At 70.7% G+C, this 54,822-nt stretch carries 55 protein-coding genes and 4 tRNA genes (2 of these 59 running past the window's edge); 30 read left to right on the forward strand and 29 right to left on the reverse strand.

Translation table 11 applies throughout. The annotated features are described in order from the left end of the window. On the forward strand, positions 1–508 hold the 3' portion of the coding sequence (locus GNT64_RS07590) for a hypothetical protein (protein WP_231639361.1). The gene continues 155 nt to the left of window position 1, outside the view; only the last 508 of its 663 coding nucleotides appear in the window; the start codon falls outside the window, past its left edge; it ends in the stop codon at positions 506–508. Between the two features lie 38 nt (positions 509–546). Here GNT64_RS07590 and GNT64_RS07595 read toward each other — a convergent pair. After that, a tRNA-Gln gene (locus GNT64_RS07595) sits at positions 547–621 on the reverse strand. Between the two features lie 112 nt (positions 622–733). Between GNT64_RS07595 and GNT64_RS07600 the strand changes: the two genes are divergently transcribed. The 6 genes from GNT64_RS07600 (at position 734) to GNT64_RS07625 (ending at position 4,758) form a co-directional block, all read left to right on the forward strand. Then, on the forward strand, positions 734–1,732 hold the full coding sequence (locus GNT64_RS07600; RefSeq protein WP_156678984.1) for an NAD-dependent epimerase/dehydratase family protein: 999 nt from the start codon (positions 734–736) through the stop codon (positions 1,730–1,732). Positions 1,733–1,808: 76 nt separating this feature from the next. Next, positions 1,809–2,294 carry a MarR family winged helix-turn-helix transcriptional regulator gene (locus GNT64_RS07605; RefSeq protein ID WP_156678985.1) on the forward strand — a complete coding sequence of 162 codons (486 nt, stop codon included), beginning with the start codon at positions 1,809–1,811 and terminating at the stop codon, positions 2,292–2,294. Between the two features lie 37 nt (positions 2,295–2,331). Further along, on the forward strand, positions 2,332–2,811 hold the full coding sequence (locus tag GNT64_RS07610) for a glutathione peroxidase (protein WP_156678986.1): 480 nt from the start codon (positions 2,332–2,334) through the stop codon (positions 2,809–2,811). Positions 2,812–2,893: 82 nt separating this feature from the next. After that, a complete protein-coding gene (gene dapB, locus GNT64_RS07615) occupies positions 2,894–3,661 on the forward strand; it encodes a 4-hydroxy-tetrahydrodipicolinate reductase (RefSeq protein WP_156678987.1) in 768 nt (255 codons plus the stop codon). Next, positions 3,658–4,329: an endonuclease III gene (nth, locus tag GNT64_RS07620; protein ID WP_156678988.1), complete on the forward strand. Its 672-nt coding sequence runs from the start codon at positions 3,658–3,660 to the stop codon at positions 4,327–4,329. Before dapB ends, nth begins: the two co-directional genes overlap by 4 nt. A gap of 33 nt (positions 4,330–4,362) precedes the next feature. Beyond that, the gene (locus GNT64_RS07625; RefSeq protein WP_231639363.1) at positions 4,363–4,758 is read left to right on the forward strand and encodes a hypothetical protein; all 396 of its coding nucleotides are present in this window, start codon (positions 4,363–4,365) and stop codon (positions 4,756–4,758) included. Between the two features lie 47 nt (positions 4,759–4,805). Here GNT64_RS07625 and GNT64_RS07630 read toward each other — a convergent pair. The 4 genes from GNT64_RS07630 to clpX form a co-directional block, all read right to left on the reverse strand. Next, positions 4,806–4,880: transfer RNA gene (locus tag GNT64_RS07630), tRNA-Val, on the reverse strand. A gap of 141 nt (positions 4,881–5,021) precedes the next feature. Beyond that, positions 5,022–5,294: an HU family DNA-binding protein gene (locus tag GNT64_RS07635; RefSeq protein WP_156678989.1), complete on the reverse strand. Its 273-nt coding sequence runs from the start codon at positions 5,292–5,294 to the stop codon at positions 5,022–5,024. Between the two features lie 123 nt (positions 5,295–5,417). Further along, entirely contained in the window at positions 5,418–7,775 is a 2,358-nt protein-coding gene (gene lon, locus GNT64_RS07640) for an endopeptidase La (RefSeq protein ID WP_422396634.1), read from the reverse strand. Positions 7,776–8,019: 244 nt separating this feature from the next. After that, a complete protein-coding gene (gene clpX / locus GNT64_RS07645; protein WP_156678991.1) occupies positions 8,020–9,285 on the reverse strand; it encodes an ATP-dependent Clp protease ATP-binding subunit ClpX in 1,266 nt (421 codons plus the stop codon). A gap of 244 nt (positions 9,286–9,529) precedes the next feature. On the opposite strand from clpX, the gene GNT64_RS07650 reads away from it, so the two are divergent. Further along, positions 9,530–10,195 (forward strand): hypothetical protein, encoded by a 666-nt coding sequence (locus tag GNT64_RS07650; RefSeq protein WP_156678992.1) that lies wholly within the window; start codon positions 9,530–9,532, stop codon positions 10,193–10,195. 39 nt (positions 10,196–10,234) lie between these two features. Here the strand turns inward: GNT64_RS07650 and clpP are convergent, their stop codons facing one another. The 4 genes from clpP to GNT64_RS07670 all read right to left on the reverse strand — a co-directional run bounded on the left by clpP (position 10,235) and on the right by GNT64_RS07670 (position 14,199). Further along, positions 10,235–10,909, reverse strand: coding sequence for an ATP-dependent Clp endopeptidase proteolytic subunit ClpP (gene clpP / locus GNT64_RS07655; protein WP_156678993.1), 675 nt, complete (start codon positions 10,907–10,909; stop codon positions 10,235–10,237). 216 nt (positions 10,910–11,125) lie between these two features. Continuing rightward, positions 11,126–12,751, reverse strand: coding sequence for a trigger factor (tig, locus tag GNT64_RS07660; protein WP_156678994.1), 1,626 nt, complete (start codon positions 12,749–12,751; stop codon positions 11,126–11,128). 57 nt (positions 12,752–12,808) lie between these two features. Beyond that, positions 12,809–12,893: transfer RNA gene (locus tag GNT64_RS07665), tRNA-Leu, on the reverse strand. Between the two features lie 85 nt (positions 12,894–12,978). Then, a complete protein-coding gene (locus tag GNT64_RS07670) occupies positions 12,979–14,199 on the reverse strand; it encodes an FkbM family methyltransferase (protein WP_156678995.1) in 1,221 nt (406 codons plus the stop codon). 202 nt (positions 14,200–14,401) lie between these two features. Here GNT64_RS07670 and GNT64_RS07675 point away from each other — a divergent pair, with 202 nt between their 5' ends. Together GNT64_RS07675 and GNT64_RS07680 are read left to right on the forward strand one after the other, a co-directional pair. Beyond that, positions 14,402–15,652, forward strand: coding sequence for a hypothetical protein (locus GNT64_RS07675; RefSeq protein ID WP_156678996.1), 1,251 nt, complete (start codon positions 14,402–14,404; stop codon positions 15,650–15,652). Between the two features lie 59 nt (positions 15,653–15,711). Beyond that, entirely contained in the window at positions 15,712–15,900 is a 189-nt protein-coding gene (locus tag GNT64_RS07680; RefSeq protein ID WP_156678997.1) for a hypothetical protein, read from the forward strand. A gap of 7 nt (positions 15,901–15,907) precedes the next feature. On the opposite strand, the gene GNT64_RS07685 is transcribed toward GNT64_RS07680, so the two are convergent. From GNT64_RS07685 to gatC, 6 genes are all read right to left on the reverse strand, one after another. Continuing rightward, on the reverse strand, positions 15,908–16,657 hold the full coding sequence (locus GNT64_RS07685; RefSeq protein WP_231639364.1) for a hypothetical protein: 750 nt from the start codon (positions 16,655–16,657) through the stop codon (positions 15,908–15,910). After that, positions 16,654–17,205 carry a hypothetical protein gene (locus GNT64_RS07690; RefSeq protein ID WP_156678999.1) on the reverse strand — a complete coding sequence of 184 codons (552 nt, stop codon included), beginning with the start codon at positions 17,203–17,205 and terminating at the stop codon, positions 16,654–16,656. The genes GNT64_RS07685 and GNT64_RS07690 overlap by 4 nt, the downstream gene beginning before the upstream one ends. Positions 17,206–17,284: 79 nt before the next feature. Continuing rightward, positions 17,285–18,781, reverse strand: a complete 1,497-nt coding sequence (gatB, locus tag GNT64_RS07695; protein ID WP_156679000.1) for an Asp-tRNA(Asn)/Glu-tRNA(Gln) amidotransferase subunit GatB — start codon at positions 18,779–18,781, stop codon at positions 17,285–17,287. Continuing rightward, the gene (locus tag GNT64_RS07700; protein WP_231639366.1) at positions 18,778–19,191 is read right to left on the reverse strand and encodes a hypothetical protein; all 414 of its coding nucleotides are present in this window, start codon (positions 19,189–19,191) and stop codon (positions 18,778–18,780) included. The genes gatB and GNT64_RS07700 overlap by 4 nt, the downstream gene beginning before the upstream one ends. Further along, positions 19,188–20,669 carry an Asp-tRNA(Asn)/Glu-tRNA(Gln) amidotransferase subunit GatA gene (gene gatA, locus GNT64_RS07705; RefSeq protein ID WP_156679001.1) on the reverse strand — a complete coding sequence of 494 codons (1,482 nt, stop codon included), beginning with the start codon at positions 20,667–20,669 and terminating at the stop codon, positions 19,188–19,190. The genes GNT64_RS07700 and gatA overlap by 4 nt, the downstream gene beginning before the upstream one ends. Further along, positions 20,669–20,956: an Asp-tRNA(Asn)/Glu-tRNA(Gln) amidotransferase subunit GatC gene (gatC, locus tag GNT64_RS07710; RefSeq protein WP_156679002.1), complete on the reverse strand. Its 288-nt coding sequence runs from the start codon at positions 20,954–20,956 to the stop codon at positions 20,669–20,671. The genes gatA and gatC overlap by 1 nt, the downstream gene beginning before the upstream one ends. 149 nt (positions 20,957–21,105) lie before the next feature. Here gatC and GNT64_RS07715 point away from each other — a divergent pair, with 149 nt between their 5' ends. From GNT64_RS07715 to GNT64_RS07725, 3 genes are all read left to right on the forward strand, one after another. Beyond that, entirely contained in the window at positions 21,106–22,212 is a 1,107-nt protein-coding gene (locus GNT64_RS07715; RefSeq protein WP_156679003.1) for a DUF3089 domain-containing protein, read from the forward strand. A 5-nt stretch (positions 22,213–22,217) separates the two neighbouring features. Further along, positions 22,218–22,682: a Holliday junction resolvase RuvX gene (gene ruvX, locus GNT64_RS07720; protein WP_156681499.1), complete on the forward strand. Its 465-nt coding sequence runs from the start codon at positions 22,218–22,220 to the stop codon at positions 22,680–22,682. Positions 22,683–22,752: 70 nt separating this feature from the next. After that, on the forward strand, positions 22,753–23,136 hold the full coding sequence (locus GNT64_RS07725) for a VOC family protein (protein ID WP_156679004.1): 384 nt from the start codon (positions 22,753–22,755) through the stop codon (positions 23,134–23,136). A gap of 16 nt (positions 23,137–23,152) precedes the next feature. Here the strand turns inward: GNT64_RS07725 and GNT64_RS07730 are convergent, their stop codons facing one another. Then, positions 23,153–23,398: a hypothetical protein gene (locus tag GNT64_RS07730; protein WP_156679005.1), complete on the reverse strand. Its 246-nt coding sequence runs from the start codon at positions 23,396–23,398 to the stop codon at positions 23,153–23,155. A 177-nt stretch (positions 23,399–23,575) separates the two neighbouring features. On the opposite strand from GNT64_RS07730, the gene GNT64_RS07735 reads away from it, so the two are divergent. Beyond that, a complete protein-coding gene (locus tag GNT64_RS07735) occupies positions 23,576–24,526 on the forward strand; it encodes an aspartate carbamoyltransferase catalytic subunit (protein ID WP_156679006.1) in 951 nt (316 codons plus the stop codon). Then, on the forward strand, positions 24,523–25,749 hold the full coding sequence (locus tag GNT64_RS07740; RefSeq protein ID WP_156679007.1) for a dihydroorotase: 1,227 nt from the start codon (positions 24,523–24,525) through the stop codon (positions 25,747–25,749). Before GNT64_RS07735 ends, GNT64_RS07740 begins: the two co-directional genes overlap by 4 nt. Before the next feature lie 30 nt (positions 25,750–25,779). On the opposite strand, the gene GNT64_RS07745 is transcribed toward GNT64_RS07740, so the two are convergent. The 3 genes from GNT64_RS07745 to GNT64_RS07755 are packed head-to-tail and all read right to left on the reverse strand — an operon-like array spanning position 25,780 to position 28,159. Beyond that, positions 25,780–27,135 carry a tetratricopeptide repeat protein gene (locus GNT64_RS07745; protein WP_156679008.1) on the reverse strand — a complete coding sequence of 452 codons (1,356 nt, stop codon included), beginning with the start codon at positions 27,133–27,135 and terminating at the stop codon, positions 25,780–25,782. Then, positions 27,132–27,470 carry a hypothetical protein gene (locus tag GNT64_RS07750; protein WP_422396635.1) on the reverse strand — a complete coding sequence of 113 codons (339 nt, stop codon included), beginning with the start codon at positions 27,468–27,470 and terminating at the stop codon, positions 27,132–27,134. The genes GNT64_RS07745 and GNT64_RS07750 overlap by 4 nt, the downstream gene beginning before the upstream one ends. A gap of 2 nt (positions 27,471–27,472) precedes the next feature. Then, a complete protein-coding gene (locus GNT64_RS07755) occupies positions 27,473–28,159 on the reverse strand; it encodes a ParA family protein (RefSeq protein ID WP_156679010.1) in 687 nt (228 codons plus the stop codon). Between the two features lie 178 nt (positions 28,160–28,337). Between GNT64_RS07755 and GNT64_RS07760 the strand changes: the two genes are divergently transcribed. After that, the gene (locus GNT64_RS07760; protein WP_156679011.1) at positions 28,338–29,447 is read left to right on the forward strand and encodes an SPOR domain-containing protein; all 1,110 of its coding nucleotides are present in this window, start codon (positions 28,338–28,340) and stop codon (positions 29,445–29,447) included. A 7-nt stretch (positions 29,448–29,454) separates the two neighbouring features. Here GNT64_RS07760 and serB read toward each other — a convergent pair whose 3' ends face one another. Next, complete coding sequence (gene serB, locus GNT64_RS07765; protein WP_156679012.1) at positions 29,455–30,348, reverse strand: phosphoserine phosphatase SerB; 894 nt, start codon at positions 30,346–30,348, stop codon at positions 29,455–29,457. Here serB and miaA point away from each other — a divergent pair. The 5 genes from miaA to GNT64_RS07790 all read left to right on the forward strand — a co-directional run bounded on the left by miaA (position 30,341) and on the right by GNT64_RS07790 (position 35,670). Further along, a complete protein-coding gene (gene miaA / locus GNT64_RS07770; RefSeq protein WP_156679013.1) occupies positions 30,341–31,291 on the forward strand; it encodes a tRNA (adenosine(37)-N6)-dimethylallyltransferase MiaA in 951 nt (316 codons plus the stop codon). The two genes, serB and miaA, sit on opposite strands and share 8 nt — an antisense overlap. Before the next feature lie 179 nt (positions 31,292–31,470). Continuing rightward, entirely contained in the window at positions 31,471–33,225 is a 1,755-nt protein-coding gene (locus GNT64_RS07775; protein WP_156679014.1) for an acetolactate synthase 3 large subunit, read from the forward strand. Continuing rightward, the gene (gene ilvN / locus GNT64_RS07780) at positions 33,225–33,740 is read left to right on the forward strand and encodes an acetolactate synthase small subunit (RefSeq protein WP_156679015.1); all 516 of its coding nucleotides are present in this window, start codon (positions 33,225–33,227) and stop codon (positions 33,738–33,740) included. The genes GNT64_RS07775 and ilvN overlap by 1 nt, the downstream gene beginning before the upstream one ends. 177 nt (positions 33,741–33,917) lie before the next feature. Continuing rightward, positions 33,918–34,937, forward strand: a complete 1,020-nt coding sequence (ilvC, locus tag GNT64_RS07785; RefSeq protein WP_156679016.1) for a ketol-acid reductoisomerase — start codon at positions 33,918–33,920, stop codon at positions 34,935–34,937. 118 nt (positions 34,938–35,055) lie between these two features. Then, entirely contained in the window at positions 35,056–35,670 is a 615-nt protein-coding gene (locus GNT64_RS07790) for a YceI family protein (RefSeq protein WP_156679017.1), read from the forward strand. Between the two features lie 101 nt (positions 35,671–35,771). Here the strand turns inward: GNT64_RS07790 and GNT64_RS07795 are convergent, their stop codons facing one another. Genes GNT64_RS07795 through GNT64_RS07805 form a run of 3 tightly spaced genes read right to left on the reverse strand, consistent with a single transcriptional unit; the run spans position 35,772 to position 38,274 of the window. Continuing rightward, positions 35,772–37,034 carry an MFS transporter gene (locus tag GNT64_RS07795; RefSeq protein ID WP_156679018.1) on the reverse strand — a complete coding sequence of 421 codons (1,263 nt, stop codon included), beginning with the start codon at positions 37,032–37,034 and terminating at the stop codon, positions 35,772–35,774. Then, on the reverse strand, positions 37,031–37,780 hold the full coding sequence (locus tag GNT64_RS07800; RefSeq protein WP_156679019.1) for an SDR family NAD(P)-dependent oxidoreductase: 750 nt from the start codon (positions 37,778–37,780) through the stop codon (positions 37,031–37,033). Before GNT64_RS07800 ends, GNT64_RS07795 begins: the two co-directional genes overlap by 4 nt. Positions 37,781–37,794: 14 nt before the next feature. After that, entirely contained in the window at positions 37,795–38,274 is a 480-nt protein-coding gene (locus tag GNT64_RS07805) for a peroxiredoxin (RefSeq protein WP_156681500.1), read from the reverse strand. A gap of 222 nt (positions 38,275–38,496) precedes the next feature. Here GNT64_RS07805 and GNT64_RS21515 point away from each other — a divergent pair, with 222 nt between their 5' ends. From GNT64_RS21515 to mdoH, 4 genes are all read left to right on the forward strand, one after another. Then, a complete protein-coding gene (locus tag GNT64_RS21515) occupies positions 38,497–41,205 on the forward strand; it encodes a patatin-like phospholipase domain-containing protein (RefSeq protein WP_197277315.1) in 2,709 nt (902 codons plus the stop codon). 46 nt (positions 41,206–41,251) lie between these two features. Further along, positions 41,252–41,326 (forward strand) — tRNA-Val (locus GNT64_RS07815). A gap of 263 nt (positions 41,327–41,589) precedes the next feature. Then, a complete protein-coding gene (locus tag GNT64_RS07820; RefSeq protein WP_156679020.1) occupies positions 41,590–43,068 on the forward strand; it encodes an OpgD/OpgG family glucan biosynthesis protein in 1,479 nt (492 codons plus the stop codon). Positions 43,069–43,072: 4 nt separating this feature from the next. Further along, a complete protein-coding gene (mdoH, locus tag GNT64_RS07825; protein WP_156679021.1) occupies positions 43,073–44,854 on the forward strand; it encodes a glucans biosynthesis glucosyltransferase MdoH in 1,782 nt (593 codons plus the stop codon). Between the two features lie 56 nt (positions 44,855–44,910). On the opposite strand, the gene thiD is transcribed toward mdoH, so the two are convergent. The 3 genes from thiD to GNT64_RS07840 all read right to left on the reverse strand — a co-directional run bounded on the left by thiD (position 44,911) and on the right by GNT64_RS07840 (position 49,020). Further along, positions 44,911–45,750, reverse strand: a complete 840-nt coding sequence (thiD, locus tag GNT64_RS07830) for a bifunctional hydroxymethylpyrimidine kinase/phosphomethylpyrimidine kinase (RefSeq protein WP_156679022.1) — start codon at positions 45,748–45,750, stop codon at positions 44,911–44,913. Then, positions 45,747–47,084, reverse strand: a complete 1,338-nt coding sequence (glmM, locus tag GNT64_RS07835; protein ID WP_156679023.1) for a phosphoglucosamine mutase — start codon at positions 47,082–47,084, stop codon at positions 45,747–45,749. The genes thiD and glmM overlap by 4 nt, the downstream gene beginning before the upstream one ends. A gap of 106 nt (positions 47,085–47,190) precedes the next feature. After that, the gene (locus GNT64_RS07840) at positions 47,191–49,020 is read right to left on the reverse strand and encodes a peptide MFS transporter (RefSeq protein ID WP_156679024.1); all 1,830 of its coding nucleotides are present in this window, start codon (positions 49,018–49,020) and stop codon (positions 47,191–47,193) included. 127 nt (positions 49,021–49,147) lie between these two features. Here GNT64_RS07840 and GNT64_RS07845 point away from each other — a divergent pair, with 127 nt between their 5' ends. The 3 genes from GNT64_RS07845 to GNT64_RS07855 are packed head-to-tail and all read left to right on the forward strand — an operon-like array spanning position 49,148 to position 51,083. Next, complete coding sequence (locus GNT64_RS07845; protein WP_156679025.1) at positions 49,148–49,720, forward strand: nitroreductase family protein; 573 nt, start codon at positions 49,148–49,150, stop codon at positions 49,718–49,720. Positions 49,721–49,749: 29 nt separating this feature from the next. Then, entirely contained in the window at positions 49,750–50,109 is a 360-nt protein-coding gene (locus GNT64_RS07850) for a GntR family transcriptional regulator (protein WP_156679026.1), read from the forward strand. Next, entirely contained in the window at positions 50,106–51,083 is a 978-nt protein-coding gene (locus GNT64_RS07855; protein ID WP_156679027.1) for an L-threonylcarbamoyladenylate synthase, read from the forward strand. Before GNT64_RS07850 ends, GNT64_RS07855 begins: the two co-directional genes overlap by 4 nt. Positions 51,084–51,113: 30 nt before the next feature. Here GNT64_RS07855 and msrA read toward each other — a convergent pair whose 3' ends face one another. Further along, a complete protein-coding gene (gene msrA, locus GNT64_RS07860; protein ID WP_156679028.1) occupies positions 51,114–51,659 on the reverse strand; it encodes a peptide-methionine (S)-S-oxide reductase MsrA in 546 nt (181 codons plus the stop codon). 81 nt (positions 51,660–51,740) lie between these two features. Between msrA and GNT64_RS07865 the strand changes: the two genes are divergently transcribed. Then, on the forward strand, positions 51,741–52,496 hold the full coding sequence (locus GNT64_RS07865) for a 3'-5' exonuclease (RefSeq protein WP_156679029.1): 756 nt from the start codon (positions 51,741–51,743) through the stop codon (positions 52,494–52,496). A 21-nt stretch (positions 52,497–52,517) separates the two neighbouring features. Here GNT64_RS07865 and GNT64_RS07870 read toward each other — a convergent pair whose 3' ends face one another. Further along, a complete protein-coding gene (locus GNT64_RS07870) occupies positions 52,518–53,513 on the reverse strand; it encodes an adenosine kinase (protein WP_156679030.1) in 996 nt (331 codons plus the stop codon). A 139-nt stretch (positions 53,514–53,652) separates the two neighbouring features. Between GNT64_RS07870 and GNT64_RS07875 the strand changes: the two genes are divergently transcribed. Further along, the gene (locus tag GNT64_RS07875) at positions 53,653–54,036 is read left to right on the forward strand and encodes a hypothetical protein (RefSeq protein ID WP_156679031.1); all 384 of its coding nucleotides are present in this window, start codon (positions 53,653–53,655) and stop codon (positions 54,034–54,036) included. 42 nt (positions 54,037–54,078) lie between these two features. Here the strand turns inward: GNT64_RS07875 and queG are convergent, their stop codons facing one another. Then, positions 54,079–54,822 carry the 3' portion of a tRNA epoxyqueuosine(34) reductase QueG gene (gene queG, locus GNT64_RS07880; protein ID WP_156679032.1) on the reverse strand. It continues 405 nt past the right edge of the window, so 744 of the gene's 1,149 nt are visible here — the last part of the coding sequence; its start codon lies beyond the right edge, outside the window; it ends in the stop codon at positions 54,079–54,081.

Consider the following 54,822-nt stretch of genomic DNA (forward strand, 5'->3'; position numbering starts at 1 on the left):
GCCGCCGGCGGAGATCGCCAAGCCGCTGCCGCTGCCCGCGCAGGGCCACATCCTGCACTATGCCCTGCTCGCCGGCACCGCCGCCGAACCCTTCTCGCGCGATCGCGTCGCCGCCGTCGTCGCGCGGATGCCGCAGATCGGCGATCAGGTGACGAAGGGCAAGTGGCAGACGCTGGTGCCGGCCTGCGCCGCGGCCTATCCGCAGGCGGTGCAGACGGCGCCCGTTACGCTGCCCGCCAATCCGCTGGATGCACAGCTCAGCTGCTACACGCTGGCCGCGTTCCTTGACAAGGCGCTGAGCGCGCAGGGGAACAGCTACGTCGCCGAGTTCGCCAGATACGATGCGATGCGCCGCAATCTCGATCAGCGCATCGGCGCCAAGCTGGCCGCCAAGGGCAAGAGCTCTGCCGAGAGCCAGGCCGACGAGCGATCCGAACGGCTGGGCGCGGCGGCCAAGCTGGGGCCGCCGGCGAAGGTGATGGACGCCTGCCTGGCGCAATATGGCTGATCGGCAGCGAACAAACGCCGCAGGCCGCTGAGCGGCGCTGGCTGGGGCGGCAGGATTCGAACCTGCGGATGGCGGCACCAAAAGCCGCTGCCTTACCACTTGGCGACGCCCCAGCATCCGTCCCGTCGGGGAAGGCGCCCCCTTATCGCCAAGGATCGCGCGTGGGAAGCCTCGACGACGCGGGGGCGAGCGGCTAGGCGGGTGCCTCCACGCCACGGAGGTGACATGACGATCCTGGTTACGGGCGCTGCGGGCTTCATCGGCTATCATGTGTCGCGCGCGCTGCTCGCCCGCGGCGATCGCGTGCTCGGCATCGACAATCTCAACGATTACTATCCCGTCTCGCTGAAGCGCGATCGCGTGGCGGAGATCGAGCGCAACCACGCCGATGGCTTCCGCTTCCAGGCGGTCGACTTCGCCGATCACGTCGCGCTGGAGGCGGCGCTGGCCGGTACGGAGATAGAGAGCATCGTCCACCTCGGCGCGCAGGCCGGCGTGCGCTACTCGATCGACAATCCGCGCGCCTACGCCCAGGCCAATCTCGTCGGCCACCTCAACATGCTGGAGGTGGGGCGCCAGCGGCAGGTGCGCCACCTCGTCTACGCCTCCTCCTCCTCCGTCTACGGCGGCAACGACACGATGCCGTTCCGCGTCGAGGACCGGGTCGATCATCCGCTGTCGCTCTACGCCGCCACCAAGAAAGCGGACGAGCTGATGAGCGAGACCTATGCGCACCTCTACCGCCTGCCGCTGACCGGGCTGCGCTTCTTCACCGTCTACGGCCCGTGGGGCCGGCCGGACATGGCGATGTGGCTGTTCACCGACGCGATCCTGCACGATCGCCCGATCAAGGTGTTCAACAACGGCGACATGCGCCGCGACTTCACCTATATCGACGACATCGTCGCCGGCATCGTCGCCGCGCTGGACAATGCTCCGCCGGACGACAATGCGGAGAAGGCGGGCGGCAGCAGATCGCCGCACCGCGTGTACAATATCGGCAATCATCGCTCGGAGGAGCTCGGCCGGCTGATCGACCTGATCGAGGGGGCCTGCGGCAAGCCGGCGATCCGCGATCTCCAGCCGATGCAGGCGGGCGACGTGAAGGAGACCTATGCCGATATCAGCGCCATCCAGCGCGATCTCGGCTTCGCGCCGGCCACCACCATCGACACCGGCGTGCCGCGCTTCGTCGAGTGGTTCCGCGGCTATCACGGCATCTGACACCCGCTGCCGCTTCGCCGGCCGCCGCCGCTTCGCCATTTGCGCGCGCGCGGCGGCGGTGGCAGGGTGATCGGCGATGGCCGTTCAATCCGCATCGCCGCTGTTCCTGCGCGAGGAGGAGATCCGGCGCGGGGTGGAGCTGCTGTGGTTCGGCTACGGCCACCTCACCCGCTCGATCGACGAGGGGCTGGCGGCGAACGGCCTGGGCCGGGCGCATCACCGCGCACTCTACTTCATCGCGCGCCAGCCCGACCTCACCGTCAGCGATCTGCTGAAGCTGCTGGGCATCACCAAGCAGTCGCTGGGCCGGGTGCTGGGCGAGCTCACCGATCGCGAGCTGGTAGAGATGAAGCCCGGCACGGTCGATCGCCGCCAGCGCCTGCTGCGCCTCTCCGCCGCCGGCACCGCGCTGGAACATGCGCTGTTCGAGACGTTGCGCGCCCGCATGGCGCAAGCCTATGTCGAGGCGGGCCAGGGATCGATCGCCGGCTTCTGGACGGTGCTGGAGGGCCTGATCCCGGCCGAGGAGCGCGCACGCGCCGCTGCCCTGCGCGACGACTGAGGGACCGGGCGGCCAGTATCGAGACGAGGATCGAGACATGGCAAGGATCGACGATTTCACCGCCACCACGATCAACGAGCGCGACATTTCGCTGGGCGACTATGCCGGCCAGGTCCGGCTGATCGTCAACACCGCCAGCAAGTGCGGCTTCACCCCGCAATATCAGGGGCTGGAGGCGCTGCACGAGCAGCTCGGCCCGCGCGGGCTGGCCGTGCTCGGCTTCCCGTGCAACCAGTTCGGCGCGCAGGAGCCGGGCGACGCGGCGGAGATCGCGAACTTCTGCTCGCTGACCTACGACGTCGCCTTCCCGCTGTTCGCAAAGGTGGAGGTGAACGGCCCCGGCACCCACCCGCTGTTCGCCTATCTGAAGCATGAGGCGAAGGGCCTGCTGGGCAGCGAGCGGATCAAGTGGAACTTCACCAAGTTCCTCGTCGATCGCGCCGGCCGCGTGGTCGATCGCTTCGCCCCGACGACCAAGCCGGAGGCGCTGCGCGGCCGGATCGAGGCGCTGCTGTAGCACCCTGCAACGCCGCGGCGGCCCCGCGGCTTGCCTCGCCCGCCCCGCTCGGTCATGAAGCCGCCGGCACGGGGAGGCGGCGATGGCACGGATCGGGATCCTGGGCGCGGGCGGACGCATGGGTCGGGCGATCGCGGCCGTGGCGGCCGAAGCCGGCGTCGCGATCGCTGGTGGCGCCGATCGGCCGGAGAGCGCCGGGGAGGTCGCGCCCGGCCTGCCCTTCGTCACGGCCGAGGCGCTCGCCGTCGCCAGCGACGTGCTGATCGACTTCTCGGTGCCGGCCGCCCTGCCCGCCGGCCTGGCCGCCGCCCGCGCCGCCGGGGTGCCGCTGGTGATCGGCACCACCGGCCTCTCCGCCGGGGACCATGCCGCGATCGACGCGGCCGCCGCCGACATCGCCGTGCTACAGGCGGCGAACATGTCGCTCGGCGTCAACCTGCTGGCGCATCTGGTGCGCGAGGCGGCCGGCCGGCTGGGGCCGGACTGGGATATCGAGATCGTCGAGATGCACCACCGCCACAAGGTCGACGCCCCGTCCGGCACGGCGCTGCTGCTGGGCGAGGCGGCGGCTGGGGGGCGCGGCGTGCTGCTGGCGGACGCAGCCGTGCGCAGCCGCGACGGCATCACCGGCGCGCGGGCCGAGGGGACGATCGGCTTCGCCACCCTGCGCGGCGGATCGGTCGCCGGCGATCATCAGGTCATCCTCGCCGCCGAGGGCGAGCGGCTGGAGCTGGGCCATCGCGCGGAGGGCCGCGCCATCTTCGCGCGCGGGGCGGTGAAGGCCGCACTGTGGCTCGCCGGCCGGCCGGCCGGCCGCTACGCGATGACCGACGTTCTCGGGCTCGCATGAAGAAGGCCGAGGCGTTCGAATTCTACCGCCGGCTGGCCGAGGCCAATCCGGCGCCGGAGACGGAACTCGCTTATGTGAACCCCTATACGCTGCTCGTCGCCGTCGCCCTCTCCGCGCAGGCGACCGATGTCGGCGTCAACAAGGCCACACGCGCGCTGTTCGCCGAGGTCGATACGCCGGAGCAGATGGTCGCGCTCGGCGAGGAGGGCTTGAAGCGGTACATCCGCACGATCGGCCTGTTCAACACCAAGGCCAAGAACGTCATCGCCCTCTCCGAACGGCTGATCGCCGAACATGGCGGCACCGTGCCGGCGAGCCGCGACGCGCTGGAGCGGCTGCCTGGCGTCGGCCGCAAGACCGCCAACGTGGTGATGAACGTGGCGTTCGGGGCGGAGACGATCGCGGTGGACACGCACATCTTCCGCGTCGGCAACCGCACCGGCCTGGCCCGCGGCAAGACGCCGCTGGCCGTGGAGCTGAGGCTGGAGAAGGTGACGCCCGCGCCCTTCCGCCGCCACGCCCACCACTGGCTGATCCTGCACGGCCGCTACATCTGCAAGGCTCGCCGCCCGGAATGCTGGCGCTGCCCGGTGGCGGACCTGTGCGCGTTCAAGCCGAAGACGCCGGCGCCAGAGGCAACGGCAGCGAAAGCCCCGATGCAGCGTTGACCGATCATGACATACGTTCGCCGGAGAAAGTCGATGCGCTGCCTTCCGCTGCTTGCCACCGCCTTCGTCGCCTCGCTTGCTGTCGCCCCGGGCGATGCCCGGCGGGATCGCAAGGCGGAGGCCGCGATGTTCACCCCGATCCCCGGCGCCAAGGCCGAGAATTGCGTACAGATCGTCCAGATCCGCGAAACCCGCGTGCGCGACGACAGCACGATCGATTTCTACATGCGCGACGGCAGGATCTATCGCAACACGCTGCCGAACAGTTGCCCGCAGCTCGGCTTCGAGGAGTCGTTCAGCTACGCCACCTCGCTGTCGCAGCTCTGCTCGGTCGATATCATCACCGTGCTGAACCGCACCGGCGGCGGGCTGATGCGTGGGGCCAGCTGCGGCCTGGGCAGCTTCGTACCCGTCGCCAAGGCGAAGTAGCGGCCGCTCTTAGCCGGCGGCGATCATGCGCCGCCAGGGCAACTGCGTGGTGGGCGCAGCAGGGATTGAACCTGCGACCCCACCCGTGTGAAGGGTGTGCTCTACCGCTGAGCTATGCGCCCACGCTGTGCCTGGCACTCTCGGCCGCGGCGCGGTGGAGAGGCTGACCGGGGCGCCTTGGCGACCCCGTGGATGGCGCGATTAGGCGGTCGCGCGCCGCTTGTCCAGCCCGAACCGATGCTTCGGCGGGCCGGCGCGGCGGATCAGTTCACCGAATCCTTCAGCCCCTTGCCCGCCTTGAACTTGGGCTGGCTGGATGCCTTGATCTTCATCGGCTCGCCGGTGCGAGGATTGCGCCCGGTCGACGCCTTGCGCTTGCTGACGGAAAACGTGCCGAAGCCCACCAGCCGCACCTCGTCGCCCGCCTTCAGCGCGCCGCTGATGGTGTCGAACACGGCCTCCACGGCCTTTACCGCATCGGCACGGCTCAGGCCGGTCACTTCCGTGACCTGCCCGATGAGTTCCTGTTTGTTCATGCTCGAGGATCCCCCTGTGCTGCCTCTTCGCGCCTGACTCGCGACGCATGCGAACCCGCATCTAAGAACAGGGGTGCCGCCGCTGTCAAAAGGAAAGCGGCGGCACGATCGGCTCTGCGACGATCAGTGATGGATCGGTACGCCCGGCGCCGCGGCACCCTCGCCGGTGCCCAGATGCGGCGGCTGGGTGGCCAGTTCGTCCGCCTCCGTCCAGTCGATCGGCACGATCGGCCCGGCCAGCGCCAGTGCCAGCACCTCGTCGACGTGCGACACCGGCACGATCGTCAGCCCCTCGCGGATGTTCGCCGGAATCTCGGCGAGATCCTTCTCATTCTCCTTGGGGATGATCACGCTGGTGATGCCGCCGCGCAGCGCCGCCAGCAATTTCTCCTTCAGGCCGCCGATCGGCAGCACCCGCCCGCGCAACGTCACCTCGCCCGTCATCGCGAACTCGCGCCGCACCGGGATGCCGGTGAGGGTGGAGATGATCGCGGTGACGATGCCTATGCCGGCGGAGGGGCCGTCCTTCGGCACGGCGCCCTCGGGAAGGTGGATGTGGATGTCCTTGCGCTGGAACAGGCTCGGCTTGATGCCGTAGCCGGGGCTGCGCGCCTTGACGAAGGAGAAGCCGGCCTCGACCGATTCCTTCATCACGTCGCCCAGCTTGCCGGTGGTGCGGATCGCGCCCTTGCCGGGCACCGTCACCGCCTCGATCGTCAGCAGCTCGCCGCCAACCTCGGTCCAGGCGAGGCCGGTCACGGCGCCGATCTGGTCCTCCTCCTCGCCGATGCCGAAGCGGAACTTCCGCACGCCGGCATAGTCGGCCAGATTGTCCGGCGCGATCTCCACCCGCTCTGTCTTGCCCTCCAGTATCCGCCGCAGCGCCTTGCGCGCCAGCTTGGCGATCTCCCGCTCCAGGGTCCGCACGCCGGCCTCGCGCGTGTAGTAGCGGATCAGGTCGCGCAGCCCGGCGTCGGTCAGCACGAACTCGCTGTTCTTCAGGCCGTGCGCGTCGATCTGCTTCTGCAGCAGGTGCGATTTCGCGATCTCGACCTTCTCGTCCTCGGTGTAGCCCTCCAGCCGGATGATCTCCATCCGGTCCAGCAGCGGCTGCGGCAGGTTCAGCGAGTTCGCCGTCGTCACGAACATGATGTCGGAGAGGTCGACGTCGATCTCCAGATAATGGTCCTGGAACTTGGCGTTCTGCTCCGGATCCAGCACCTCCAGCAGCGCGGAGGCCGGGTCGCCGCGGAAATCCTGGCCCAGCTTGTCAATCTCGTCGAGCAGGAACAGCGGGTTGGACGTGCCCGCCTTCTTCAGGTTCGTCACGATCTTGCCCGGCAGCGATCCGATATAGGTCCGCCGGTGGCCGCGTATCTCCGCCTCGTCGCGCACGCCGCCGAGCGACTGGCGGACGAACTCGCGCCCCGTCGCCTTGGCGATCGATCGGCCGAGCGAGGTCTTGCCCACGCCGGGCGGGCCGACCAGGCACAGGATCGGCCCCTTCAGCTTGTTCGTCCGCGCCTGCACCGCCAGATATTCGACGATCCGGTCCTTCACCTTCTCCAGGCCGTAATGGTCCTCGTCCAGCACCGCCTGCGCCGCCGGGATATCCCGCTTCAGCTTCGATTTCTTGCCCCAGGGCAGGCCCAGCAGCACGTCGAGATAGTTGCGCACCACCGTCGCCTCGGCGGACATCGGCGCCATCGTGCGCAGCTTCTTCAGCTCCGCGCTCGCCTTGGTGCGCGCTTCCTTGGAAAGCTTCAGCTTGGCGATCTTGGCGGCCAGTTCCGCCACCTCGTCGCCGGCCTCGCCCTCCTCGGCATTGCCCAGCTCGCGCTGGATCGCCTTCAGCTGCTCGTTCAGATAATATTCGCGCTGGGTCTTCTCCATCTGCCGCTTCACGCGGCTGCGGATCTTCTTCTCGACCTGCAGGACGCCCAGCTCGCCCTCCATGAAGGCGTAGGCCATCTCCAGCCGCTTGGCCGGATCGGCCTCCACCAGCAGCGCCTGCTTGTCGGCCACCTTGATGTTGATATTGGCCGCCACCGAGTCCGCCAGCCGCGAGGCATCCTCGATCTGGCCGAGCTGCACGGCCGTCTCGGCCGGCATCTTCTTGTTGAGGCGGGCGTAATTCTCGAACTGCTCCACCACCGAACGCATCAGCGCCGCCGTCTCGTCCCCCTCGACGATCACGTCCTCGACCAGAGCGACGCTGGCGGAGAGGTGGGCGCCGCGATTGTCCAGCTGGTCCAGCAGGGCGCGCTGGCGGCCCTCCACCAGCACCCGCACGGTGCCGTCCGGCAGCTTGAGCAATTGCAGCACGGTGGCGACGACGCCGAGATCGTAGAGCGCGTCGCGATCGGGATCGTCCTCGGCCGGATCGAGCTGCGCGACGAGGAAGATGGACTTGTCCGCCGCCATCGCCGTTTCCAGCGCCGCCACCGATTTATCGCGGCCGACGAACAGGGGCACGATCATCTGGGGGAACACGACGATATCGCGCAGCGGCAGTACGGGCAGGGTCTCGGTCACACAATCACTCCACTCGCGCGCGTTTTCGCGCGTCTCGAAAAGGGAATATGGGCGCGATGCTGCGCGGCATCAATGGTACAAGGAAGAGGCACATAGGCTGCCGCTCAGTGCGATGCCGCCAACGCGAGCGGGCGCGGACATGACCACCGTCACGCCCGCGCCCGCACCAAGTCCGCCGATGTCGGCGGCGTCAGGCGGCGTCGCCGGTCTTTTCCTTCTTGGCGAACACGCGCACAGGCTCCTTGCGGCCCTCGACCACGTCCTTGTCGACGACGATCTCGTTCACCCCGTCCAGGCTCGGCAGATCGAACATCGTATCGAGCAGGATCGCCTCCAGGATCGATCGCAGGCCGCGCGCGCCGGTCTTCCGCTCGATCGCGCGCTTGGCCACGGCCACCAGCGCCTCGTCGGTGAAGCCCAGCTTCACGCCCTCCATCTCGAACAGCTTCTGATACTGCTTCACCAGCGCGTTCTTGGGCTGCGACAGGATCTTCACCAGCGCGACCTCGTCCAGGTCCTCCAAGGTGGCGATCACCGGCAGGCGGCCGACGAACTCGGGGATCAGGCCGAACTTCAGCAGATCCTCCGGCTCGCACTGGCGCAGCACCTCGCCGGTGCGGCGCTCGTCCGGCCCCGCCACGAACGCGCCGAAGCCGATCGACTTGCCCTGCAGCCGGTCCGCGATGATCTTCTCCAGCCCGGAGAAGGCGCCGCCGCAGATGAACAGGATGTTCGTCGTGTCGACCTGCAGGAACTCCTGCTGCGGATGCTTGCGCCCGCCCTGCGGCGGCACGCTGGCGGTGGTGCCCTCCATCAGCTTCAGCAGCGCCTGCTGCACGCCCTCCCCGCTCACGTCGCGGGTGATGGAGGGGTTGTCCGCCTTGCGGCTGATCTTGTCGATCTCGTCGATATACACGATGCCGCGCTGCGCCCGCTCGACATTATAGTCGGATGCCTGGAGCAGCTTGAGGATGATGTTCTCCACATCCTCGCCGACATAGCCGGCCTCGGTCAGCGTCGTCGCGTCGGCCATGGTGAACGGCACGTCCAGGATGCGGGCCAGCGTCTGCGCCAGCAGCGTCTTGCCGCAGCCGGTCGGCCCGACGAGCAGGATGTTCGATTTCGCCAGCTCCACGTCGGCGCCCTTGGCGCCGTGGTTCAGCCGCTTATAATGGTTGTGCACCGCCACGGAGAGCACGCGCTTGGCCTTGAACTGGCCGATCACGTAATCGTCCAGCACGTTGCAGATTTCCTGCGGGCTCGGAACGCCGCCATCCTTCTTGCTGACGAGCGCCGACTTCGTCTCCTCGCGGATGATGTCGTTGCAGAGTTCCACGCACTCGTCGCAGATGAACACGGTCGGGCCGGCGATGAGCTTGCGCACCTCATGCTGCGATTTCCCGCAGAACGAGCAGTACAGGGTGCTCTTCGAATCGCCGCCGCTCAGTTTCGTCATTCGCTCACTCCAGGGCCGCACTAAGGCCATCATACGCTTACCGGCATCGGCCGTAGCGGGCAATCGACCGGACGCCCAAAATCGGCCGATCGGTCCGGCATGACGGCAATATGACTATCCCGGCGGGCCTAAACAAGTCGTTGCGCCAAGCGGCGAAGCGGCCCGCCGGTAACCATGTTTTCATTCGTTTCGGACAATGCGCTTAACGGACCTTCCCGCCAACCGGCAGAGAATAGGGGCTTATATGCATCCGTTTCGCACCTTCATCCGTACCACCGCGCTGATCGCGGGGCTGGCCGCCGCCGCGCCGAGCCTCGCGCAGACCGCATCGGGGCACCTCTACGGCGGCGTCACCGGCGGCACGCTGGGCGTCGGGCCGGAGATCGGCTACCGCGTCAGCGATCATTTCGGCGCGCGCGCGAACGCCACCTTCCTCAAAGTGTCGCACGGGTTCGACTCGAACGATCTCGATTATCGCGGCAAGGTGAAGCTGAAGTCGGGCGGCATCATGCTCGATGCATTTCCGTTCGGCGGCGGCTTCCGCATCTCGGCGGGCGCGCGGCTGAACGGCAATGACGGGCGGGTGCGGGCGATGGCGCAGAACGCGGTCACGGTCGGCAGAACCACCTACACGCCCGCGCAGATCGGCACGATCACCGGCACCGCCGAGACCAAGAATTTCGCGCCCGCGCTCACGCTCGGCTGGGCCGGCCACAATGCCCAGGGCTTCATCTTCGGGGTGGAGGCCGGCGCGCTGTTCCAGGGCAAGGTGCGGCTGAACCGCTTCACCAACAGCACCGGCCTGATCAGCGCCGCCGATCTGGAGCGCGAGCGGCAAGATCTGCAGGACGATATCGACGACTACAAGGTCTATCCGATCCTGCAGCTGACGATCGGCTACCGCTTCTGAACCGTTAGGCCCCCTCCCTCGGGAGGGGGCCTATGGGCCTTACGCCGCCTTGGCTTCCTCCGACGGCGCCGGGCGCTTGTCGAACACCTCGTCGATCAGGCCGAACTCCTTGGCCTCGTCGGCCTCGAGGAACTTGTCGCGGTCCATCGCCCGCTCGATCTCCTCGATCGATTTGCCGGTATATTTCGCATAAAGCGAGTTCAGCCGGTGGCGCATGCGAAGGATCTCCTTCGCCTGAATCTCGATGTCCGCCGCCATGCCCTGCGCGCCGCCCGAGGGCTGGTGGATCATGATCCGGCTGTTCGTCAGCGCCACGCGCATGCCGGGCTCGCCGGCCGAGAGCAGGAAGCTGCCCATCGACGCCGCCTGGCCGATGCACACCGTGCCCACGCGCGGGCGGATGTAGTTCATCGTGTCGTGGATCGCGAGGCCCGCCGTCACGACGCCGCCCGGCGAATTGATGTACATGAAGATGTCCTTCTTCGGGTTCTCGGACTCGAGGAAGAGCAGCTGGGCGGTGATGACGGAGGCCATATGGTCCTCCACCCCGCCGGTGACGAAGATGATCCGCTCGCGCAGCAGCCGCGAATAGATGTCGAAGCTGCGCTCGCCGCGGGTCGATTGCTCGATGACGATCGGCACCATCCCGCCGGTGACGGGATCGTAGCGCATGCCCGGAGGGGTGAAATCGCCATTGTCGAACGGATTGTGCATGGGGTTTTCTCTGGTCCTTATGCCCTCGGTGCCGCCAACATCGGCGCTTGGCGGGATCAGTTCAAGGGGCCACCGGCAGACAAGCAGCGGCCGCGAAGCGCCCGCGCCGGGCATCGGCGGCAAGCCGCCCGAAACGGATCGGGGCCGGCGGATCGATCGTCCGCCGGCCCCGACAATCCCATCAGCACACCGCGTGGAGGCGCGGCCCGCCGGCGCTTACTCGCTCGCGGCGGTCTTCTTCTTCGCCGGCGCCTTCTTCGGCTTGGCGTCCGCGTCGCTTTCGGACACCGGCTCGCCATCGGCCTTCTTCGCCGCCTTGCGCGCCGGCTTCTTCGCCGGCGCCGCCTCCGACGCGTCGCCGGACGCGTCGTCCTGATCGGCCGCCGCTACCGCGCCCTCGTCCGCCGTGGCGGCAGGCTCGTCATGGTCGTGGTCGCAGTCAGGCCCATGGACATGCTCGTGATGATCGTGGCCGCAGTCCGGGCCGTGGACGTGACCGGTGCCGATGGTGTCGGCATCCTCCTCGATCGCCGCCTCCAGCTCCTCGCGCGTCACCGCGCGATCGCTGATCTCGGCCTTGTCGAACAGCCAGTCGACCACCTTGTCCTCGTACAGCGGCGCGCGCAGCTGTGCGGCTGCCATCGGATCCTGCTGGACGTACTGGACGAACCGCTCGCGATCCTTCGGATTATACTGCTGCGCGGCCTGCATGATCAGCCGCTGCATCTCCTGCGCGGAGACCTCGACGCCATTCTTCTGCCCGATCTCGGAGAGCAGCAGGCCCAGCCGCACGCGGCGCTCGGCGATGGCGCGATAGTCGCCGCGATCCTTTTCCATCTCGGCGCGGGCGGCTTCGGGATCGGCCTCGTGGCCGGCCTCATGCTCCAGCTGCTGCCAGATCTGGTCGAACTCGGCCTCCACCATCGAGGGCGGCACCTCGAAATCATGCGTCTCGGCCAGCTGGTCCAGCAGCTTGCGCTTCATGTGGGTGCGGGTCAGGCCGTTCAGCTCCTGCTCGATCTGCCCCTTCAGCAGGCCGCGCAGCTGCTCGATGCCCTCCAGCCCCAGCGTCTTGGCGAAATCGTCGTCGGCCACGGACTCCTTGGCCACCTTCACCTCGGTGACGGTCACGTCGAAGGTGGCGTCCTTGCCGGCCAGCGACTTCTCGCCATAGTCGGCCGGGAAGGTCACGTTCAGCGTGCGGCTCTCGCCGACGGTCACGCCCTCCAGCTGCGTCTCGAAGCCGGGGATCAGCCGGCCGGAGCCCAGCTCCACCGACATGCCCTCGCCGGTGCCGCCCTCGAAGGCCACGCCGTCCACCTTGCCGGCGAAATCCATGACGACGGTGTCGCCCTCCACCGCCGGATGGCCGTCGAGCGCGGGCTCCCAGCTCTTCTGCTGGGTGGCGATGCGGTTCACCGCCGCGTCGATCGCGTCCTCGCCGGCCTCCACCGTCAGCCGCTCCAGCTTCAGCCCGTCGATCGCGGGGGCCGGCACCTCGGGCAGCACCTCAAGCGAGACCTTCACCTCGGCGTCCTGGCCGGGCTCATAGCCCTCGCCCAGCTCCACCGCCGGCTGGATCGCCGGGCGCAGCTGCTTCTCGGCCATCAGCGCCTGCACGCCTTCCTGCACGGCCTTCTGGAGAGCCTCCTGCTCGATCGCCGGGCCGTGCATCTTCTTGACGAGGTTGGCGGGCACCTTGCCGGGGCGGAAGCCGGGCATGCGCACCTGCGGCGCGACCTGCCGGATCTCGGCATCCACGCGCGCCGCGATGTCCTTGCCGGGAATCGTCAGCGTGTAGGCCCGCTTCAGCCCTTCGTTCAGCGTCTCGACAGTCTGCATGGCGGTCAACCTCTATCCTCGAATCTCTCAAGGCAGCTCCGCGCGGAGCGGCGGAGCTGGTGCGGGCGAAGGGACTCGAACCCCCACATCTTGCGATACCAGAACCTAAATCTGGCGCGTCTACCAGTTCCGCCACGCCCGCAGGGCCGCCGGTCGGCGGGGTCTATAGCAGGAGGAACCCCCAGCACAAGCGGCAGCGCCGCCCGCCGGCATTTACCCGGTCGCGGTCAGGCGTCCGCCACCCGCACCGCGTAGAAGAAGCCGTTGCCCACGCGCGGCGAGCGATCGAACACCATGAAGCCGGCCCGCTCCAGCGGCGCGATCAGGTCACGCTGGCTCTTATTCTCGTAGAGCACGTGCCATTCGACCATGAAGGCGGCGAACTGGCCCAGCAGGCCGTGCCGCTCCAGCGTCTCGAAGATGGCGAATTCGGATCCCTCGCAATCCACCTTCGCCACCACGCGCACGCCCCTCTCCCGCGCCGCCGCCAGGATCGGGCCGAGCACCTCGGCCGCGTCGCGCAGAGTGACGTGGATCGGGATGCCCTGCTGCGCCGCCACGGTGGACATCGCCCCCGAGTCGGCATCCTGGGCGACGAGGATGGTGTCGTCGTAATTGCGGTCCGACAGGCCGTAGTTCCACGCCTGGATCTTGGCCGCGCAGGCGGGGTTCAGCGTCAGATTGTCGCTCGCCCGCTCGAACGTGCTGCGGAACGGCTCGAACGAATGGACTTCGACCACCCCCGGCTTCGCCGCGAACAGCAGCGAGGAGAGGCCGATGTTCATGCCCACGTCGATCATGCTGATCGGCCCGTCGAGCGAGAAATCATAGACCCGCTCGTGCAACACCTCGCCCACGAAGTTCAGGTCGTCCAGCTGGCGCGCGTAGAAGGAGACGCCGCCCGTCGTCAGCACCACCGCCTCGCGATGGATGCGCACGCCCACGCCATTTTCGTAGAGCCCGCGCAGCGTCGCCTTGTGCGCGGCGAAGAAGGGCACCGTCTCCGCCGCCTCGTCTTCCGGAAAGGCGGTGGAGGCGAGCAGCTCGAGCGCGGCGGCGGCCTCCTCGATCGCCACCACCGGGCGATGGTCGTCGAGGATCAGGGTGGCGCGGCCGCTCACCCAGATGCGGTATTCGACGCGCGCCACCGCATCCATCCTGAAGCGCACCGCAAAAGATGTGCGCCCGTGCCGCAGCTGCGATGCGTAGACTTCCTTGCGAGCGAGCACGCGGTTGCCAGAATCGGTCGTGACGTCAAGCACCGCGCAGCGCTGATCGCGCAGGCCCGATACGACGTCGATCATCTCTATATTGAACTGGACGGCGTACTCGCCCGGCTGATGCTGCTCGTAAGGCCCGTAAACGGCGTGGCCGGACTTGCCCTTGCTTGTCAGAATGGAGGAGCGGCCATCCTTGTCTTGAGGCGTACCGAGCTCAAGGTTAAGCATTTGAAAGCGCACTCCGGAAAGAGCGGCCAGATAGGGCTCGGCCCCTGTCATGGTCAAGTCGTTCGGCCCGTTGCTTGACTTGGCCGGGGCCGAGGCATAGTCAACCGCCTCGCCGCTGCCCGGCTCCGGCGCGACGATCGCGGTCGCATCAGCCGCATGGTCGCACCACCGCATGGTCGCACCAACCGAAGAGTGATCCCGAGTGGCCGACGACACCATCACCCACCAGCCGGCCACCCCCGGCGAAATGGCGCTCGATCCCTATGAGTTCCAGCCGGGCGTCGCCAGCAAGATCCAGGGACTGGGCGGCACGGAGAGCGGGCACAATCCCGACTACGCCTTCCACACGCGCTATATCGAGGTGGCGGAGGGCGTGGTGCACTTCACCGCGCGCTTCGCCGGGCTGCGGGCCAGCTACGGCACCCTGCTGCTGCGCGTCCACCGCTTCAGCCAGAAGGAGGGATCGGAACTCGTCCTCGCCAACATGGTCTCGGTGGAGCTCGACCGGCTGGCGCATAATGGCGGCAGCGTCTCGATCCGGTTCGAGGGTTTTCAGGATGTGTTCTACGCCTTCTACGGCGGCGTGATCGGCGATACCGACGCCACCGCGCGGGATCTGACGATCAGCGTCAGCCGCCCGGTCGATCCATCGCGCAAGCGGTCCGTGGCGGTGGAGGCGCGCAACACCAGCTTCGGCAACGAGGCGATGCGTCCGGCCGCCTACCTCACCTCCATGGCGCAGGCCAATCTCAACCCGCCGCTCAGCCAGATCGCCACCGCCGCCCAGCTGCGCGAGCCGACCGGCGTGGAGTGGGTGGCGCGGCTCGGCATCGCCGATCGCGATCCCTGCGCGCAGTGGGAACATGCCTATGTCGCGCAGGCGATCTCCGCCTACGGCATGCTCCAGCCGGGCGCCCACGCGCTCGCGCTGCGGCAGGCGTCGCCCGAGCTCCTCGCCCTGCTCGCCGGCTCCGGCCTCACCGTAACCGACACCTCCCACGCGGCGGAGGAGCGCGACGGCGAGGCTGCGGCACCCGACGGCCGCCGCGCCGATCTGTGCGACGCCGACACGTTCGCGGCCAACGTGACGGCGCGGCCATCCTCCTTTACCGATCTCTCGCCGGAACTCGTGAACTTCGACCTGCTCTGGTCGACGGCGCCGGCGGAGGAGACGGAGGCGCCGGCGGCGGTCGCGCAGGCCATCCAGCAGGTGATGGGCTGCCTGCGCCCTGGCGGCCTGGCCGTCCACACCGTCGCTTATGATCCGACCGGCGCCGATCCGCGCTGCTTCGATCGGCAGCGCTTCGATCAGCTGATGCTCGGCCTCATCGCCGGCGGGCACGAGGTCGCCCAGATCCGCCTCGTGCGGGAGGATGCGCTCGCCTGCGATCCCGCCGGCGGCGCGCAGACCCGCGTCGGCGTGATCGCGCGCCGCGCCCGTCTCGCCGCCTGATCCCGGACCCCTCAGCCGCGCGGCGCGTTCAACCCGCCCGACAGATGAGGAGACCGCACATGGCCAGCACCCCCGATCCGCACCCGGACAGCGCGCCCGCCGGCCCGTCCGAGGCACCCGACCAGATCAGCCCCGTGCAGGAGCCCGGCCGCGAGAGCGTCGAGGATCCGTCGCCGATGGAGGATCCGGGCACGCCCGGTGGCACGGGCGGCACCGGCGGCACCACGCACGAGAATGACACGCCCTGAGGCGGCGCTACCCCGCCGGGGCGGGCGCGGTCGGCACCGCCGGCGGCTCGCCTGCGGGCAGATCCGGCGTTGGCGACGGCTCGGCCGCTCCGAGCTCCTCCACTCCGGGGACTCGGTAGGCCGTCATCTCCTGCGCGACGCAGCCGTAGGTCGCGCCGTTGCGCAATGCGGCGGGCCTGAAGCCGGTGAGCAGCGCTGGCTGGCCGGCCACCGCCTTGCGCGCGTCTTCCGGGTGGGACGAGTAGGCCATCGCCGATGCGCGCGTCCCATCGACCAGCTTCACCCCGATATAAGGCGTCACATCGCCGAAATAGACGGTCTCGCCCGCCGCCACCGAGAAGGTCGGCGCGCCCAGGCACATCGTATTCGTCACCAGCCCCACCATGCCGGGGCTCGCCCCGAACAGCACGTAATCGCCGGGCGAAACGATCAGCACCGCGTGATCGACCGCCAGCTTCCTGTCCCCGCTGCGCGCCATGACCCAGTAGGTCGTGGTGTCGCCGCGCTTCTTGGCGTCGCGCGGCTGGAACACAACCTCGCGTTTGGCGAGATCGTAGCGGGAGAAGGCGACCGAGCCCGCCTTGCCCATGCTCATCCGGTCGGGACGGCGAAAGCCGACGACGATCGCCCCCTGCCCCGGCGCGAGTTGCACCGGCACCGCCAGATCGACGCGCTTCTCCGCGCGAAGCTGCGCGGCCGCCGGCGCGCCTGCGATGACGAGCGCGGCCAGTGCCGGAAGGCGGAAAAGGCGCATCACTGGTCGCTCTCCGGCGCCAGCCGCGGTGCCGCGAAATCATTGTGCCACAGGCTCACCGTCTTGCCGGGCAGATCGGCGGCGCCGACGATGCCGGCGAAGTAACGCTCACGCTCCGCGTCGCTCAACGCCGCCAGACGGGCGCTCTCCGCGTCGTCCACCTCCACCAGCCGCCAGCCGCGCACCATCAGGCACGCCCGCCGGTTGGTCCGCCGCATGTGACCCTCGACGATCGCCTGACCGATCAGGGCGCCGAACCCGCCGGCGGCGGAGGCCGCGACCGGCGAGATGAGGTTCGGATTGTAGACCGTCGTATAGCTGCCGGTGGGCGTCCGCGTGCCGCGCGCGATCAGGCGACACGCCTGCCAGGCCGCCTCATAGTCCGCCCGCGATGCGCCGGGCCGATTGTAGAAGCGGCTCTCCTTCAGGTCGCGCGCCGCATCCCTGGCGATCTCATCCGGGCTGTCGGCGTTGGCTGCCGCGCTGCCGGGCGCGGCGCCGGCGGCAGCCGGCTGCGCGGCGGCCAGCGCCGCCGCCAGGATCATGTGCATATCGCCCCTCCCCGTTCTCAAGCCCGCGATATCGCTGGGTAATCGGTAGAGCAAGGGGCAGAACGGCAGATCGGCGGGTTCAGCCGAGCGCCTTCTTCAGCAGTTCGTTGATGGCGGCCGGGTTGCCCTTGCCGGCCATCGCCTTCATCGTCTGGCCGACGAAGAAGCCGAACAATTTGTCCTTGCCGCCGCGATATTCGGCGACCTTGTCGGCATTCCTCGCCATCACCTCGGCGATCACCGCCTCGATCGCGCCGGTGTCGCTCGTCTGGCGCAGGCCCCGCTCGTCGACGATGCGGCCGGGCGCCTCGCCCGTCTCCAGCATGATCTCGAACACCTGCTTGGCAAGCGTGCCGGAAAGCGTGCCGTCCGCCACCAGCGCCAGCAGGGCCGCGCCATTCTCCGGCGCCACGGGCGAGTCGTCGATCGTGCGGCCCAGCCGGTTCAGCGCGCCGAACAGGTCCGAGATCAGCCAGTTGGACGCCGTGCGCGCCAGCTCCCCCTCGCTCCTGCCGCTGGCGGCCACGGATGCGGCGAGCAGCGCTTCGAACCAGCGCGCCGTCTCGACGTCGGCGGTCAGCACGGCGGCGTTGTAGGCCGGCAACCCCAGCGGCCCCTCGTAGCGGGCGCGCTTGGCGTCAGGCAGTTCGGGCAGGCTCGCCGCGCAGTCGCTGAGAAAGGCGTCGTCCAGTTCCAGCGGCAGCAGGTCGGGATCGGGGAAGTAGCGGTAATCGTGCGCATCCTCCTTCGATCGCATCGATCGCGTCTCGGTACGGTCGGGATCGAACAGGCGCGTCTCCTGCACGATCCTGCCGCCGCCCTCGATCACGTCGACCTGGCGGTTCGCCTCATGCTCGATCGCGGCCATGACGAAGCGCACGGAATTGACGTTCTTCGTCTCCGTCCGCGTGCCGAACGGCTCGCCGGGCCGGCGGACGGAGACGTTCACGTCCGCCCGCATGGATCCCTCCTCCATGTTGCCGTCGCACGATCCCACGTAGCGCAGGATCGATCGCAGCTTGCGCAGATAGGCCCCCGCCTCTGCCGGCGATCGCATGTCCGGCCGGCTGACGATCTCCATCAGCGCCACGCCCGATCGGTTGAGATCGACGTAGGAGCGCGTGGGATGCTGATCGTGCATCAGCTTGCCGGCATCCTGCTCCACATGCAGGCGCTCGATGCCGATCGTCTTCGGTTCGGCGATGCCGGCCTTCTCGTCCGCTTCCACCATCAGCGAACCTTCACCGACAAGCGGATGATAGAGCTGGGAAATCTGGTAACCCTGCGGCAGATCGGCGTAGAAGTAGTTCTTGCGATCGAAGCGGGATACGCGGTTGATCTCCGCCCCCAGCGCCATGCCGGTGCGCACCGCCTGGCGGATGCACTCGCCGTTCGGCACCGGCAGCATGCCCGGCATCGCCGCGTCGATCAGGCTGACGTTCGCGTTCGGCTCCGCGCCGAACTTCGTCGACGCGCCGGAGAACAGCTTGGCGTTGGAGGTGATCTGGGCATGCACCTCCAGCCCGATCACCACCTCCCACTCGCCCGTGGCGCCCTGGATGCGATATGCGCTCATGTCGTCGTCCGATGATGGATGTAGAGGAACAGGGTGAGGATCAGGTGACTGCCGACCAGCGCCGTCACCCAGCAGCCGCAGAGGATGCGCAGCACCACCACCTCGAAGCCGAGCGTGCGCCCCAGTCCGTGCGCCAGCACGGCGCCGATGGCGCCGACCGTCAGCATCACCCCGGCGAAGCGATATTCGCCGCGCATCATCAGCGCGTTGCCCAGGCACAGGCCGATGATGAACAGCGTCAGCGAGAGGAAGAACTGCGCCAGCGCGTGATGATCGAACTGGCGATTGTCGATCTCCGCCAGCGAGTTGCCGATATAGGCGGACAGGATCGCGCCGAAGGAGACGTTCAGCGCGTTCTGCGCCTCGGTGAGGACGTGGGTGGTGCGCCGGCGGAAGCCGATGCGGTTCACCACCAGCGATCCGCCCGCGCGGTGAAGCCCGCGCGCTGCTCGATCGCCAGGCCCGCGTCCAGCACGCCCTGCTCGTCCAGCGGCCGGCCGATGATCTGCAGGCCGAGCGGCAGTCCCTCGGCCGAGAGCCCGCCCGGCACCGACATCGCCGGCAGCCCGGCCAGGCTCGCCGGCACGGTGAACACGTCGTTCAGGTACATCGCCAGCGGATCGGCGCTCTTCTCGCCCAGCGCAAAGGCGGCGGAGGGCGCCGTCGGCGTCAGCAGCAGGTCGCACTGCTCGAACGCGCGGGTGAAGTCGCGGGCGATCAGCGCGCGCACCTTCTGCGCCTTGGTGTAATAGGCGTCGTAGAAGCCGGCCGAGAGCACGTAGGTGCCGATCAGGATGCGCCGCTTCACCTCCGGCCCGAAGCCGGCGGCGCGGGTGGCGGCATACATGTCCTGCAGGTTCGCGCCGTCCGGCAGGTCGCGCAGGCCGTAGCGCACGCCGTCGTAGCGGGCGAGGTTGGACGAGGCCTCGGCCGGCGCGATGATGTAATAGGCCGGCAGCGCGTGCGCGGTGTGCGGCAGCGAGACGTCGACGATCTCGGCACCGGCGTCGCGCGCGAAGGCGATGCCCTGCTGCCACAGCGCCTCGATCTCGGCGGGCATCCCTTCGACCCGGTATTCCTTGGGAATACCGATGCGCTTCCCCGTGAGATCACCCGAAAGACTGGCCTCCCACGCGGGCACGGCCACATCGAGCGACGTGGCGTCCTTCGGGTCGAAGCCGGCCATCTGTTCCAGCAGGATCGCGCAGTCGCGCACGTCCCGCGCCATCGGCCCGGCCTGGTCGAGCGAGGAGGCGAAGGCGACCACGCCGAAGCGCGAGCAGCGCCCGTAGGTGGGCTTGATGCCGCTGATGCCGGTGAAGGCGGCCGGCTGGCGGATCGACCCGCCGGTGTCCGTGCCGGTCGCCCCCGGCACCATCCGCGCCGCGACCGCCGCTGACGAACCGCCCGACGATCCGCCCGGCGCCAGCGCCGCGTTGCCGCCGTCGCTGCGCCGCCACGGGCTCAGCACGGTGCCGAAGGCGCTCGTCTCGTTGGACGAGCCCATGGCGAACTGATCCATGTTCAGCTTGCCGAGCATCCCGGCGCCGGCGCCGAACAGCCTGGCGGTGATCGTCGATTCGTAGGTCGGCACGAAGCCTTCCAGGATGTGGCTGGCCGCCGTCGTCTGATAGCCGGCCGTGCAGAACAGATCCTTGATGCCCAGCGGCACGCCGGAGAGCGGCCGGAACTCGCCGGTCGCGCGCGCCCGATCCGCCTCCTCCGCCGCCGCGATCGCGTGATCGGGCGTCTCGATCAGAAAGGCGTTCAGCGGCTTGCCCGCCGCCACCGCCGCGATGAAGGCGTCGGCCGCCTCGCGCGCGGAGAAGTCGCCGGCGCGGAAGCCGTCGCGCAGCGCGGCGACGCCGAGGTCGGTCAGGTCCGCCATCACTCGATCACCTTCGGCACGGCGAAGAAGCCGTGCTCCGCCTGCGGCGCGTTCCTCAGCACCTCGTCGCGACGGTCGCCGTCCGTCACCACGTCGTCGCGCAGCCGCAGCGTGTTCGGGATCACCGCGGCGAGCGGCGCCACCCCGTCGGTGTCGACCGCCTGCAACTGCTCCACCCAGCCCAGGATGTTGTTGAGTTCGGGCACCATCGCCTCGGCCTCCGCATCGGTGACGGCGATGCGCGCGAGGCTGGCGATCTTGCGGACGGTGGGGAGATCGACGGACATGGCCGCGCGGCTAGCACCCGCACCCGCTTGCTTCAAGCGGCGCGGCGTCTCCGGCGGCACCGCCATGCGTTGCGGGCGGGCGGCGAAGCAGGCTAGGCACGTGCCGCAGCCGCTCCCGTGCGGTTCGCAGCGATCCGCACGAGGACATATTGGCGCGCAAGTTTCTCTACATCGTCGCGGCCCTGATCGCGCTCGTGCTGGTCGCGGCGATCGGCTGGAACCTGTTTCAGGACAGGATCATGCGCGCCGTCTTCGTGCCCTCCACCCCGTTCGTGCCGCTGCCGGATGCGGGCGCCCCCGATTATGCGCGCCCTGCCGCCTGGCTCGCTCGCCCCGATCTGCCGAAGGATCCCTCGCGCTGGCTGCCGCCCGGCATGGCCCCCGCCCGCGATCCGCGCATCGCCATCTTCTACGTACCGCCCACCGCCTTCACCCGCCGCACCAGCTGGAACGCGCCGCTGGACGACCGGGAGACGAACGACCGCCTCGCCTTGTTCGCCTCCAGCCAGGCGAGCGCGTTCAACGGCGTGGGCGCGATCTGGGCGCCGCGCTATCGCCAGGCCGGCATCGGCGCCTTCCTCGCCAGCGGTGCCGATGCCGCCGCCGCGCTGGACTTTGCCTATCGCGACGTGGCGCGCGCGTTCGAGGCGTTCCTCCGCCAGATCCCGGCGGATCGGCCGATCATGCTCGTCGGCCACAGCCAGGGCTCGCTGCACCTGATGCGGCTGATCCACCAGCAGGTCGCCGGCCGGCCGATCGCACGGCGGATCGTGGCGGCCTATCTCGTCGGCTGGCCGATCTCGGTCACGGCGGACCTGCCGGCGCTCGGCCTGCCCGCCTGCGCCACGCCGGCTCAGGCGAACTGCATCCTCTCGTGGCAGAGCTTCGCCGAACCGGCCGATCCGCACCAGGTGACGGACGTGTACGACGCCACGATCGGCCTAACCGGCCATCCGCGGCGCGGCACCGCCATGCTGTGCACCAACCCGCTTACGGGCACGCCGGGCGCCGCCGCCCCGGCTGGCGCCAACCGCGGCGCGCTGGTGCCCAAGGCGGGCCTTGCCGACGCGGACATCGTGCCCGGCCGCGTGCCGGCGCGGTGCGGCCCGCGCGGCATCCTGCTGATCGGCCCGCCGCCGGAGGGCTACGGCGCCTATGTGCTGCCGGGCAACAACTACCACGTGTTCGATTACGCGCTGTTCTGGGCCAGCATCCGCGCCGATGCGCAGGCCCGCGCCGCTACCTTCCTGCGCTGATGCCGATGCCGCTGCTGCCCGCCGCCGGCGATTTTCGCGATCGCTTTCCGCAGGGCGGCCGGCTCGCCGGGCTCGACGTCGGCACGAAGACGATCGGCGTGGCGCTGTGCGACGCGATGTGGACGATCGCGACGCCGGCCGAGACGATCCGCCGCGCCAAGTTCGCCGTCGATCTGGCGCTGCTGCGCACGCTGGTCGCGCGTCAGTCGGTGAAGGGGCTCGTCGTCGGCCTGCCGCTCAGCATGGACGGCAGCGATTCGCCGCGTACCCAGTCCGTCCGCGCCTTCGTCCGCAACCTTGATCCGCTCGGCCTGCCGGTCCTGCTGTGGGACGAGCGCTGGTCCACCGCCGCCGTCACCCGCACCCTGCTGGCGGCGGACGCCTCGCGCGCCCGCCGCGCCGAACTGGTCGACAAGATGGCCGCCGCCTACATCCTGCAGGGCGCCATCGACGCGATGACGATGGGGTGAGCGCATCCGGCCGGCCTGTACCCTCACCGGACGCGATGATACGCTGCCGCCGCTGTCGGGGAGACGTGCGATGCCGGTGCTGGGGATAGGTGGCCTGTTCTTCCGCGCGCGCGATCCGGAAGGGCTGTCGGCCTGGTATCGCACGCATCTGGGCGTCGGCGGCGGCTGCGCGGCGGAGGGTGCCGGCCCGCCGAGCGAGTGGCACTGGACGACCCTGGGCGGCCCGGTGGTGTTCGCCCCCTTCGCCGCCGACAGCGACTATTTCGCCGCCGACAAGGCGTTCATGCTCAACCTGCGGGTCGCCGGCCTCGATGCGCTGCTCGGCAGCCTGCGCGCGGCCGGCATCGCCGTCGTGACCAGGGCGGAGTGGGACGACCCGCAGATCGGCTGCTTCGCCCGCATCCACGATCCGGAAGGCAATGCCATCGAGTTGTGGGAGCCGCCGGCCGCATGAGCCGGCGGCGAAGGCATCAGCGCCCCGGCTGCGGCACGCCGGCAGGCTGGGTCGGCGCGGCGCCGGTCGGCGACGGCGTGGGCGCATTGCCCCCGGCATAGGACATCGCCGCCGCCACGCCGCTGGCCGGCCGGATGTGGAACCAGTTGACCCTTTCCAGGGCGATCAGGAAGAACAGCACGCCGAGACCGAAGGAGAACAGCAGAAGCGAGGACAACAGGCGTTCCTTGCTCATCCTGTTGCGGCCGTCCGAGAAGTTCATGATCCCTTATCTCCTTGATGTGCGACGACGATGATGTAGGTCGGCCACCCTTTCCGTCGTACGTATCCCGCGTAAGGTTTTCTTGCTGCGGCGCACAAGGGCGGCTCGCCGCCACCGGCGCGCGCCGCGCCGGCCAGCTTGAGCTTCGCGGCCGGCCGCGATACAGCCCTCGCCTCGATGCACTCCCCCTTTCCCCACCGCGATCTCACCGGGATCTTCGGCCTCCAGCCGTGGGAGATCACCTATCTGCTCGACGAGGCGGAGCAGTGGATCGCGCTGAATCGCGGCCGATCGAAGCATGACGGGCGGCTGGCCGGCCTCACCGTGATCACCGCCTTCTTCGAGAACAGCACCCGCACGCTGCTCAGCTTCGAGATCGCCGGCAAGCGGCTGGGGGCGGACGTGGTCAACATGGGCGTCGGCCAGTCCAGCGTGAAGAAGGGCGAGACGCTGATCGACACCGCCGTCACGCTGAACGCCATGCGCGCGGACGTGATCGTCATCCGCCACGAGGCGTCAGGCGCGGTGCAGCTGATCGCCGACAAGGTCGATTGCCCGGTGCTCAACGCCGGCGATGGCCGCCACGAACACCCCACCCAGGCGCTGCTCGACGCGCTCACCATCCGCCGCCGCAAGGGCCGCATAGAGGGGATGCGCGTGGCGATCTGCGGCGATGTGCTGCACAGCCGCGTCGCCCGCTCTAACATCATGGCGCTGACCGCGCTCGGCGCCGAGGTGCGGGTGATCGCGCCGCCCACGCTGATGCCCGCCGCGATCGAGCGGATGGGCGTGACCCCCTTCACCGATTTCGATGCGGGGCTGGAGGGCTGCGACGTCGTGATGATGCTGCGCCTGCAGCGGGAGCGGATGAGCGGCGGCTTCGTGCCCTCCCCGCGCGAATATCACGCGCTCTACGGCCTCACGCCGGAACGGCTGGAGCGGGCCGCGCCCGATGCGCTGGTGATGCATCCCGGCCCGATGAACCGGGGGGTGGAGATCACCAGCAGCGTCGCCGATCACCCGACCCGCTCGGCCATCACCGAGCAGGTGGAGATGGGCGTCGCCGTGCGCATGGCCTGCCTGGACGTGCTGACGCGCCGGCAGCGCGGCGTGGAGGGCTGGGCATGACGCCGCTCGCCATCCTGAACGGCCGCCTCGTCGATCCGGCGGCGGGCACCGTCACGCCCGGCGGGCTGCTGGTGCGGGATCGCCACATCGCCGCCTCCGGCACGATCGACCTGCCCGAGGATGCCGACCGGATCGACGCACGGGGCGCGCTGATCGCGCCGGGCATCGTCGATCTCGGCAGCTTCGCGATCGATCTGCCGGCCTTCGTCGCCGGCGGCATCACCCGCGCCGCGCTGATGCCGGATCAGTCGCTGCCGCTGGACGAGGCGGCGCTGGTGCAGCGCGCCGCCGCCGCCGGCAAGCCGGACGTCTGGATCCACCCGATCGCCGCCGCCACCCGCGACCTCGCCGGGCTGGAACTCGCCGAGATCGGGCTGATGAAGGCGGCCGGCGCCTGCGCGATCGCCACCGGCCGCCGCTGGATCGCCGATTCCGGCGTCATGCACCGCCTGCTCGCCTACGCCTCCGCGCTAGACATGCTCGTGATCGCCCATGCCGAGGATGGCGCTCTGGCCGCCGGCGCGGTGGCGACGGCGGGGGAGACGGCGACCCGCCTGGGCCTTGCCGCGGCACCCGCCACGGCCGAGGCGATGGCGGTCGCCCGCGATCTGCTGCTCGCCGAGGAGACCGGCGCCCGCCTCCACTTCCGCCAGCTCACCACCGCCCGCGCGTTCGATCTCGTCCGCGCGGCCAAGCGGCGCGGCGTACCCGTCACCTGCGGCATCAGCCCGGCGCACCTGCTGCTCTCCGATATCGCGATCGGCGCCTTCCGCACCTTCGCCCGCCTCTCGCCGCCGCTGCGCGACGAGGCGGACCGGCGCGCCGCGATCGAGGCGGTGCGGGACGGGACGGTCGACGTGATCTGCTCGGCCCACGATCCGCAGGGGCCGGAGGCGAAGCGCCTGCCCTATCAGGATGCCGAGCCCGGCATGTCCGGCGCCGAGACCCTGCTGGCTCTTGCCCTCACCCTGGTGCGGGACGAGGTGATCGGCCTGCCGCGGCTGTTCGCCCTGCTCTCGGCCAATCCGGCGCGGCTGCTCGGCATTCCCGGCGGCAGTATCGCGCCGGGCGCGGAGGCGGACCTGATCCTCGTGGACGAGGGCGCGCCGTGGCGCATCGATACCGATCGTCTGGTCGGCGCGGCGGGCAACACGCCGTTCGACGGCCTGCCCGTGCAGGGCAAGGTCCGCCGCACGATCAAGGGCGGCCGCGCGCTGGGCTGAGCGGCGCCTCCGCGATCCGCCGGGCCGGGCTTAGCGCGAGGCCAGCCGGATGCCCGGTTTCACCCACTGCGCCATCGCGTCGCCGGCGTTCACCCGCACGAAGCACTCGCCCCTGGCGGCGCGGATCTGCTGGCAGAGCGCCACGGCGGCGCCCCGCGTCTCGAAGCCGGCGAGCGAGAGGCGGTGCACCGCGCCGAACTTCGCCTGATAGGGGGTGAGGCCGGCCACGCGATTGAGCCGGCGCGCGGTGCTTCGCCACGCACTCTCCACCGTGGCGGCATTGGCGAACGCGCCGAGCTGGACGACGTAGCGGCCGGTGGCGCTCTGGCGCACGGGTGCCGGCACCTTGCGGGCGATCAGCAGGCGGCCGGGCTTGGCCGGCGCGGCGATCAGCGGCGGCGGGGTCGTCGCGGCCGCTTCCACCAGATAGGGTGCGGGCGCCGCATCCGGCACGGCGACGGGCGCCACGGCGGCGGCCGGCGAAGGCGCCTGCGGCTCGACCTGCGCGATCTCGGCCGCGGCCGGCTCGGCGGGAGCGGCCGGCTCGGCGGCGGCGGTCGCCATCACCGGCGCCGGCGCCTCGGCGGGCAGCGGCGCGGGATCGGCGGCGGCAGTCGCCTCGGGCACGGCCGGCGTCGCCTCCGGGGCCAGGGCGAGGGCGGCCGGCATGCCGCCATCCTCGATCGGGGTGACGTGCATCAGCGCCGCGATCTGGTCCCACGCGTCCCTCGGCTGGCTCAGATGCGCCCACTCGGTCATGCGCGCCTTCACCATCGCCGGCGGCAGATCCTGCGCGGCGATCGAGGCGGACTCCGCCCAGCGGCCGGACAGGGCGTAGCCGAGCGCCAGGTTCTGGCGCGCCTTGGCGTCCGCCCCGGTCGCGCGCGCGGCGGCTTCCAGCGCCTGCACGCCGCCATCCTTGTCGCCGGCCAGCGCCAGGGCCAGGCCGCGATCGCTCTCGCCCACCTTGCCCTTGGCGGAGGCCAGCAGCGCGCGCGCATCGTCCCACTTGCCCAGCGCGATGCGTGCCAGGGCGAGGCTCAGCTCCGCCTGGCCGTCGCCGGGCGTCAGCGCCAGGGCGTCGGCGAAAGCGGTCTCGGCCGACTTGAAGCGGCCGGAGGCGATATAGGCGCGGCCGAGCAGCAGGCGATTGCCCGCCTCGCGCGGCGCGAGCGCCACCGCATCCTCGGCGAACTTAACCGCCGCCACCGCATCCTTGCGCGCCAGCGCCTCGCCGGCGCGATCGGCCAGCTTCGCAGCCTCCCGGTCGGCCCGGGGCGCGACGGACGAGAGCGAGGCCGGGTGCGAGGCCGGCTTGCAGCCCACCGCCACGGTGCCCAGCAGCGCCGCCGATGCGGCGAACTTGATTACCACAGCCCTGTTCATCGTTCCGTCCCTCGTCCTCGCGCGGCCTCGCCGCCGTCCGCCATCGCCCGTTCCATGTGGCCGTCGATGCCGCTCATCGTCGTCAGATGCGCATCCAGCGCCTCGCCCAAAATGGCCTGGGCCGATCGCCCGTCCAGCGCGCAGGCGATCCGCAGCCGCATATGCCGCAGCGGATCCAGCCGAAGCGTCACCGCCGCCCGCCGTCCGGCGGCGAGCATGATCGCGGCATCCACCGCATCGACGTTGCCGGCGGCATTGTCGTTGTCCGGGCGCATGGCCGGGCGCGCCTCGCCCTTGCGGGCGAGCAGCCGGGGCGCGCCCTGCCCCTCGTCCATCGTCACAGCCCGCGCCGGCCGAAGCCGCCGGCCGCCACGCGCGGCACGGCGAACACGGTGCGGCGGAAATTCTTCTCCAGCCGGCCGGACACATAGTTCCACAGCTCGTCCATCTCGCGCGCGGCGCGCTCGCCCGGCCTGTTCTCGATCACGGTGAGGCCGGCCAGCATGGCATCGGCGAGATCGGGATTCTGGTGGATCGCGAGCGGGGCGACCGGCCCGTGCTGCGCCAGCGACATCGTCGCCTCCAGCGAGACGGGCGTGTCGGCGGCGGCGCCGTTGACCACGAACAGCAGCGGCTTGCCGGCGCGGGCGCACAGATCCACCGTGCCGCCGGCGGCGCGCAGCTCGTCGCCATGGGGCCGGGTGGGCACCACCACCAGCTCGGCCAGCGCGATCACGCTGGCGACGGGGGTGGAGACCAGCGGCGGCGTATCGATGATCGCCAGGCGGAAGCCCTGCACGCGCAGCATCTCGATATCGGCGGCCAGCCGCTCCACCGTCGTCTGGGCGAAGGCCGGCGTCTCCTCGGCGCGGACGTTCCACCAAGTCGCCAGCGTGCCGTGCGGATCGATGTCGATCAGCACCACCGGCCCGGCACCGGCGCGCTCCGCCTGCACCGCCAGGTGTCCGGCAAGGATGGTCTTGCCGGATCCGCCTTTCTGCGATGCCAGTGCCAATACCCGCATGTGCCCCCGATCCCCCTTTGCGTTGCCCACATGCACCGGGCCCGGCTAAGAAGTGGTTAACCGCCGGTTGCGCGAGTGGCGGCGGCCGGCGCCCGCGCGCGGGATCCGTTAAGGCGGCGGTAGGGACGTTCGGCTACACCGCCGGCATGGGACGCAGCGGGCGCACTGGGGGGCATGGATGACATCGCGGTACGGCATCTTCGCGGTCACGGGTCTGTTGGCGGCGCTGCTCGCGCCGGCGGTGGCGGCACCCGCGCAGCGCCGGCCGGACGCGCCGGCCAAGGGCGCGGACGGCGACGCGGTGACGGCGGGGGCCGATGCGTGGGATGGCGGCAACTATGCCCGGGCGCTTGCCATCTGGCGGCCTCTGGCGGTGGCGGGCAACCGCAACGCGCAATATAATCTGGCGCAGGCCTACCGCCTGGGCCGCGGCGTGACGCGCGACGAGAAGGTCGCGCAGGACTGGTATTACAAGGCCGCGCTCCAGAACCATACCGAGGCGCTGGCGAATTACGGCCTGCTCCTGTTTCAGAACGGCAACCGCAAGGGCGCGCTGCCGTGGCTGCAGAAGGCGGCCGATCGCGGCGATCCGCGGGCGCAATATGTGATCGGCACCGCTTTGTTCAACGGCGATCTCGCGCCGAAGGACTGGGTGCGCGCCTACGCGCTGATGACGCGCGCCGCGTCCGCCGGCCTGCCGCCGGCGGTGAAGAGCCTGTCGGAGATGGACCTCTACGTACCGCTCGCCCAGCGCACCCAGGGCACCGCCCTCGCCCGCGATCTGGAGCGGAGCGCGGCGCTGGCGAACGCTGCGGAGGACGATGCCGGCCAGCTCGTCCGCGCGAACCCGCCCCGGCCCGCGCCCGCCGCCGTCACCCCGCCGGCAGTCGCCCAGGCCACGCCCGCACCCGCGCCGAAGCGCCAGAGCTACGCCGCCGCCACGCCGCCGCCCGCGCCGGCGCCGGCACCGAAAGCCGCACCGAAGCCGGCGCCCGCGCCGAAGCCGGCCGCCGCACCGACACCCGCGCCCAAGCCGATCGCGGCGGGCGGAGGAGGAGGCGGCTGGCGCGTGCAGGTGGGCGCCTATTCCGATCCTGCGGCCGCCGGCAAGGCGTGGGACGGGATCGTCCGCAAGGTGCCGGGCCTCGGCCTGCGCTCCTATCTGGTGAAGGCGGGCGCGATCACGCGGCTGCAGGCCGGCCCGATCGCCAGCCGCGCCGATGCGGGCAAGGCGTGCGCGAAGATCGCGGCGACCGGCGCGGCCTGCTTCCCGGTCGCGGCGCCGTAAGCGGGGCTCAGCCCTCCACCCAGTCGCGCCGCGCATGGCCCTGCGCGTAGAGCAGCGCGCTGAGATCGCCATGGTCGATGCGCGCCGCCGCCGCCGCCGCCGTCCGCGGCTTGGCGTGGTAGGCGACGCCCAGGCCGGCCGCCTCGATCATCGGAATGTCGTTGGCACCGTCGCCGATCGCCATCGTCGCGGCCAGCGGCAGGCCCAGCGCCGCCGCCTCGGCCACCAGCGTCTCGCGCTTGGTGGCGGCGCCGACGATCGGGCGGGCGACGGTGCCCGCCAGCCGCCCGTCCGCCATCTCCAGCACGTTGGACAGCGCGCGATCGAAGCCGATCTCCGCCGCCACGCGATCGGCGAACACGGTGAACCCGCCCGAGACGAGCACGCAGCGCGCGCCATGCGCCCGCATCGTGGCGATCAGCGGCTTCGCGCCGGCCATGATGCGCACCCGGTCGGCGTGGCAGCGATCGATCACCGCCGCGTCCAGATCGCGCAGCAGCGCCACGCGCGCATCCAGCGCCGCCTCGAAATCCAGCTCGCCGCGCATCGCCGCCTCGGTCACGGCGGCGACCTCCGCCTTGATGCCGGCATAGTCGGCCAGTTCGTCGATGCACTCGATCGTGATCATCGTCGAATCCATGTCGGCCACCAGCAGGCGCTTCACCCGGCCCTGCACCGGCTGTACGATCACGTCGGCGCCGCCGATCAGCCCCTCCAGCGCAGCGCGGCCCTCCGCCCGCTCGCCGGCGAAGCCCAGGTCGAACGCGTGGCCGGCCTCGATCCAGCGGGAGACGCCGGGCGCGCAGCCGGCGGCGGCCAGGGCGTCGCGGCAGGCGGAAACGTCGCCGTCCGCCAGAGTGCCCGCGCGTGCCGCGCCTGCTATCACCGTCGCGATGAGCACCGATCACTCCCCACCATTGCCGCCGCTGGCGCTCATTGCAGGGCCGACCGCCAGCGGCAAGTCGGCATTGGCGCTGCGGCTGGCCGCCATCGCCGACGGTACGATCATCAACGCCGATGCGAGCCAGGTCTATGCCGATCTCCGCATCCTCTCCGCCCGACCCTCGCCTGCGGAGGAGGCACGCGCGCCGCACCGCCTGTTCGGCCACCTCGATGGGGCGCGCGCCTGCTCGGCGGCGGATTGGGCGGCGGCGGCGCGGGGGGCGATAGCGGAGGCGCACGGCGCCGGCCGCCTGCCGATCCTGGTCGGCGGCACCGGCCTCTACATCCGCACCCTGCTCGATGGCATCGCGCCCGTGCCGGACATCGATCCGCAGGTGCGCGCCACCGTGCGGGCGATGCCGGTGGCGGACGCGCATGCCGCCCTGGCGCGCGAGGATCCGCCCGCCGCCGCCCGGCTCCACCCGTCGGACACCACGCGGGTGGCGCGCGCGCTGGAGGTGGTGCGCGCGACCGGCCGGCCGCTCGCCGCCTGGCAGGGCGATCGCAGCGGCGGCATCGCCGGCGGCGTGCGGCTGGCGCCGCTGCTGCTGCTGCCGCCGCGCGAGTGGCTCTACGCGCGCTGCGACGCACGCTTCGCGGCGATGCTGGCGGAGGGCGGCGTCGCCGAGGTGAAGGCGCTGCTCGCCCGCGGCCTCGATCCCGCTCTGCCGGTGATGCGGGCGATCGGCGTGGCCGAGATCGCCGACTGGCTCGCCGGCCGGATCGACCGGGCGACGATGCTGGCGCGCGCGGCGCAGGCGACGCGGCGCTACGCCAAGCGGCAATATACGTGGTTCGCCAACCAGCCCCCGCGCGACTGGCGGATCGACGAACGGCAATTAGATGATGCCGGTACTGCCCATCTCGCAACATTATTGCGATCGGAGGCGTTGACAGCTTAGTTTATTCGCCGTAGCAGCCCGGCACGGCCCGCAGGCATGCTCCGCGTCGCCGCCCGCCATGCCTCGCGTGGCGCCTCCGCCGCACTTTTGGGTGGCAGGATGCCGGTGATCGCCGGCAGGGCGGTTTCGTCGCGGCGCACATTGCTCTACGGGCCGGGCAGGCAAGGAAGGCGAAGACGATGGGTATCGAGCGTTCGGGTGCGGACATCCTGATCGAGGCGCTGACGGATCTCGGCGTCGAGGTGGTGTTCGGCTATCCCGGCGGCGCGGTGCTGCCGATCTACGATGCGATCTTCCACCAGAAGCGCATCCGCCACATCCTGGTGCGGCAGGAAGGCGGCGCCGTACACGCGGCGGAAGGCTATGCCCGCGCCACCGGCAAGCCGGGCGTCGTCCTCGTCACGTCCGGCCCGGGCGCGACCAACGCCGTCACCGGCATCGTCGATGCGCTGATGGATTCGATCCCGCTCGTCGTCATCACCGGCCAGGTGCCCACCGCGCTGATCGGCACCGATGCCTTTCAGGAATGCGACACGATCGGCATCACCCGCCACTGCACCAAGCATAATTATCTGGTGAAGGATCCGGCGAAGCTCGGCGACATCGTGCACGAGGCGTTCCACATCGCCACCTCCGGCCGGCCCGGCCCGGTGGTGATCGATCTGCCCAAGGACGTGCAGGTCGCCACCGCCACCTATCGCAAGCCGGGCACGGCCTCGCTGCCGCACAAGGGCTATCGCCCGCAGGTGAAGGCGGAGCCGACGCTGATCGAGGCGGCGGTCGAGATGATCGCCGCGGCGGAGCGGCCGATCCTCTACACCGGCGGCGGCATCATCAACTCCGGCCCGGCGGCCAGCCAGCTGTTGCGCGAGCTGCAGAAGCTCACCGGCGCGCCCGTCACCTCCACCCTAATGGGCCTCGGCGCCTATCCCGCCACCGGCGACGCGTGGCTGGGCATGCTCGGCATGCACGGCACCTACGAGGCGAACATGGCGATGCACGGCTGCGACCTGATGGTCTGCCTGGGCGCCCGCTTCGACGATCGCGTCACCGGCCGGCTGGACTCCTTCTCGCCGCATTCGAAGAAGATCCACGTCGATATCGATCGCGCGTCGCACAACAAGACGGTGCGGGTCGATCTGCCGATCGTCGGCGATGTCGGCCGCGCGATGGAGGACATGATCCGACTCTGGCGCGCGCGCCAGCACCGCAAGCAGGATCTCACCGCCTGGTGGGCGCAGATCGACGGGTGGCGCGCGAAGAAGTCGCTGGCCTATCCGCCGTCCACCGCCGAGATCATGCCGCAGGAGGCGATCCGCCGGCTCTACGAGGCGACGAAGGCGCGCAAGCCGATCATCACCACGGAGGTGGGCCAGCACCAGATGTGGGCGGCGCAGCACTTCCACTTCGATGCGCCTAACAAGTGGCTTACCTCCGGCGGGCTCGGCACCATGGGCTACGGCCTGCCGGCGGCGATCGGCGCCCAGCTCGGCAATCCGAACGCGCTCGTCATCGACATCGCCGGCGAGGCCTCGATCCAGATGAACATCCAGGAGCTGGCGACCGCCACGCAGTATCGCCTGCCGGTGAAGATCTTCATCCTGAACAACGAGTATATGGGCATGGTCCGCCAGTGGCAGGATCTCACCTATGCCGGCCGCCATTCGGAGAGCTACAGCGACTCGCTGCCCGATTTCGTGAAGCTGGCCGAGGCCTATGGCTGGACCGGGCTGCGCATCGAGACGCCCGATCAGCTGGACGACGGCATCGCCGCGATGCTGGCGGCGAACGGCCCGGTGATGGTCGACTGCCGCGTGACGAAGATGGCCAACTGCTTCCCGATGATCCCCAGCGGCGCCGCGCATACGGAGATGATCCTGCAGGCCAACGAGGTGTCCGGCGAGATGGACGACGAAGCGAAGGCGCTGGTCTGATGCGCATCAAGCAACAGAAGGCCGAGCGGCACACGCTCTCCGTCCTCGTCGACAACGAGTCGGGCATCCTCGCGCGGATCGCCGGCCTGTTCTCGGCCCGCGGCTACAATATCGAGAGCCTGACGGTGGCCGACATCACCGAGGACGAGGCGATCAGCCGCATCACGATCGTGACGAGCGGCCCCAGCGACGTGATCGACCAGATCATCGCCCAGCTCGACCGGCTGGTGTCCGTCCACAAGGTGACGGACCTGACCGAGCTTGGCCCGCACGTGGAGCGCGAGCTGGCGCTGGTGAAGGTGAAGGGCGTCGGCGATCACCGCATCGAGGCGCTGCGGCTGGCCGAGGTGTATCGTGCCCGCGTGCTGGATGCGACCACCTCCAGCTTCGTGTTCGAGGTGACGGGCGGCTCCGACAAGATCGACAAGTTCCTCGAGCTGATGCGCGAGGTGGGCCTGATCGAGGTCGCCCGCACCGGCGTCGCCGCCATCGCGCGGGGGCGGGAGGCGGCCTGAACTCAACCCCTCTCCCGCTTGCGGGAGAGGGAGGGGCCCGCGCCGCAGGCGTGGGAGGGTGAGGGCTGGTCCTTCACCGACGGTGGACCACCCTCACCAACTCCGACTAGGGCGTTGCACGCCCAAGTCTTCGTATCCTCTTCCTGAGGGAGAGGGAAAGACAGCGAAGGGAATGACATGCGCGTTTACTACGACCGGGATGCCGACATCGGGCTCATCAAGGGCAAGAAGGTCGCGATCGTGGGCTATGGCAGCCAGGGCCATGCCCACGCGCAGAACCTGCGCGATTCGGGTGTGAGCGAGGTCGCTATCGCGCTGCGTCCCGGTTCCGCCACCGCGAAGAAGGCGGAGGAAGCCGGCTTCAAGGTGCTGTCCAACGCCGACGCCGCCGCGTGGGCCGATATCGTGATGATCCTGGCGCCGGACGAGCATCAGGCCGCCATCTACAATGACGATCTGGCCGCCAATCTGCGCCCCGGCGCGGCCGTCGCCTTCGCCCACGGCCTCAACGTGCATTTCGGCCTGATCGAGCCGCGCGCGGACATCGACGTGTTCATGATCGCGCCGAAGGGGCCGGGTCACACCGTCCGCTCCGAATATCAGCGCGGTGGCGGCGTGCCCTGCCTGATCGCGATCGCCCAGGATGCCAGCGGCAACGCCCACGACGTCGCCCTCTCCTACGCCTCGGCGATCGGCGGCGGCCGTTCCGGCGTGATCGAGACGACCTTCAAGGAGGAGTGCGAGACCGATCTGTTCGGCGAGCAGGCCGTGCTGTGCGGCGGCGTCACCCACCTGATCCAGGCGGGCTTCGAGACGCTGGTCGAGGCGGGCTACTCGCCCGAGATGGCCTATTTCGAGTGCCTGCACGAGACCAAGCTGATCGTCGATCTGCTCTATGAGGGCGGCATCGCCAACATGCGCTACTCGATCAGCAACACCGCCGAATATGGCGACATCATCACCGGCCCGCGCATCATCACCGACGAGACCAAGGCGGAGATGAAGCGCGTGCTGGCGGACATCCAGTCCGGCCGCTTCGTCAAGAACTTCGTGCTGGACAACCGCGCCGGCCAGCCGGAGCTGAAGGCCGCCCGCAAGGCCGCCGCCGCCCACCCGATCGAGCAGGTCGGCGAGAAGCTGCGGGCGATGATGCCGTGGATCGCCAAGAACAAGCTGGTCGACAAGGCGAAGAACTGACGGGCGAGCAACCGATGCCCGCCGCCCGCCGCGGCGGCGCATCGTAACGGCGCCGTCGTTGACAGCGCATCGGGGACGGGCCAGCAACGGCCCGTCCCTTTTTCATGCGGAGGTTCCGATGCGCCTTGCCCCCCTCGCCGCTCTCGCTCTCGCCGCCGCGCTGCCGGCGGCCGCGCAGATGCCCACCAAGGCGCCGGGCACGATGGACGTGAAGCAGGTGACGGCCGGCACCTACAGCGTGGACAGCGGCCACACCCAGGTGGTCTTCACCGTCAACCATCTCGGCTTCAACAGCTACTGGGGCATCTTCGGCGGCGCCACCGGCACGCTGACGATCGATCCGGCTAAGCCGAACGCCGCCACCGTCTCGATCGAGATCCCGCTCAACGGCCTCGTCACCACCAGCGAGAAGCTGAACGCGCATCTCGCCACGCCCGATTTCTTCGACGCGGCCAAGTTCCCGACCGCCACGTTCAAGTCGACGAGCGTCACGGTGAGCGGCAACAGCGCGAGGATCGCCGGCAACCTCACCCTGCGCGGCGTGACGAAGCCGGTGGTGCTGGACGCGAAGTTCACCGGCGCGGGCAACGGGCCGATGCCGCCGCACGGCCTGAACGTGGGCTTCGAGGCGACGACCAGCGTGAAGCGCAGCGATTTCGGCATCAGCTACGGCGTGCCGCTCGTCTCAGATGTCGTGCCGCTGAAGATCACCGCCGCGTTCGAGAAGAAGTAGGCGGAGAGCGGCAGCCGCTGCGCCGGGCCGGCGCGGGACGAGATCCACGGCCCTCTCCGACGCCCGGGCGGCGGAGAGGGCCGGCGACCGCCGCCGCGCCGTTACCGGGCCAGCCCCCGCTCCCGCACCGCCAGCAGCCCCGCCAGGCTCACCACCCCCGCCGCGCCCAGGTACAGTCCCACGAACGGCAGCCCGCCGCGATCCGCCAGCGCCTGCGCCACGATCGGCGCCAGCGCGCCGCCCAATATGCCGCCCGCGTTGAACGCCAGCGAGGCGCCGGTGTAGCGCACATGCGCCGGGAACAGCCCGGGCAGCCACGCGCCCAGCGGCCCGTAGACGAAGCCCATCACGAACAGCGCCAGCGCCAGGAACAGGAAGATCGCCGCCAGCGATCCGCCGGCCATCAGCGGCGCCAGCACCGCGCCTGCCAGCATCGTGCCGAGGCAGCCGGCCATCAGGATGCGGCGCGGGTTGCTGCGATCGGAGAGCCAGCCGGCGAGCAGGATGCCGCCGGCCATGAACAGGATCGCGCCCAGCTGCAGCCCGAGGAAGCTCTCGCGCGGGATGGCGAGGCTCGTCGTGCCATAGCCAAGGGCGAAGGCGGTGGCGATGTAGAAGATCGCGAAGCAGGCGACCACCGCCAAGGTGCCCGCCACCGTCTCCCGCAGGTAGAGCCGCAGCACGTCCGCCAGGGGCACCTTCGGCGGCGGCGCTTCTGCCATGGCGGCGGCGAACACCGGCGTCTCCGTCAGCTTCAGCCGCACCCACAGGCCCACGGCCACCAGCACGGCGCTGAACAGGAACGGCAGCCGCCAGCCCCAGGCGCGGAACTCGTCCGGGCTCAGCGCGACGCCCAGGATCAGGAACAGGCCGTTGGCGGCGATGAAGCCCACCGGCGCGCCCAGCTGCGGGACCATGCCGTAGCGCGCGCGCCAGCCCGGCGGCGCATTCTCCACCGCCAGCAGCGCCGCCCCGCCCCACTCGCCGCCCAGGCCGAAGCCCTGGCCGAAGCGGAGGATGCACAGGATCAGCGGCGCCCACCAGCCGATCGCCTGGTAGGTCGGCAGGAAGGCGATGGCGGTGGTGCAGCCGCCCATCGTCAGCAGCGACGCGACGAGGGTGGACTTGCGCCCCACCCGATCGCCGAAATGACCGAACATGGCTGCGCCGAGCGGCCGGGCGAGGAAGGCGAGGCCGAAGCTGGCATAGGCCGCCAGCAGCTGCGCCGAGGGCGAGGAAGCGGGGAAGAAGAGCGGCCCGAACACTAGCGAGGCGGCGGTGGCGTAGATGTAGAAGTCGTAGAACTCTACCGCCGTGCCGACCAGGCTGGCGCCCAGGATGCGCCGCCGCGAGGGTGGCGTCATCGGCCGCGCTTCACGTTCGGCGCGGCCGGCCCCTGCACATCGGGCATCAACTCGATGCGGTTCACGTTCATGTGCGGCGGCAGGCCGACGATCCAGCTTACCGCTTCGGCGATGTCCTCCGCCGTCATCGGCACGGTGTCCGCATAGACGGCCGCCGCCTTCTCGGCCCCCAGCCGCACCTCGGAGAATTCGCTGCCGGAGACGAGGCCGGGCTGTATGTCCGTCACCCTAACGCCGGTGCCGATCAGATCCGCCTTCAAGCCCAGCGTGAACTGCTGCACGAACGCCTTGGTGGCGCCGTAGATGTTGCCGCCCGGATAGGCGTAGTTCGCCGCGACGCTGCCGAGATTGACGACGTGCCCCCGCCCGCGCGCCACCATGCCGGGCAGCAAGGCGTGGGTCATGCGCATCAGCCCGGTCACGTTCGTCGCCACCATCCGCTCCCAGTCGGCCAGGACGCTCGACTGCGCGGGCGCCAGGCCAAGCGCGAGGCCGGCATTGTTGACGAGGATCGCCACGTCGCGCCAATCCTGCGGCAGCGATCCGGGGAGGGCGGAGACGGCGGCGGCGTCCGTCACGTCCAAGGTCAGCGGCAGCAGCGCCGGGCCGAGCTCCTCCGCCAGCGCCGCCAGCCGCTCGGCGCGGCGGGCGGCGGCGATCACCCGCCGGCCCTCGCCCACGAACCGCCGCGCGATCGCCGCGCCGAAGCCGGAACTGGCGCCGGTGACGAGCGCGATGTCGGCCATGATCCCTCCCGACCTTATTTGCGGTGCGCCGCTTCCCACGTCTTCACCGCCGCCATCGTGTTGGCGACATGGCCGGCCGGGTTCATCGCCGAATAGGCGTAGATGATCTTCCCGTCCGGCGCGATCACGAAGGAGGTGCGGTTCGACTTGGCGATCACCGGCAGCTTCACGTCGTAGTCGGCGATCATCTTCGGCGTGGCGGAGGCGACGGCGAACTTGTTGCGGCACTCGCTGACAGAGAACTTGTTCAGCTTCTCGATATCGTCGGCCGAGACGCCGATCACGGTTGCGCCGGCCTTGCGGAAGTCGTCGGTCGCCTCGGCGAACTCATGCGCCTCTACCGTGCAGCCGGAGGTGAAGGCCGCCGGGTAGAAATAGAGCACGACCGGCCCCTTCTTCAGCGCCTGCGAGAGGGTGAAGGGGAAAGGCTTGCCCGCCAGGGTGGCCTGGGTGGAGAAATCGGGCGCCTTCGCGCCGACCGGCAGCGCCGCCATCGCGGCGGGGGCGACAAGAGCGGCGGCAGCGGCAAGGGCGGCGAGGATGGGCTTCACGGCGGTTCTCCCGTTATGGTCGCGCGGTGATAGCGCCAAATCGCCGCGGCTGGAACCGGCATGGTCCAATGCCTCGATTGCCAACCCGTCGCGTGCGGCGCATGATGCTGGTGCCCGACGAGGCGGCACGCGTCCCTGCCCCGCCGGCATCCTGTGGGGGGATCCATGCCGAGCGAGCCGCCGCGCCAGCCGTCGGAAACCGACCCCGCCATCCGCGCCGCCGACGACCTCGATCGCGACGCGCTGGCCAGCCGCCGCGCCGCGCTTGAGGCGGCTCGTGCCGGTGTGTCGGGGTGGAGCGGCACCGGCATCGCCGGCCTCGCTCTGTCGGGCGGCGGCATCCGCAGCGCCACGCTCTCGCTCGGCATGCTGCAGGCGATCGCCGGCCGGCGGCTGATCGGCCATTTCGACTATGTATCGGCGGTGTCGGGCGGCGGCTATATCGCCGGCTTCTTCCGCAGCCTGTTCCTGCCCGGCAGCATGCGCGGCGCCGGCTGGCAGGAGGCGGTGGGCACCGCCCCAGGCGTCAGCGAGCAGCACCGTTTCGCCGAGGCGGTGCTGGCCAGCGAGCCGGCCGACCGCACGCTGGCCGGGCCGGACGGCGCGGCGGTGCGCAACCCGATCTGGTGGCTGCGCCAGCACAGCCGCTATCTCGCGCCCAACGGGCCGAGCGACTATGCCTCCGCCGCATCCTATCTGACGCGCAACTGGATCGCGATGCTCTACGTGTTCGTGATCGCCGTCGCGAGCATCTTCGCCGGCGTTACCCTGCTGCTGCGCGCGCTGTTCCACCTCGCCGGCGCCGATCCGCTGGTGGCGCGGCTGACGGCGATCCGCCTGCCGGCCGCCGCCGCGCCGCCGCTCTGCCCCGGCCGCTGCCCGCCGGCCGCGCCGCCGGTCGAAACGGTTCTGCACCTGAGCCCGTGGCTGCCGCTGGCCGCCCTGGCCGTCGTCGCCGCCTTCTGCTGCGGCGTGGCCTACTGGATGACGGAGAACATGCAGGCGACGCCCCAGCCGCTCGGCCGCCCGCGCCGGCTGGACGACCGCACCGATTCCCGCCGCCGCTTCCTGCGCGTGACCGTGCCGACGATGCTGCTGGCCGCCGCCGCCGGAACGCTGGTGATCCTCTACGACGTCTCGGCCATTCCGCCGCTGCGCCGCACGGCCGGATCTCCGGCGATCTGGGTGATCGGCCTCGGCGCGGCCTATGTGCTCGCCACCGGCCTGGTCGCCATCGCCGCCTATCTGAAGGCGCGCGGCCGCTTCGCCAATCCCACGGCGGAGATGCGCCGCCTGCTCACCGCATGGCTCACCGCCGCCAACCTCGCCGCGCTGGTGCTCGTCACCGCCGGCATCTGCGACAGCCTCGCGCTCGCGCTGCGCACCCGGGTGCCGGCGGTGATGGGCGGCGGCGTCGGCCCGCTCGTCTCGACGGTCCTGATCCCCGCCGCCGCCTTCGCGATCAACCGCCTGTCCGGCCTGCTCGGCGGCAAGGCGAAGGGCGGCGGCATCGCCGGCTTCCTCGCCCGGCACATGAGCGTGGCGCTGCTGATCGCCGGCACCCTGCTCTACGGCATCGTCGCGATCCTGGTGGACGCGGCCGTGCAGGCGGTGCTCTGGTCCGGCACCGCCTGGGGGCCGCCGGGGCTGGACGGACGGCCGACCGCCACGCTGCTGCTGATCCTCGTCGTGCTGGTCGGGATGACGGGGCGCGCCCATGGCTTCATCAACCTCTCGTCGCTCCACCAGCTTTACGCGGCGCGGCTGACGCGGGCCTATCTGGGCGCCTCCAACCTTGCCCGGCTGCGGCTCGACGATGGCGCGCGCACGATCAAGGAGGGCGATCCGTGCGATCATGTGGAGCCGCGCGCCTTCTTCGCCGGCGCCGTCACCGCGCCCATCCCGCTGCTGCTGACGACCCTGAACGAGACGATCTCGCCGCAGTCGCAGCTGACGGAGCGGGATCGCAAGGGCGTGCCGCTGCTGCTCGGCCCGCAGGGGATCAGCGTGGATCGCGGCGCGCCGATCCGGTGGAGCGATCTTGCCGCCAGCGACGCGGAGGCGCTGTCGATGGGGCAGTGGTGCGCCATCTCCGGCGCGGCGGCGTCGGCCGGCATGGGCCGGCTCACCACCCTGGGCGGCGCGCTCACCTGCACCTTCGCCAACGTCCGTCTCGGCTACTGGTGGAGGCACGGCGGCACGATCGCCCCCTGCGTGGCGCGGCCGCTGACCGATCGGCTGGGCAGCCGGTTCGATACCTTCCTGTTCCTGTTCGCCGAGATGACGGCGCGCTACTCGCGCAACTGGCGCCGGGTGTATCTTTCGGACGGCGGCCATTTCGAGAACAGCGCCGCCTATGCCCTGCTCCACCGCCGCGTCGGCGTGGTCCTGCTGTGCGACGGTGGCGAGGATCCGCTGTACCGCTTCGACGATCTCGAACAGCTCGTCCGCAAGGTGCGGCTCGATCTGCGCGGCGAGGTGGAACCGGTGGAGTGGGCCACGGTGGAGCAGGTCGCCGGCGGCGCCGCCCCCTTCTTCCTCAACGCGCAAGGGGCCGGCGGCTGGCACGAGCGGATCGACGATCCCGCCTCGGCCGGCGCCTTCGCGCTGATGCTGCGCGCCCGCTTCGCCGGCGAGACGCAATCGAGCATCATCGTCTGGCTGAAGCCCCGCCGGCTGCCGACGATGGCGGCGGACGTGGCTGCCTACGCCCGCTTCAACCCCGCCTTCCCGCACCAGTCGACCGGCGACCAGTTCTTCGACGAGGCGCAGTGGGAGAGCTATCGCAAGCTCGGCTTCCAGATGGCGGACGCGCTGCTGGAGGCCGCCGGCCCCGCCTTTCTCGATCGCCTGCGCGCGGCCAGCGGCCGATAAATGACGGTTGCGCGACGGCGACGCCTCGTCTAGTGGCAGCCGCCGTGGGCGTGTAGCTCAGTGGTAGAGCACTGTGTTGACATCGCAGGGGTCGCAAGTTCAATCCTTGCCACGCCCACCATATAAAAGCCCGCCAACTCGCTGAGCTGGCGGGCTTTTATGTTTTCGGCGCGATCACTGCGCCGATCAGACGCTGTGCAGCGCCAGCTTCCGCCGGCGCATCGTGCGGTGGCCGATGCCGGGCGCGGTGACGTCGCCGCATGTCTCCGTGTTTGCCGTTCCGCCGAGAGACTCCGTTCGGCCCGGTCGGCGATTGCGCGCGACGACGAGGCGGCCGGCCGATCGCATGTTGCAATGCGGCCGCTCTCTCCTCTTATAGCGCGCATGGCCGATATCGATCGACGTTCCGCCCTCCTGCTCCTCGCCGCGTCCACGGCGCTGCCGGGCGCCGCGCACGCCGCCGGCCGCGCCGTGCCTTTCTCGTGGGAGGGCCTGCAGCGGCTGGCGGCGGCGCGCGCCGCCGCGCCGTTCCGGCCGGTGCCGCCGGTGGCCGGCGCCGGCGCGATCGATTTCGATGCGGCGGGCACGCTGCGCTACCGGGCGGATCGCACTCTGCTTGGCGGCATCCGCCTGTTTCCGCTTACCGCCACCGCGCCCCATCCGGTGCGGATCAATCTGGTGGAAGGCGGCCGCGCCCGCCCGGTGGCGTTCGCGCCCGACCTGTTCGAGGCGAGCGCCGGCCACCCGGCGCTGGGCCTCGCCGGCTTCCGCGCGATCACGCCGGGACGCGACAGCGACTGGATCGCCTTTCTCGGCGCCTCCTACTTCCGCGCCGCCGGGTCGCAGGACCAATATGGCCTCTCAGCCCGCGGCATCGCCATCGACACCGGCATCGACGGGCGGGAGGAGTTCCCCGCGTTCACCGATTTCTGGATCGAGCGGCGCGGGGCGCAGCAGTTCGTCGTTCACGCGCTGCTCGACGGGCCGAGCGTGGCCGGCGCCTTCCGCTTCGATTGCCGCCACGGCGCGGACGGGGTGGTGCAGGATGCGTCATGCGTGCTGTTCTTCCGCAAGGATGTCGCCCGGCTCGGCATCGCGCCCTGCACCAGCATGTTCTGGTATGGCGAGGGCGACCGCGTCGCCGCGACCGACTGGCGGCCGGAAATCCACGATTCGGACGGCCTGGCCATCGCCACCGGCAGCGGCGAGCGGATCTGGCGCCCGCTGGTCAACCCGCCGCGCGCCACCCTGGACAGCTTCGCCGATCGCGCGCCGCGCGGCTTTGGCCTGATCCAGCGCGATCGCGATTTCGCGAACTATCAGGACGACGGCGCCTTCTACGATCGCCGGCCGAACCTGTGGATCGAGCCGAAGGGCGATTGGGGCGCGGGCGCCGTCTCCCTGTTCGCCTTTCCCACCCGCGGCGAGACGGACGACAATGTCGTCGCCTTCTGGACGCCGGCGGCGCGCGCGCGGCGCGGTGCGCGCATGGCCTTCGACTACCGCATGACGTGGAACGGGCGCGATCCCGCCGCCGATGCGCCCTCCCGCGCCATCGCCTGCCGTGCCGGCACCGCCGGGCGGCCGGGGCAGAAGGCGGTGGCCGGCGCGCGCAAGATCGTCGTCGATCTGTCGGGCGAGGCGCTCGGCGGGCTGGGCCGCGATGCCGGGGTGACGGTGCAGGCCGATGTCGCGCGCGGCCGCGTGCTGGACAAGGCGGCCTATCCGATCGTCGGGCGGCCCGGCCAGTGGCGCGCGATGATCGACGTCGCGGTCGAGGGCGCCGGCCCTGCCGACCTGCGCCTCTATCTGCGGCAGGGCGATCGGGCGCTGAGCGAGACGATCCTGCTGCCGGTCTACTAGCCGGATGGCCGCGCTGCCCCCGCACCTGCCGGCCGAAGCGCCGATCGGGATGCCGCGCCAGCGTTTTAGCCGCGCGGTGCCGCCCTCCGTCGCACCCGGCGCCGCGCCCGGCGACATGCTGCCGCGCCGCCTGCTGCTGATGCTGGCGACGCTGATGATGGGCCTCGCCGCGCTCGCCGGGGTGAAGCCCGCGCTGGCGCAGGACGGGATCGGCCCGGTCGACCTGATCCTGATGGGGCTGTTCTTCCCGCTGTTCGCGTGGATCGCCTTCGGCTTCGTCGGCTCCACGATCGGCTTCGCCCTGCTGATGACCGGCCGCTCCCCCGGCTACATCACCGCGCCCGAGCGGACGACGCCGGCGATCGGCCGCACCGCCGTGCTGATGCCGGTGCACAACGAGGATGTCGCCGCCGTCTTCGCCCGCGTGCAGGCGATGCTGCGCTCCATCGCCGATGCCGGCGGCGGCGCTACGACCGACTTCTTCGTGCTGAGCGATTCCGGCCTGGCCGGCGGCGCGGAGGAGGAGCGCTGCTGGCAGCATATCGCCCCTTGCGCGCCGATCCCGCTTTACTATCGCCGCCGCACCCAGAACATCGCCGCCAAGCCGGGCAACATCGCCGAGTGGGTCGGGCGGTTCGGCGGCGCCTACGCCTATATGGTGGTGCTGGATGCGGACAGCCTGATGAGCGGCCGCACGATCGCCACGCTCGCCTCGGCGATCGAGGCGCGACCGTCCGTCGCCCTGATCCAGACGGTGCCGGGGGTGGTGGCGGCGGCCACCCTGTTCCAGCGCTGGATGCAGTTCGCCAGCCGGCTGTACGGCCCGGTCTCCACCGCCGGCATGCTGTGGTGGTTCGGCGCGGAGGGCACCTTCTGGGGCCACAACGCCATCGTCCGCACCGCCGCGTTCGCCGAGAGCTGCGGCCTGCCGGAGCTGCTGGGGCCGGCCCCGTTCGGCGGCCACGTGCTGAGCCACGACATGGTCGAGGCGGCGCTGCTGCGCCGGCGCGGCTGGGCCGTGCACATGGTGATGATCGGCGGCAGCTACGAGGAATATCCGCCGACGATGATCGATCACGCCATCCGCGACCGGCGATGGGCGCAGGGCAACATCCAGCATATCCGGCTGCTCGGCTCGGCCGGCTTCCACTGGGTCAGCCGGCTGCAACTGCTGGTCGGCGCATCCGCCTATATCACCTCGCCTTTGTGGCTGCTGCTGATCCTGACGACGCTTGCCGCGCAGTTCGGCGCGCAGGGTGATGCGGCGGTCGTCGGCTCCACCGGCGGGGTGCTGGCGCTCACCCTGCTGCTGCTGTTCGGGCCGAAGGTGATGGCGCTGGCGTGGGCCTGTTCCGATCCGGTGCGGCGGCGCGGCTTCGGCGGCGGCCGCTCGCTCGCGCGGTCGACGGCGGCGGAGATGGTCCTCTCGATCCTGTTCGCGCCGGCGGCGATGCTGACGCAGACGATGGACGTGATCGGCATCCTGCGCGGCCGCCGCTCCCGCTGGGTGGCGCAATCGCGCGAGAGCGACGGCATCGCGCTGGAGGATGCGCTCAGGCGCTACCGCTGGCATGTCGCGGCGGGCGTGCTGGGCCTGCTGCTGGTGCCGGCAGCACCGATCGCCGCGGCATGGCTGGCGCCGGTGACGCTCGGGCTGCTCGCCTCGCCCTGGCTGGCCATGTGGACGGCGCGCCGCGACCTGGGCACCCGCGCCCGCGCCGCCGGCCTGTTCTGCGTACCGCCGGCCCCGACCGAGCCCTATCTGCGGGATGCGGTGGCGGATTGAAGGGGGCGATCGCGCCGGCCGCTCCGTCCCACCCGCCTCCTCATTCTGAACCAGGTTCAGGCTGACGGGGAGGAAGCCGGCCGAAGCACATCGAAGGGCGCGACACCCAGCGCATGCCCCATCGGCCCATGCCCCGCGCCATGGCCGGGTGCCGCCAGCAGAGCGGCGCGGACATAGTCGCGCGCGCGACCGATCGCCTGCTCCAGCGACAGACCGGCGCCCAGGCCGGTGGCGATGCCGCTGGCGAGGGTGCAGCCGGTGCCGTGGCTGTGCCGCGTCTCGATCCGCGCGGCCTCCCATACGGCGACGATGCCCTCGGGCGCCACGAGCCGGTCGGAGACAAGGGCGCCCTCCGCATGCCCGCCCTTCACCAGCACCGGCGCTCCGGACGATCGGGCGATCGCACGCGCCGCCGCGATCGGGTCGAACGAATCGCCACCCGGGTCGGCGGCCAGCGCGGCCAGTTCGGGCAGGTTCGGCGTGATGAGCGTCGCCAGCGTCATCAGGTGGGTGAAGGCGCGCATCGTCTCAGCGTCGGCCAGCACCGATCCGCTTGTCGCGATCATCACCGGATCGAACACCACCGGCACACCGGCGAGGTCCGGTTGGCCCAGCCGCGCCGCCACCGCCTCCGCCACCTCCGCCGATCCGATCATGCCGATCTTCACCGCGTCCACGCCGATGTCGGCCGCCACCGCGTCGATCTGCGCCAGCACCGCCTCCGCCGGCAGCGGCCACACGCCGGTGACGCCGAGCGTGTTCTGCGCGGTGACGGCGGTGATCGCGGTCATCGCGTGGCCGCCCAGCATCGTCACCGTCTTGATGTCGGCCTGGATGCCCGCGCCGCCGCCGGAATCCGAGCCGGCGACGATCAGGATGCGCGGGCAAGCTTTCACGCCGCCGCCTTCACCGCCGCGCAGATCTCGTCCACCACCTGCTCCACCAGCCGCCGGTCCTCGCCCTCGGCCATCACCCGGATCAGCGGCTCGGTGCCGGACTTGCGGATCACCAGCCGGCCGGTGGAGACCAGCTGCGCCTCCGCAGCCGCGATCACCGCCTTCACCTTGTCCTGCTCCAGCGGCGCGCCGCCGGCGAAGCGCACGTTCTTAAGTATCTGTGGCAGCGGATCGAACATGTGGAGCAGCTCGCTCGCGCGTCGGCCCGATTCCACCAGCGCCGCCAGCACCTGCAACGCCGCCACCAGCCCGTCCCCGGTCGTCGCATAGTCGGAGAGGATGATGTGGCCGGACTGCTCGCCGCCGACATTATAGTCGCCCTGCCGCATCGCCTCGACGACGTAGCGGTCGCCCACCGCCGTGCGGTGCAGCTTCAACCCCTCGCCCTGCAGGAAGCGTTCGAGGCCGAGGTTGGACATCACCGTCGCCACGATGCCGTCGCCGCGCAGCAGCCCGCGCTTCGCCCAGGATGCGCCGATCAGCGCCATCAGCTGGTCGCCGTCGACGATGCGGCCCTTCTCGTCCACAACGATCAGCCGGTCCGCGTCGCCGTCCAGCGCGATGCCGATGTCGGCGCGCACCTCGATCACCTTGGCCTGCAAGGCGGTCGGGTCGGTCGATCCGCAGTGATCGTTGATGTTAGTGCCGTTGGGGCTCACGCCCAGCGAGATCACCTCGCCGCCCAGCTCCCACAAGGCGGCGGGCGCCACTTGGTAGGCGGCGCCGTTCGCGCAATCGATCACGATGCGCAGGCCGTCCAGCTTCAGATGCTCGGGAAAGCTGGACTTCACCGCGTGGATGTAGCGGCCGCGCGCATCCTCCACCCGGCGGGCGCGGCCGATATCCTCCGCCGCGACCGCCTTCGGCCCGGTATCGATCAGCGCCTCGATCGCGCTCTCGTCCGCGTCGGAGAGCTTGTAGCCGTCCGGGCCGAACAGCTTGATGCCGTTGTCCGCGAACGGATTGTGGCTGGCGGAGATCATCACGCCGAGATCGGCCCGCATCGATCGAGCGAGCATCGCCACCGCCGGCGTGGGCATCGGCCCCACCATCACCACGTCCATGCCGACCGAGGTGAAGCCGGCGACGAGGGCCGATTCCATCATGTAGCCGGAAAGCCGCGTGTCCTTGCCGATCACCACGCGGTGGCGGTGCTGGCCACGGGCGAAGTGGGCGCCCGCCGCCTGCCCCACCCGCATCGCCATGCCGGCGGTCATCGGGTTCTCGTTGGTGCGGCCGCGAATGCCGTCCGTGCCGAAATATTTGCGTGCCATCTGCCTGTGATCCGTCCGTGATCCATCTGGTGAGCGGAGATCGATTACGCCTGCCCTGGTAATTATAGGTTGAACGTCGCGCGGCCGGGGGCGGCGGAGATCGTCGCTACAGCCGCTCCCGATCGACCGCGGCGGACGAGGCCGGCGCGCCGATCGCCGCCGCCTCGCCGATCGCCCGCTCGCCGGCCAGCGCATGGTCCGCCTCGGCCGGGTCCATGTGCATCGCCCGCTTGAGCCATGGCGACAAAGCGAGCACCACGACGCCGATCGCCACCCCCACCCAGCCGATCTTGCCGAAGATGTCGGCATAGGTATCCAGCTGCGCCCGCGGATCGACGACCATGCCGCCCACGGTGGCGCCGGACGTGGCCTTGGCGATCAGCCCGGCCAGCGTGTGGGCAAGCGCGGAGGACATGAACCACACGCCCATCATCAGCCCCACCACGCGCGGCACCGAGAGCCGGGTGATCATCGAGAGGCCGACCGGCGACAGGCAGATCTCGCCGGTGGTGTGCAGCAGGTAGGCCAGCGCCAGCCACACCAGCGGCACGCGGAAGTCCGGCCCGGCGAAGTGGGTGATGCCGATCACCAGCACCAGGAAGCCGAGGCCCACCTGCATCAGCCCCAGCCCGAACTTCACCGGCGTGGAAGGCTCCAGCCGGCGGCGGCCCAGCCACGTCCACAAGGCGGCGAACACGGGCGCGAAGATCACGATGAAGGCGGGGTTGAAGAAGTTGGTCTGCGCCGCGTTCATCGCCAGGCCGCCCGCCACGTGCAGATCGGTGTTGCGATCGGCGTAGAGCGTCATCGAGCTGCCCGCCTGCTCGAACAGCGTCCAGAACAGCACGGAGAAGATCGTCAGCACCAGCGCCACGATCATCCGCGATCGCTCCACGCCCTTCAGCGCCGTGATCGACCAGACGATCATCGCGGCGAAGATCAGCGGCGCGCCGATCGTCAGCGCGGTCGTCACGATCTCGTCGCGCTGCACCAGGAACCAGGCCGGCAGCAGCAGGATGAAGCCGGCGACGTAGATCGTCCACTCCAGGCTCAGCGGGCCGGCCACCGGCCGCCGCAGCGCCGCCGGCACCGGCGGCTCGGCCTTGCCCATCAGGAACTTCTGGCCCCACAGGAAGGTGATCAGCCCCGCCAGCATGCCGATGCCAGCGAGGCCGAAGCCGTAGGCCCAGCCGTATTTAACCGCCAGATAGCCGCACAGGATGGTCGACAGCAGGGAACCGATGTTGATGCCCATGTAGAAGATGGTGAAGGCCCCGTCCCGTCGCGGATCCTCCTGCGTGTAGAGCGCGCCGACGATCGTCGAGATGTTCGCCTTGAGGAAGCCGACGCCGACGATGATCAGCGACAGCGAGAAGAACAGGATCTGCACGTAGATCGGCTGCTGTTCGGTGCGGAAGGCGTAGTTGCCGGTCGCCACGGTCTGCGGCAGGCCCAGCGCGCCGCCGCCGGTGATGGTGATCGCGCTGCTCGCCGTCGTCAGCGGCAGCTTCGCGCCGTCGGGCGCCAGCAGCGCCAGCGCGCGATCGTCGCCGCGGCCGCTGGCCACCACCTCGTAGCTGCGGCCGCCGAAATCGAGATACTGCTTAGATCCGGCGCCCTCGAACGCCATGCCGAAATGCCCCGCCACCAGCAGCAGCGCCCCGATCGTCACCGCCTTGCGCGATCCCAGCCAGCGATCCGCCACCAGACCGCCCAGCACCGGCGCCAGATACACCAGCGAGGCGTAGGCCGCGTAGATGCCCTGCGCCTCCTCGTCGCCGAATAGGAAATGCTGGGTGAGGTACAGCACCAGCAGCGCCCGCATGCCGTAGAAGGAGAAACGCTCCCACATCTCGGTGAGGAACAGGATGGCGAGGCCGCGCGGGTGGCCGAACAGCTCGTCGCGCCCCTCCCCGCTCGCAAATGTGGTGGCCATGAGGCGGAACGCTCCGAACAGAAGGCGCGGCCGGCGGCGCCGGCGCTGAGATGGCCGCAGAGTAGCGCCTCGCCCCCGCCTGTGAAGAAGATTGTTGACGTGGGCGCCGGCTGCTAATCGGGCGGCCATGTTCAACGATCTCTCGTCGCCGGCGGCCCTCCTCGCCACGCGCCGGTCCGGCAAGCCGCGCGACATGGTGGCGCCGGGGCCGAGCGAGGCGCAGCTGCGCGCCATGCTGGAGGCTGCGATCCGCGTGCCCGACCACGGCAAGCTCGCGCCGTGGCGCTTCGTAATCGTCGCCGGGGATCGGCGCGAGGCGTTCGCGGCGCTGCTGCGCGACGCCTATCTGGCGGAGAAGCCGGCGGCCGGACGACTGGAGCTGGAGGCGATCGACCAGTTCGCGCGGCAGGCGCCGGCGCTCGTCGTCGCCATCTCCCGCCCGGCCCACGCCAGCCACATCCCGCCGTGGGAGCAGGAGCTGTCGGCCGGCGCCGCCTGCATGAACCTGCTGCACGCGGCCCACGCCCACGGCTTCGTCGGCGGCTGGCTGACGGGCTGGGCCGCCTATTCCGTAGACGTGCGCAAGGCCCTTGCCGGCGACGACGGGCGCATCGCCGGCTTCGTGTTCATCGGCAGCCCGGCGCGCCCGCTGGAGGAGCGCCCGCGCCCCGATTACGACGCCGTCGTCTCGCACTGGTAGCTTGACGCGCCGTGCTGTCTTAGGACAGTATGACAGTGATGATCGGCCCGGACCGCCCCGTCTATCTGCGCCTGCGCGATACGATCGCCTCGGCGATCCTCGAAGGCCGCTTCCACGATGGCGATCCGCTGCCCTCGGTGCGCAGCTTCGCCGCCAGCCACGGCGCCAACCCCCTCACCGTGGCCAAGGCGTATCAGAGCTTCCAGGACGATGGCCTCGTCGTCGTGCGGCGCGGCGTGGGCATGTTCGTGGCGGAGGGCGCCACGGCACGCCTGCGAGTGAGCGAGCGGCAGCTGTTCCTCGACACCTATTGGCCTGAGATAGAGGCGCATATCCGCCGGCTCGATCTGGCGCCGGCGGACCTGCTCGATCGCGTCGGCGCGGGATGACGGCACCTCCCCGCTCCTTGCCCGCGGGCGAGGGAGCGGCGACGCCGATCCTGCCGTTCGACGATCACGCCGTCGCGCAGGCGGCGCGCCTCATCCTCTCCGGCCAGCCGGTCGCCATCGCCACGGAGACGGTCTACGGCCTCGCCGCCGACGCCACCAACGGCGCGGGCGTGGCGCGGATCTACGCGGCGAAGGGCCGGCCCGCGTTCAACCCGCTGATCGTGCACGCGGGCTCGCGGCGGGAGGCGGCCGGGATCGCCCGCTTCGATGCCGCCGCCGATGCGCTTGCCGCGGCCTTCTGGCCCGGTCCGCTCACCTTGGTGCTGCCGCTGGCCGCAAACGCCGCCATCGCGCCGATCGTCACGGCGGGCCTGCCGACGGTGGCGCTGCGGGTGCCGGCGCATGCCGCGATGCGCGCGCTGCTCGCCGCCTGCGGCCGGCCGCTCGCGGCTCCGTCGGCCAATGCCAGCGGCACGATCAGCCCCACCACGGCGGCGCACGTCGCCCGCTCGCTCGACGGGCGGGTGCCGCTGATCGTCGATGCCGGCCCGACGGCGCACGGCCTGGAGTCGACGATCGTGGCGGTGGAGGCGGAGCGGCTGGTGCTGCTGCGGCCCGGCCCGATCGCGGCCGACGCGCTAGCGCGGGCGGCGGGCCTGCCGATCGTGGCGCATCAGGGCACGGCGATCGTCGCGCCGGGCCAGCTCGCCAGCCATTACGCGCCGCGCCAGCCCGTCCGGCTGGAAGCGACCGGGGCCGCGGCGGACGAGTGGCTGATCGGCTTCGGCGCGGTCGCCGGCGACGCCACCCTGTCGGCCGCCGGCGATCCGATCGAGGCCGCCGCCCGCCTGTTCGCCGCGCTGCACGAGGCGGACGCCTCCGGCCGCGCGCGCATCGCTGTGGCGCCCGTGCCGAATGCGGGCCTGGGCGCCGCGATCAACGATCGGCTCAGGCGGGCGGCGGCACCGCGCTGAGCCGCAACCCGAGCGTGGTCGATACGGCCGTCAGACCGCCGCAGTCGCCTTCAGCCGGGCGGCGTAGCTCTTGCGTAGCTTCTGCAGCTTCGGCGGGATCACGGCCAGGCAATAGGGATTGGACTGGCCCTCGCCCTGCCAATATTCCTGATGATAGTCCTCGGCCGGATACCAGGTGGAGAGCGGCTCCACCGTCGTCACGATCGGGCGCGGCCACGCCTCGGCGGCGCGGCGGATAGCCTCGTGCGCGGCGGCCTCCTGCTCCGGCGAGTGGGGGAAGATGGCGGAGCGATATTGCGTGCCCACATCGTTGCCCTGGCGGTTCAGCGTCGTCGGATCATGCGTGTGGAAGAAGATGTCGAGCAGCTCGGCATAGCCGATCACGTCCGGGTCGAACGTCACGCGGATCGCCTCGGCATGGCCGGTGTTGCCGCTGCACACCTGCTTGTACGTGGGGTCGGCCACGGCGCCGCCGATGTAGCCGCTCTCCACCTGCGAAACGCCCTCGATATCGTTGAACACCGCCTCGGTGCACCAGAAGCAGCCGCCTGCCAGCGTCGCGATTTCCTGTGCCATGCCTGTCTCCTTGTGTGGCTACCGAGATAAGGCGCAAGCCGGCCCTTTCAATCGCGCGCGGCCGTGCCCCATATCGATGCGATGAACGTACCCTATATCCGCGTCGTCGATCTGGAGACCACCGGCTCGCGCCCGCCGGCGCACGACGTGTGCGAGATCGGCTGGCAGGACGTGGCGCTGGGCGAGGCCGGCCGCTGGGAGGTGACGGCGGCGCGGGGATCGCGGCTCGTCCACCCCGGCCGGCCGATCCCGCCCGTCACCCAGGCGATCCACCACATCATCGACGAGGATGTCGCCGATGCATCGCCGTGGCGCGACGTGGCGCCAACCATCCTGCGGCCGGCGGAGCGGCCGCTCGCGCTCGCCGCGCATCGTGCCGCGTTCGAGCAGCGTTTCTGCACGCCGCCGCTCACCGGCGGGGCGGACTGGATCTGCACGTGGAAGTGCGCGCTGCGGCTGTGGCCGGACAGTCCGAGCTTCTCCAACCAGGTGCTGCGCTACTGGCGCAAGCCCGCCGGGCTGGATCGCGCGATCGGCCTGCCCGCACACCGGGCGCTGCCCGACGCCTATGTGACGGCCCACCATCTGCGCGACATGCTGGCCACCGCCAGCGTGGCGCAGCTGATCGCGTGGAGCGCGGCGCCCGGCCTGCTGCCGCGCGTGCCGGCCGGGCCCGATCGCGGGCGCAACTGGCGGGAGCTGGACGACACGGCCCTCGCCCGCCACGCCGACGATCGGGACGAGGACATCCGCTTCTCCGCCCGGCACGAGATCGCCCGGCGGCAGGAAACGGATGCGGAGCCGGCACCGCCGCCGCAGCAGCCCAGCCTGTTCTGACGCTCGCCGACCGACGGCGCCTCAGCCCAGCCGCTGCGCCACCAGCGCCTTCAGGTCCGCCTGCGGACGCGCGCCGAAGTGGGAGATCACCTCGGCGGCGGCGATCGCCCCCATCGTCAGGCAATCGCCGACGGAGCGGCCCTGCGCCTGCCCGGCGAGGAAGCCGGCGGCGAACAGGTCGCCCGCGCCGGTGGTGTCGACCACCCGCGCGATCGGCTCCGCCGGCACGGCGACGCGCTCGCCGCCCTGCACCGCGATCGCGCCCTCGTCGCCGCGCGTCACCACCAGCAGCGGCACCCTGCCCGCCACCGCCGCCACCGCCGCCTCGAAATCGTCGATCTGCGTCAGCGATCGGATCTCCGTCTCGTTGGCGAACAGGATGTCGATCTCGCCCCGGTCGATCAGTGTCTGGAAGTCGCCGCGATGCCGCTCGATGCAGAAGGCGTCGGAGAGGGTGAAGGCCACCTTGCGGCCATTCTCGCGGGCGATGCGGATGGCGGCGCGCATCGCGGCGCGCGGCTGCTCCGGATCCCACAGATAGCCTTCGAGGTAGAGGATCGCGGCCGATGCGATCATCTCGGCGTCCACCGACTCCGCCGGCAGATACTGCGCCGCGCCCAGGAAGGTGTTCATCGTCCGCTGCCCGTCGTCGGTGACGAGGATCAGGCAGCGCGCCGTCGGCGGCTCGTCCGATCGCGGCGCGGTGCGGAAATCGACGCCCAGCGCGCGGATGTCGTGCGCGAAGACCTTGCCGAGCTGGTCGTCCGCCACCTGGCCGACGAAGCCGCAGCGCCCGCCCAGGGCGGCGATGCCCGCGACGGTATTGGCGGCCGATCCGCCGCTCGCCTCGATGCCCGGCGCCATGCGGCCGTACAGCCCTTCCGCCGTCTCGGTATCGATCAGCCGCATCGATCCCTTGGCCACGCCCTCGGCGGCGATGAACGCCTCGTCGGCTCTGGCGAGCACGTCGACGATGGCATTGCCGATCGCGACGATGTCGAGGGTCGTGGCGCTCACCGATATCTCCTTGGTCTCCGTAGAGCGCCGCGCCTAGACAAGCGGCGCCCGCCGCGCAACCGGCGCGCGCCGGCACCGCCCGGTCGGCACGCGCCGTCCGGCCTCTGGCGGCGGCTGCCGATTTCGCCCAGAAGGCGGCATGGACCGATCCCTCCCCCGCCTGCTCGCCCTGGCGGCGCCGGCGCTGCTCGCGGCGTGCGCCACCGCGCCCAGGCCGCAGGCGCCGCTGCATCCGCCCAAGATCCCCACCGTCACCCTCGGCGCGGGTCTCGATCGCGTGATGGGCAAGGATGCCCGCGCGCTGCAGATCCTGTTCGGCGCGCCCGATCTCGACGTGCGCGAGGGGAGTGCCCGCAAGCTGCAATATGCGAGCAGCGTGTGCGTGCTGGACGCCTATCTGTACCCGCCCGCCGCCGGCCGCGAACCGCTGGTCCGCTACATCGACGCCCGCCTGCCGACCGGCGACGATTTCGACCGTGCCAGCTGCGTCGCCGCGCTCAGCCGGCGGGTGGAGGCGCGGTAGCCTCCCTCCGATGTCCGTTCAGGGCCGGGAATGGCCGCGGCCTCACGCCGGCTCCGCCAGCGCCCACTCGTCCCGCACGTCCGCATCCGGTTCATGCGGCCACCGCGCCGCCCGCTCCCGCGTCCAGGCCGCCGCGTCCAGCCGCCGCAGCGCCCATACGGCGGCGCCGCGCACCACGGCCGCGGGATCGTCCAGCAGCGCCGTCACCCGCGCCAGCAGCCGCGCGTCGCCGCCATTGCCCGCCGCGATCAGGGCGTTGCGGACCATGCGGTCGCGGCCGATGCGCTTGATCGGGGAGCCGGCGAACACCTGCCGGAAGGCGGCGTCGTCCAGCGCCAGCAGGTCGCCCAGCTCCGGCGCGGCGAGTTCGGCGCGGGCGGCGAAGGCGCGGTTGGCGGCGCCAGCGGCGGCGAACTTGTTCCACGGGCAGGCCGCCAGGCAATCGTCGCAGCCGTAGATGCGGTTGCCCAGCGCCGCGCGGAAGCCGGCCGGGATCGGCCCCTTATGCTCGATCGTAAGGTAGGAGATGCAGCGCCGCGCATCCAGCCGGTAGGGCGCCGGGAAGGCATCGGTCGGGCAGGCGCGCTGGCAGGCGTCGCACGATCCGCAGGCATCGCGCGCCGGCGGGTCGGCCGGCAGGTCCAGGGTCGTCATGATCGCGCCCAGGAACAGCCAGCTGCCGTGCGAGCGGCTGACGAGATTGGTGTGCTTACCCTGCCAGCCGATCCCGGCCGCCTGCCCCAGCGGCTTCTCCATCACCGGCGCGGTATCGACGAACACCTTCAG

It is taken from the genome of Sphingomonas profundi (assembly GCF_009739515.1).
In the GTDB taxonomy this organism is placed as follows: domain Bacteria; phylum Pseudomonadota; class Alphaproteobacteria; order Sphingomonadales; family Sphingomonadaceae; genus Alterirhizorhabdus; species Alterirhizorhabdus profundi.

Bases quoted from the DNA above. Each gene is read 5' to 3' on its own strand.
- GNT64_RS07600 (WP_156678984.1), top strand. From the start codon at position 734: ATGACGATCCTGGTTACGGGCGCTGCGGGCTTCATCGGCTATCATGTG.
- GNT64_RS07605 (WP_156678985.1), top strand. From the start codon at position 1,809: ATGGCCGTTCAATCCGCATCGCCGCTGTTCCTGCGCGAGGAGGAGATC.
- GNT64_RS07610 (WP_156678986.1), top strand. From the start codon at position 2,332: ATGGCAAGGATCGACGATTTCACCGCCACCACGATCAACGAGCGCGAC.
- dapB (WP_156678987.1), top strand. From the start codon at position 2,894: ATGGCACGGATCGGGATCCTGGGCGCGGGCGGACGCATGGGTCGGGCG.
- nth (WP_156678988.1), top strand. From the start codon at position 3,658: ATGAAGAAGGCCGAGGCGTTCGAATTCTACCGCCGGCTGGCCGAGGCC.
- GNT64_RS07625 (WP_231639363.1), top strand. From the start codon at position 4,363: ATGCGCTGCCTTCCGCTGCTTGCCACCGCCTTCGTCGCCTCGCTTGCT.
- GNT64_RS07635 (WP_156678989.1), bottom strand. From the start codon at position 5,294: ATGAACAAACAGGAACTCATCGGGCAGGTCACGGAAGTGACCGGCCTG.
- lon (WP_422396634.1), bottom strand. From the start codon at position 7,775: ATGATCGTGCCCCTGTTCGTCGGCCGCGATAAATCGGTGGCGGCGCTG.
- clpX (WP_156678991.1), bottom strand. From the start codon at position 9,285: ATGACGAAACTGAGCGGCGGCGATTCGAAGAGCACCCTGTACTGCTCG.
- GNT64_RS07650 (WP_156678992.1), top strand. From the start codon at position 9,530: ATGCATCCGTTTCGCACCTTCATCCGTACCACCGCGCTGATCGCGGGG.
- clpP (WP_156678993.1), bottom strand. From the start codon at position 10,909: ATGCACAATCCGTTCGACAATGGCGATTTCACCCCTCCGGGCATGCGC.
- tig (WP_156678994.1), bottom strand. From the start codon at position 12,751: ATGCAGACTGTCGAGACGCTGAACGAAGGGCTGAAGCGGGCCTACACG.
- GNT64_RS07670 (WP_156678995.1), bottom strand. From the start codon at position 14,199: ATGCTTAACCTTGAGCTCGGTACGCCTCAAGACAAGGATGGCCGCTCC.
- GNT64_RS07680 (WP_156678997.1), top strand. From the start codon at position 15,712: ATGGCCAGCACCCCCGATCCGCACCCGGACAGCGCGCCCGCCGGCCCG.
- GNT64_RS07690 (WP_156678999.1), bottom strand. From the start codon at position 17,205: ATGCACATGATCCTGGCGGCGGCGCTGGCCGCCGCGCAGCCGGCTGCC.
- gatB (WP_156679000.1), bottom strand. From the start codon at position 18,781: ATGAGCGCATATCGCATCCAGGGCGCCACGGGCGAGTGGGAGGTGGTG.
- gatA (WP_156679001.1), bottom strand. From the start codon at position 20,669: ATGGCGGACCTGACCGACCTCGGCGTCGCCGCGCTGCGCGACGGCTTC.
- gatC (WP_156679002.1), bottom strand. From the start codon at position 20,956: ATGTCCGTCGATCTCCCCACCGTCCGCAAGATCGCCAGCCTCGCGCGC.
- ruvX (WP_156681499.1), top strand. From the start codon at position 22,218: ATGCCGCTGCTGCCCGCCGCCGGCGATTTTCGCGATCGCTTTCCGCAG.
- GNT64_RS07725 (WP_156679004.1), top strand. From the start codon at position 22,753: ATGCCGGTGCTGGGGATAGGTGGCCTGTTCTTCCGCGCGCGCGATCCG.
- GNT64_RS07730 (WP_156679005.1), bottom strand. From the start codon at position 23,398: ATGAACTTCTCGGACGGCCGCAACAGGATGAGCAAGGAACGCCTGTTG.
- GNT64_RS07735 (WP_156679006.1), top strand. From the start codon at position 23,576: ATGCACTCCCCCTTTCCCCACCGCGATCTCACCGGGATCTTCGGCCTC.
- GNT64_RS07740 (WP_156679007.1), top strand. From the start codon at position 24,523: ATGACGCCGCTCGCCATCCTGAACGGCCGCCTCGTCGATCCGGCGGCG.
- GNT64_RS07745 (WP_156679008.1), bottom strand. From the start codon at position 27,135: ATGAACAGGGCTGTGGTAATCAAGTTCGCCGCATCGGCGGCGCTGCTG.
- GNT64_RS07750 (WP_422396635.1), bottom strand. From the start codon at position 27,470: ATGGACGAGGGGCAGGGCGCGCCCCGGCTGCTCGCCCGCAAGGGCGAG.
- GNT64_RS07755 (WP_156679010.1), bottom strand. From the start codon at position 28,159: ATGCGGGTATTGGCACTGGCATCGCAGAAAGGCGGATCCGGCAAGACC.
- GNT64_RS07760 (WP_156679011.1), top strand. From the start codon at position 28,338: ATGACATCGCGGTACGGCATCTTCGCGGTCACGGGTCTGTTGGCGGCG.
- miaA (WP_156679013.1), top strand. From the start codon at position 30,341: ATGAGCACCGATCACTCCCCACCATTGCCGCCGCTGGCGCTCATTGCA.
- GNT64_RS07775 (WP_156679014.1), top strand. From the start codon at position 31,471: ATGGGTATCGAGCGTTCGGGTGCGGACATCCTGATCGAGGCGCTGACG.
- ilvN (WP_156679015.1), top strand. From the start codon at position 33,225: ATGCGCATCAAGCAACAGAAGGCCGAGCGGCACACGCTCTCCGTCCTC.
- ilvC (WP_156679016.1), top strand. From the start codon at position 33,918: ATGCGCGTTTACTACGACCGGGATGCCGACATCGGGCTCATCAAGGGC.
- GNT64_RS07790 (WP_156679017.1), top strand. From the start codon at position 35,056: ATGCGCCTTGCCCCCCTCGCCGCTCTCGCTCTCGCCGCCGCGCTGCCG.
- GNT64_RS07795 (WP_156679018.1), bottom strand. From the start codon at position 37,034: ATGACGCCACCCTCGCGGCGGCGCATCCTGGGCGCCAGCCTGGTCGGC.
- GNT64_RS07800 (WP_156679019.1), bottom strand. From the start codon at position 37,780: ATGGCCGACATCGCGCTCGTCACCGGCGCCAGTTCCGGCTTCGGCGCG.
- GNT64_RS07805 (WP_156681500.1), bottom strand. From the start codon at position 38,274: ATGGCGGCGCTGCCGGTCGGCGCGAAGGCGCCCGATTTCTCCACCCAG.
- GNT64_RS21515 (WP_197277315.1), top strand. From the start codon at position 38,497: ATGCCGAGCGAGCCGCCGCGCCAGCCGTCGGAAACCGACCCCGCCATC.
- GNT64_RS07820 (WP_156679020.1), top strand. From the start codon at position 41,590: ATGGCCGATATCGATCGACGTTCCGCCCTCCTGCTCCTCGCCGCGTCC.
- mdoH (WP_156679021.1), top strand. From the start codon at position 43,073: ATGGCCGCGCTGCCCCCGCACCTGCCGGCCGAAGCGCCGATCGGGATG.
- glmM (WP_156679023.1), bottom strand. From the start codon at position 47,084: ATGGCACGCAAATATTTCGGCACGGACGGCATTCGCGGCCGCACCAAC.
- GNT64_RS07840 (WP_156679024.1), bottom strand. From the start codon at position 49,020: ATGGCCACCACATTTGCGAGCGGGGAGGGGCGCGACGAGCTGTTCGGC.
- GNT64_RS07845 (WP_156679025.1), top strand. From the start codon at position 49,148: ATGTTCAACGATCTCTCGTCGCCGGCGGCCCTCCTCGCCACGCGCCGG.
- GNT64_RS07850 (WP_156679026.1), top strand. From the start codon at position 49,750: ATGACAGTGATGATCGGCCCGGACCGCCCCGTCTATCTGCGCCTGCGC.
- GNT64_RS07855 (WP_156679027.1), top strand. From the start codon at position 50,106: ATGACGGCACCTCCCCGCTCCTTGCCCGCGGGCGAGGGAGCGGCGACG.
- msrA (WP_156679028.1), bottom strand. From the start codon at position 51,659: ATGGCACAGGAAATCGCGACGCTGGCAGGCGGCTGCTTCTGGTGCACC.
- GNT64_RS07865 (WP_156679029.1), top strand. From the start codon at position 51,741: ATGAACGTACCCTATATCCGCGTCGTCGATCTGGAGACCACCGGCTCG.
- GNT64_RS07875 (WP_156679031.1), top strand. From the start codon at position 53,653: ATGGACCGATCCCTCCCCCGCCTGCTCGCCCTGGCGGCGCCGGCGCTG.